The organism is Microcoleus sp. Pol10D4 (assembly GCF_036701555.1).
In the GTDB taxonomy this organism is placed as follows: domain Bacteria; phylum Cyanobacteriota; class Cyanobacteriia; order Cyanobacteriales; family Microcoleaceae; genus Microcoleus.
Genome location: NZ_JAUBRA010000014.1, coordinates 1 through 57,671 on the forward strand (window position 1 = coordinate 1; position 57,671 = coordinate 57,671).

A 57,671-nucleotide genomic window follows, 5' to 3' on the forward strand; every position below is an offset into this window, starting at 1 on the left:
TCGATCGACTGATTGTCGGTATGATCGAATCAATGACGTGGCAATCGCCTGACTCACTCTTTTAAGATACAAGGGGCGGGTTTTACCAACAATATTTGCCCAAAACCGCCAATCTCAAAAACCCGCCCCCACCCTACGGCAAATCTTCATCTTACTTCACTCTGGATGTGATTTGCTGTTAGAAAAATTGAGCGATCGCACTATCAAACCCTGACACAAAAACCAAAAATAAAGTGCAATATTAATCCCGCTCAACAGCTTCGGTATTCCCTCCAGCAAGCTTGAAATTATCTCGTTTTTTAAAGGCAGCGCTTCTGCAAAAAAGGCAACAAATAACAAACCAACGCCACTCAGCAGTAAAGCATAGGGAGTCGAGCGAAGTTGTCTCCGAAAAGCTAATCCGTATGCAACAGCCAGCACCGCGTAAAATATGACAATTGTCACTTTCGGGAAACCCGCACGTCCCAGATGAACATGGGTGCGAAAAACTTCATTGAACAGAAAGCAACCTGCAAACATTGCCGAATATAAAATAAATCGATTTTCTGGGCGCTCAGGTTGAATAATTCTCAGCAATCCAAAAGTAAAAGCGCACACCATTACCGATAAATAAAATAACATTTGAAACGCCAAGAAAAAGAAACCTGCACCCGGATACGTGGCAGAGCAAGGCGGCAAAAATAACCCTTTTACCGACGAAGAACCGAACAAACTCAGACACGCCGTCACTAGCCCAACTAACACTAAAGTTAGACTATTGAACAACAATACAGTTCTGTAATTTGCCATAATTAATAACTAAAAGCTAAGAACAGTATATTGCGCGTCAAACCATTTTTTGCTAGGGCTTGTACACGGGGGTTCAGAAACCGGGTTTTTTACGAAAATACTGCGTTGTGACCTGCAGATTCGGTAAAAAACCAGATTTCTCTGTCTGTCGGAGTGCGTAATTCCCGATCGCGTTCTTTGAGTAAAGGTGAGATATTCGGTGAAAGGACAAAGCAGACAATTGAGAATCGGCAGATATCTAAACAGACACGAAATCTTCAGGGCCAATGAAATTGGGAGCAACGCCTATCAAAGAAGCTAAAACTTCACCGCTGCTGGCTACTCTAATTAATGTGCTGTTAGTTCCAGCCGAAATTGATAGCTGTCCGAAAGTTAAGCCGTTGATTAATTGAATGGTATCTTGAGAGTTGCTGAAATCAGAGATGGTATCAACTCCCAATCCCGCACCTAAAACAAATACATCGTTGCCCGCGCCACCGCCAAGATTATCGTTTCCCAAACCGCCGTTGAGGGTGTCAAAACCTTTTGCCCCAGACAGGTTATCGCTGCCGTCGCCACCATTGATGATATCGTTGCCCCGCAAACCAGTCAGCACGTCATCGCCTGCCAAACCGTTGATGGTGTCGCTGCCGGGAGTGCCAGTGAGCACGTCGTTGTCGGGAGTGCCGTTGATGAGGTTTGGAGGGTTATTGATGCCGCCTGAAGTGCTGCCGATGTCAGAAACAAAGACATCCTGAGCATTGTTCGTGTCTCCCGGCACGAGGTTGGAGGCATCAGATGCAAACACCAGAAACCGCCCGTCGGCTGATATTGAGGGCCCAAATAACGCGTCGTCATTCTGCCCCCGATCGCCTGCTGAATCTACAGAGACGCGGGTGATAGTATTGTTTGACAAGTCCCGCACGAAGAAGTCCTGTTTATTGTTAGTGTCTCCCGGCACGAGGTTGGATGCAGCAGAAGTAAACGCCACAAACCGCCCGTCGGCTGAGATGGAGGGGTTGAAGGAGTTTTCGTCCCCCTGAATGCCTGCTGAGTTTACAGAGACGCGGGTGGTAGTATTAGTTGACAAGTCCCGCACGAAGATCTTAAGTTGGTTAAAAAAATTGTTAGTGTCTCCCGGCACGAGGTTGGATGCCTGAGATTGAAACGCCACAAACCGCCCGTCGGCTGAGATGGACGGACTGAAGGAGTCGCTGTTCCCCGGATTGCCTGCTGAGTCTACAGAGACGCGGGTGGTGGTATTGGTTGACAAGTCCCGCACGAAGATGTCGTTGCGATTGTTCGTCTCTCCCAATCGGTTGGAGGCAAAAGAAATAAACGCCACAAACCGCCCGTCGGCCGAGATGGAGGGGGTGAGGGAGTCGCTGTTCCCCTGATTGCCTGCTGAGTCTACAGAGGCGCGGGTGGTGGTATTGGTTGACAAGTCCCGCACGAAGATGTCGAACTGATTGTTCGTATCTCCCGGCACTAGGTTGGAGGCATAAGATTGAAACGCCACAAACCGCCCGTCGGCAGAGATGGCGGAATTGTTGGACAAGGAGTTCCCCTGATTGCCTGCTGAGTCTACAGAGACGCGGGTGGTGGTATTGCTTAACAAGTCCCGCACGAAGATGTCCGGTTGATTGTTGGTATCCCCCGGCACTAGGTTGGAAAAAGATGCAAACGCCACAAACCGCCCGTCGGCTGAGATTGAGGGATTGAAGGAGTCGTTGTTTCCCTGAATGCCTGCTGAATCTACAGAGACGCGGGTGGTAGTATTGGTTGACAAGTCCCGCACGAAGATGTCGTTTTTATTGTTGGTGTCTCCCGGCACGAGGTTGGATGCCTGAGATTGAAACGCCACAAACCGCCCATCGGCTGAGATGGAGTAAGCGTTGGAGTCGCTGTTCCCCGGATTGCCTGCTGAGTCTACAGAGACGCGAGTAATGGTCATAAGTCCTCACACTAAAATTGCAAATTTGCTAAATTGACGAGTGTTCGATCGCCCCTAGCTTCTGACAAAACAGATTCGCGCGGTTGTAGGGCGATCGACTAATGTTTCTGAATACACTTGTCCAAAAATTATATTATTGTGCTACAGGCATCCTGCCTGTTCAAGACTTGCATTTCTGGATCGGCATTCATAGCTGGATAGTCTGGTACACAATAGTCTGGACTATTCACTTAACACGCTCTAATTTAATCGCGACTCTCCTGGATTTGTGGTGGAAACAGTAGTTAGCCTCTCGCTAACGCAGGTAATATGCCCCCACCACGGGAAGTTTTATTTTTATTTATTATCACCTAAAACTCAGAAGAGTCTTAATCGCTGGGTAAACTCAATTTTAATACCTGTCCAACAGATACCTCGTGCTTGTGCGTCGCTACTACCACCGCACCTTCTAATCGCGGATCGTAACATCCCACCCAAGCTGCAGGATGACATTCGTGTACTAAATACCCATACAGCCAAATTGCTCCTCTACCTTCAATGACAATTCCTTGGCTTAATTGAACGTCTTGAGGAAGTTTCAAACCTTGTAAATCATGTGGTGTGATGATACCGTCTTGAGTTGTAATTCGTAAGCGCAAATGTTGGTAAGCTAAACCGTCTTGAGTTTGATGGGGGATTATTTTTAATTCAATAGGATTCATTGGATTCATTGGATGCAAAAATGTTGAATGCTGCGATAAAATCATATACCTTTTAGGGTAAATTGGGAATCCGATCGCCAACTTTGAGTCCCAATTGGGCCGCCCTTCCGCCTCTGAGTTCAATAACTCCGTCAACGGGAACATCCGGGCCGTAGTTGGGGCAGGTTTCGCTCAAACACGGCGGTACGTTAGGAATTATCGCCTGCACGACGCCTTCCCGCAGAAAAACCATATCGAGCTCAATAAACACGTTTTTCATCCAAAAACGCACGTTTCGCGCGGGTTCGATGGGGAAAAGCATTCCCCTGTCGTCTGGCAATTCTGTGCGAAACATTAAACCTGTCGCTTGTTCTTGGGGAGTTTTCGCCACTTCCAGTCCGATCGCGCGATCGGCTATAATCGTGTTAACCGAAATTGGCAAAAGCTGACCCATATCTAGTCCGCCAAACAGCGACATAAAGTTTGATTCAGTCAGATTAGAGTTTCCCAAAACAACTCCTAAATAATTACCAGAGTTTTTATCTTTCATAATAGTTTGGTTGTCGGAAACAGCAAGCTCTAAATCGCTAAACTTCATGCCATCTTTCAAGACAATTTTATCATTGCCGTTGCCAAAATCTGTAATTATATCGGCTTCAGTAATAGTAGATGCGGTGGCGGTTATTTCAATCACAAATAAATCATCGCCTGCCCCTCCTGTCAAGATATCCCCGCCTTCGCCGCCTATTAGCAAATCGTTACCCCGATCGCCAAAAATCCAATCCGACTCTTGTCCTCCATAGATTGTATCGCTTCCCTGCCCGCCAGCCAGCGTATCAGCGCCTTCATTTCCGGCCAGCAAGTCATTTTCCCGATCGCCAAAAATTCGGTCATTTCCCCCCAAACCTTGAATAGTATCATTACCTGCAAATCCTCTAATCGTATCGTTGCTGAGAGTTCCCAGGAGAAAATCGAAGCCGAAAGTACCGTCGATGTTAACCATTTTGCGTTTAATGATGCGTTTAATAGAATGAAGATTTGGCGATCGGCATCCGCCAACCGGTACCAAAAGCTCGATCGCTAATTTTCAAACCAGGGGCTGCTTGTCGCCGTTTAAACTCGGCTTGCCTGACTAATTTTACTACACGTTTAACCACGGCTTCATCGTGTCCTGCAGCGACAATTTGTTGGGCAGATTCGTGATGTTCGATCAACCGCTGCAAGATGTCATCCAAAACATCGTAATCCGGCAAAGAATCTTGGTCAATTTGTCCAGGTTTCAGTTCAGCACTAGGTGGCTTAGTAATAATATTAACCGGAATAATTTTCTTTCCCAAGTCAGCCTGATTTTTAATCTTCTCACTCCCAGAATTCAGCCACCTACAAAGCGAATAAACGCGAGTTTTCGGTACATCAGAAATCACAGCCAATCCCCCATTCATATCGCCGTATAGAGTGCAGTAACCAACCGCCATTTCCGACTTATTGCCAGTCGAAAGCAGCAAATGTCCGAACTTATTAGAAATTGCCATCAATAGATTGCCTCGAATCCGCGATTGAATATTTTCCTCAGCAATCCCGAAAGTTGTGTTGACAAACAAATCGGCAAGAGTGCGATCGTAAGTTTTCATCAAATCGCCGATCGGCAATAGTTCGATCGCGATGCCCAGATTTCGGGCTAATTCCAAAGCATCATTAACCGAATGATCCGAACTGTAAGGAGAAGGCATCAGCACTCCCAGAACATTTTCTGGCCCGATCGCGCAACTGGCGATCGCCGCCACCAAAGCCGAATCTATCCCGCCACTCAAACCGAGTACAACCTTAGAAAAACCGCACTTATGAACATAATCTCGTACTCCCAAAACCAAAGCAGCCCAAATTTCTGCATCTCCCTCGGCAGGATAAAAACTCAATGGCCTCGCCTTAATTCCTGCTGCGTTTTGCTGATGGCTGCCAACTAAATCTTGTTTAGCTGCGTCATATTCCAGCACCACAAAATCCGTTTCAAAAGAAGCTAATATTTGAATTAAATCACCCTTTCGATTCACAGCAAAACTGCTGCCGTCAAAAATAATATCGTCATTTCCCCCTACCTGATTAGCGTAAATAATCGGTATCCCGCAGCGGATGACGCTGTGCTCCAACATACCCGATCGCACTCCCCGCTTTCCCGCAGAATAAGGTGATGCCGACAAATTCACCACTAAATCTACACCCAATTTTGCCAAATCGGAAACAGGATCGCCCGCGTAACTGCGTTTACCCCAAAACTCCTCATTGTTCCACAAATCTTCACAAATTGTCACGCCGACTTTGACTTCGCCAATAGAAAAGTAATTGCTGTTTTCTCCAGGTTCAAAATATCTATCTTCATCAAATACATCATAAGTAGGCAACAAGCGTTTATGAAAAACTTGTTTGACAACGCCATTTTGCAACAAAACAGCGCTGTTAAACAATGATTTTCCGCCGAGTTTAACAGCCTTAGCATTAGGTAAGGCTGTGCCTACGATGACTGCCAACTCCGGCGGCAAAGCTTGCGCCAGTTGCTGCAACTGTGCACCTGCATCTGCAATGAAACTCGGATTAATTAACAAATCGCGCGGCGGATAACCGATCAGGGAAAGTTCCGGTGTTAGCAATAAGTTTGCGCCCTCAACCTCAGCTTTTTTCGCAGCCTCCAGAATGAGGTTGGAGTTGCCAAAGATATCACCAATAGTAGGATTGAGTTGTGCGATCGCAATTTTCATATCACCAAATCACCTCATAAATATTGCTAACAGTCCGCCCGCGCGGACTCACTTTCCTATAGTTCTAGATTTGAATGTATAGAAACCTTACTCAGATTTGAAATGTTTCAACTCTTCCTCAATATAATAATTTACCAAATCCCGGTAAATATTTTCAACCACATCAGGATTCAAACCTGATTCTAAAGCCCACTCGCGCCGCTGCTGTAACATAGCATGAAAGCGATCGGGCGCTCTAACGCCAGCTTCACTCGTTTTGAACCTTGCTGCCGCGACGACGTATTTAAATCTTTTGCTCAAAGCGTCGATCACTTCTCGATCGATGATATCAATTTCCTCCCGAACTTCGTGAATATTAGCACATTCATCAGGGTCTTTCATAGTCTGCACTCCTTAATAGCTTCTATTCTAATGTTACTAAATTGATCCCCGAATGTCATCCAAGGAACAGCTAGATAAACACCAGTGGCTTATTTTTGAAAGGAGCAAAAGCGACCGCATCAAAGCGGTACAAACTAGCAGGGCGGCCAGCCCCCCGCGAAACCTTAACACCGGTATCGCACAAAAAACCCAATTTTAACAATCGAGATCTAAAATTAGAATAATCAGAAAAATTTTCCCCCAAAATAGTTGTATAAAGCTGATACAAATCGCTCAAAGTAAAAAGTTCCGGCAAAACTTCAAAAGCTACCGGACTGTATTCAAGTTTGTTACGCAGTCGCCGGTATCCGTATTCGAGAATTTGATTGTGATCGAAGGCCAGCTTAGGAACTTGTTGCACGGGATACCAAGCAATGCCGCCGACGCGATGGCCCACACCAGCCACTACACTCCCAGCAATTAACTCAGCTTCCTCAAAGCGAACTAAAGCAAAATAACTCACCGAAAGATAACGATCGCCCCTGGTAATTTCCCGAGGATCGCGCCCCGGTTCTCCGAAAGTATACAATTGCTCCAGATACAAATTTTTTACCCGAATTTTCTCAGACAAAATCCGGTAAGCCGCATTTTCAAGAGACTCTCCGTGCCGCACCAAAGTACCGGGAAGACTCCAAGAATCGATAAACGGTTCGTCTTGCCGCATTACCAACAGTACCAACAAGCGGTTCTGCACGGCATCGACGGAGAAAATCACATTATCTACTCCTACTTTAAAGTCCGCTAATGAGCAACCTTCGCTCTTTTTTGTGCCTCGTGCCATGCGTACAAATGCTCCCTATTTATGTAATCTTCGATGGTCGGAGTCAGGGCTTGGGTGTCTCCTGTTTCCCGATAGAAGGTAGAAGAAACATTGGGACCACTCAAAGATGCGATCGCCACCTCTGCACCCATGCGCCTCAACTGCCACAAATCTATTTGCTCTGATGGATAACCGGGTCGCGGTACTATCAGCAGATCAACTTGTTTTAACAATTCTTCAAATTTGTACCAGCGAGACAGTTGCCCCACTAAATCAGAACCGATTACCAGTGTCAAATCTGCATTCGGCCACAGCAATCTTGCTTGTTCCACGGTTTCCACCGTCCTCGGACTGCTGAGTTCTGGATGCAAACAAAGATTGTGTCTCGGCGAATTAATTTCTTGAATCATTAACAGCAGCATTGCCGATCGGTGTTCTAGAGAAGTTTGGTGCGACTTAAAAGGATTGTCCGATGCCCAAACTGCTACCCAATCAAAATGTTGAGAAAGCCAACTCAGAATTGTTTTGTGTCCTGCTGTGGGTGGATCGGCACTGGTTCCAAAAAGAGCAATCTTCTGCATAGGGAATCGGTAATTGTTGACTGTTGACTGTTGACTGTTGATTGATGACTAATGACTGTTGATTGATGACTAATGACTGTTGACTGTTAACTGTTAACTGTTAACTGTTGACTGTTGACTGTTGACTAATGACTACTGACTAATGATTACTGACTAATGACTAATGACTACTGACTACTGACTACTGACTCTTTTTCGTTTTTTGGGTGAGACTCTGCAAATCTGTAGAAATTTCCACCTGCAGCGAAATCGGGTTGTCAAGTTGGCGAGTTTCGGGGCGAAGACTGGCGACAGAAGCAGCAGTTCGTTTCGCGATATCGTCCAAACTTTCAGGCTTCTGCACTCGTTTGCCGTCCTTGACAACCAATTTCATTAATGGTATATGAGAATCGCAATTATTAATATTTTCTCCCGACAATCCCAAACAATCTCCGAGAATTTGCCCATTTTCAATATGTCTAAAAATTTGCTTTTTTCCGGGATATGTTACCTTGTCGCTGGCCTCTTTCATCACCGGAATCCCGTCAATTTCCACCAACTTATAAACACCGTTGACAGGGGAACCGCTGACCAACTTCGTTCCCAAACCGTAACCGTCAATGCAAGCACCGCTACTTTTTAATTTAGCAATTTCTCGATCGTCCAAATCGCCGCTAGCAAAAATTGGAACCCCAGGCAGGATCGATCGAACTTCCCGAGACAGCACCGCCAAATCGCCCGAATCCAGCCGCACGCCTTCCAACTGCATTTCACCGCTGTTGACTCGATCGGCTAACATCCGCGCCGCCGCCACAGTATCATAAGTATCAATCAGCAGCGGCGCCCCCGGAAAATAGCGGTGAAAAGCTGCAAACGCCTGATTCTCGCTACCTTCGAGGGCAGCCACAGCCATTACCAAAGCATGGGCGATCGTACCGACAGGTTTGCGGCCCAACTTCAAAGCAGCCAAAACATTAGAAGTTCCGTCAAACCCCGCAGCCAGAGCCGCCCTAGCCGCCCAAACAGCAGCTTGAGGCCCAAAAGCCCTGCGCGTCCCGAATTCCAGCAACTTAGCCTCCGGGCCCGCCACATCCCGCAGCCGCGCTGCCCGCGTCGCAATCAAAGTTTGATAATTTATGGCATTCAATAAATAAGTTTCCACTAACTGAGCCTGCCACAGAGGAGCTTCAATTCGCAGCAGAGGCTCGTTGGCAAACACCGCAGTCCCCTCGGACACCGCCCAAACATCGCCAGTAAAACGGGCTGTGGCGAGTAAAGTCCAAAATCGCTCCGGGGCACCTGCAAAAATCCCAGTGGACTGCAAAGCCTCAATTTGCGTCGGCGAAAACCGAAATTTTTCCAAATAATCGATAACTTGCGCCAAACCCATCGCGATCGCGTAGCCAAAACCCTCTGGCAGCCTGCGCGCGAATAATTCAAAACTCGCAGCCCGCCCGTCGAGCCCTTCCCCGACGTAACAAGCGGCCATCGTTAGCTGGTAGAGATCGGTCAAAAGGCTGTAATCTGCTGAAGAAACCGTCAGTTCCCGGTCTTCTAAGATTTCTTCAAAACCTGTGAGCTGCAGGCTTTCTGTCGCAGTTTCCATAAGAAAAACCCCGGACAAACTTCTTTTTCTTAATTATAGTGACAAACACCATATCTTTTTGTAAATATTTGATGAAGATTGCAGATATTTGTCGAAAAAATTCGCTGATTATGCCCTTTGATAGCGGATTTTGGTTGATTTGTACATTAATATTATGGTAAAATTCATATAAATACTTAATTTAACAAACTCAGGAATTAAGCATAAACACTCAAGCGTTCCGGGTTTTTTGCGAAATATTTCGTTGCAGCCTTTGAATAGAGTTAGAAAACTCGGTTTCTGAGCGTCGAAGGGCGATCGCGACTGCTTGAGTTGAGCCAGGAAAAATCTATCAGCAAAAGGTCGATCGTCCAAAAATGTGTAATGTCTCAAACCTTCAGCTTGCTTCATTGTTGCAGACCAATAAGTAATTCAAATAAATATTGCTAAACTCATCCACAGCCCAAAAATCCGAGTAATATTAAAAGTATCAGAACCCAGACAAGAGAGGCAGATTCTATGAATCTTTCTAAATCTTTGGCAAACGCGATGCGTTACGTTTCGGAAGCAGCGGTGCGGATTTTTAGCCCCAGCGATGACAACTATCCAAATAGTGGAGTTCAACCTTTTGAGGGTAAGCTCTCCAAAAGTTCTAAGTCGAGAGAATGAACAGCCTTTCCGGCAGTTTCTAGTGAGTTCGGCACACGCATTCTTTAACAGTCAACAGTTAACTATTAATTGTTGACTGTTGACTGTTGACTGTTGACTGTTGACTGTTGATTTTTGACTGTTGACTGTTGACTGTTGACTGTTGATTTTTGACTGTTAATAGTAATTGTAGGTGGGTTTCCCTTCCTTCTACCCCACCTACAATTACCAATCACCAATTACACTGAACTTCCCCAACTGACAAAAGGCATATTCAGTGTACATTAAGCGTTTGAAATAAAGATTTTTGCCCCCGGTTTACTGCGTATAAATTAGAGAAATACCAAGCAAAACTAGAACCTTTTGTTGCACTAGGGTTGGTTCAGTAATCTTATCAAAAATCAAACTATATAACAATCATTGCAGAAGTCGTAAATGTTCTACCCCACCTCCTTGAACAAATTGCACGACATTTTAAGTTGTTACTTCGATACCTTAGAGTAATTTTAGTCATTGACAAAAGTGTTTTTAGCTTAACTGTGACCAATGTGTAGGCACTGGCTGCGGGCGATACCTAGCCAAAAGTTCGGGTCATTCCCCCGTCTGAAGACTGGCTGTAAGCTGGTCTTTTTGTTAGCTGAAAACTCTACTTTTAGTTAGGGTCTTACCAGGGTTAATTGCCGTAAAGTGATTTTACAGGCAAGCTGCAAACAGGAGTGAGAACATTCAAGTAATTGCACGGAAGCTTTGAACGTTTGTTGGGAAATTGTTTGGGCCTCAATTGACTGGCAAGGAATTTCCCCTTCAAATACACCCCTGCTTAAAGCCGCGATCGCACTCTCGAAAGGAATAGCTGATGCAGGTAAAACAAAACAAACTTTTCACTACTGAAGCGATCGATCGCTTATCTTCACCGGAACGCCTCGACGAAATGATGCAGGTGGTTAGTCCTCGATCGTGGCTGCCACTAACTGCAATTGGCTGTTTAGTTGCTGCTGCGGCTGTTTGGAGTGCGATCGGGCGAATTCCGCTGACTGTTTCCGGTCAAGGCGTGTTGCTTCTGCCCCGCCGCGTCGTGCAATTTCAAGCTGCTAGTTCCGGTCAATTGGTAAAGCTCAATATCAAGCCGGGAGATGTTGTTAAACGGGGTCAGGAAATCGGCAGAATTGATAAACTAGACCTCAAGCAGCAGCTAGAGCAAGAAAAAGCGAAATTAGCGGAACTGCAAGGGCAAAAACAAGATACTAATAAGCTGCAAAAACAGCAGATTGCCCTGGAATTAAAAACCCTAGAACAGCAGCAAAAAGACCTTAAAGAAAGCTTAAATAGGGAGTCAGTTGCACCCATATTGCACCAGCAAAGTATGGCGGCATTAGAGCAAAAACGCCAAAGTTTGGAAGAAAGTTTACGCCGCGAACAAATTGCGCCGGTACTGCGGCAGCAAAGTATGACAGCATTAGCAGAAAAACGCCAAAGTTTGGAAGAAAGTTTGCGGCGGGAACAAGTTGCACCGATATTGCGGCAGCAAACTCTGGCAGCGATCGGCAAAAAACGCGACAGTCTTTTGCAGCGAAAACAGCACATCACTTCTTTGGTGGAAACATTACAGCAGCGGTTTGAAACTCGCCGCGTTCTTTACGAACAAGAGAGGGCGATCAGCGAGGATGTAATGCTGCAAGCGAGACAGGAATTCGCGGACTCTCAGATGCAATTGGCGGATATTGAAACGCAGTTAAAAGAACTCGACGTTCAGAAAACCAATAGCGATCGCGAATTCCTGCAAAATCTCAATAAAATTGACGACATCAAAAACAGCCGGCAGCAACTCAAGGTTGAAGCTACCAATACCGAACGGGAGTACCTGCAAAATCTCAACCGCCTTAACGAAATTAAAAACAATCTCCAAGAACTTAAAGTTCAGAAAAGTAACACCGAACGAGAATACCTGCAAAACCTGAATAAAATTGACGAAATCAAAACTAAGATTAAAGACATGGAAACCCAAGCGGTAAAACTAACTCAACAAGACTTAGAAAAATCGATCGCCCAAACAAATCAAATTCAGGAAGTTAAACGCAAGATTGCCCACTTGCAGAATCAGTTGACAGCAGACAGCAAAATTACCAGCCACTACGACGGCCGCGTTTTAGAAGTTAGCGCCGTTGCAGGTCAAATGCTGAACATCGGTACAAGAATCGGGACAGTTGAATCTAAAAATTCTCGCGAAAAAATGGTCAGTCTTGTTTATTTTGCTGACCGAGACGGCAAGCAAATTAAACCGGGAATGACTGTACAAGTTACCCCTAGCGTCGTCAAGCGAGAACGCTACGGTGGCATTGTCGGCAAAGTAACCCAAGTTTCTCCTTTTCCCGTTACTAATCAAGATATGTCCGCAATTATCGGCAATGAAAATTTGGCTGACAGCATCTCGAAAAACATAGCTGGTGGCGGTGCTCCCGTGCAAATTTTTGTAGAATTGCAGGAAGATCAGAACACTATCAGCGGTTACAAATGGTCTTCCTCGAACGGGCCTCCTCTCAAAATTTCCCCCGGTACTACGGCGCTAGTTCGGGTTCAAATCGGGCAGTTAGCGCCGATTTCTTACGTGATTCCTATTTTTCGGTCTTTGACTGGGGTTTATTAACAGTTGACAGTTGACAGTTGACAGTTGACAGTTGACAGCGCAGTGAAATTCAAAATATGTAGGTTGGGTTGAAGTCACGAAACCCAACTCAAGCGAGTGAAAATCAGGCGTTGGGTGTCGCGAAGCGCTCTACCCAACCTACAGAATCTAATTACCTGTTAATAAGTAATGAAATTACCGTCGATTCACAAGTTTTTTACGCCGCGCAAATTAAGGCGAGTTCGTACTCCCACACTGCTACAAATGGAAGCAGTAGAATGCGGTGCTGCTGCTTTAGGAATTATTTTGAGTTACTGGGAACACCCGGTACCTTTAGCTCAATTGCGGAGCGAGTGCGGCGTTTCTCGCGATGGCAGTAAAGCTTCTAATATCCTCAAAGCAGCCAGAATTTACGGCTTAGATGCTAAAGGGTTTAAAAAAACTGTTGAAGAGTTGAAAACTGTACCGCCGCCTTTTATTATTTTTTGGAACTTCAATCACTTTTTGGTGGTTGAGGGGATGAAGAAAAAGCGCGTTTATCTCAACGACCCCGCATCGGGGCCGAGGACTGTTTCACTTGAAGAATTTAAGTCTGCTTATACTGGCGTTGTTTTGACTTTTGAGCCTGGGCCGGAGTTTAAAAAGGGCGGAAAAAAACCGAGTATTGCCAGTGCTTTAGATTCCCGATTGCAAAGTTCCCGTTGGGCGATCGCATTTTGTTTAATTGCTGGTTTATTACTGACTGTTCCCCGTTTGGCTGGCGCGGCATTTACCCAAATTTTTGTAGATGAAATTCTCGTCGAAAACCGTCACGAGTGGCTGCGACCTTTAATATTGGGAATGCTGTTTGCGGCGGCCGTCCAAGGGCTGCTAGCGCGGATGCGGCTTTTCTATTTGCGGCGGCTGGCAAACAAGCTTGCGATTTCGATGTCGGGACAGTTTCTCTGGCATACTTTGCGCTTGCCTGTGGGATTTTACGCGCAGCGGTTTGCAGGTGAAATTAGCAGCCGCTGCCAAGTTAATGATAAGGTTGCTGAAATTTTATCTGGGAAACTTGCTGCAACTGCGATCGACGCGGTGATGATGGTTTTCTATGCGATAATTATGGTTATGTACGACTGGGTATTGACCAGCGTTGCCGCTGTTTTTGCAGCATTAAACTTTTTGGCACTGCAATCTTTATCCCGCAGCCGCGTCGATGCTAACACCAGATTAGCTCAGGAAACAGGTAAGGTGGGCGGTGCTGCAATCGCAGGCATTCAATCTATTGAAACTGTCAAAGCTAGCGGTTTAGAATTCGATTTATTTTCTAAGTTTGCCGGGTACTATGCCAAAATGAGCAACGCCCAGCAAGAATTGGCTTTGCCCACTCAAATATTGTCAATATTGCCAGCATTTTTAACGGCATTAGCTGCAACTGCTATCTTGGTTGTCGGGGGCTTGCGGGTGATGAACGGCGGTTTGAGTATCGGGATGTTAATTGCCTATCAAAGTCTCACTCAGCAATTCCTCCGACCTGTTAACAACCTGGTCAATTTTGGCGGCACTTTGCAAGAATTAGAAGCCGATTTAAGCCGACTTGATGACGTTTTACAAAACCCGATCGATCCTGAAGCATATCGCGATTCTTTTAATAATGAAAACGGCCGCGGCGCGATCGCACCAGATGCTTTTCACCTGCAAGGAAGCATTGAATTGCGGAGTGTCAGTTTTGGCTACAGCCGCTTGGAAGCGCCGTTAATTGACAACTTGAACTTAACCGTAAAACCGGGTCAGCGGGTAGCGCTAGTGGGGGGCAGCGGTTCGGGCAAATCTACTATTGCCAAACTTGTTACCGGACTTTACGAACCAATGAATGGCGAAATTTTATTTGACGGGGTTCCTCGCAATTTGATTCCGCGTTCTATCCTAGCAAATTCGCTGGCAATGGTCGAACAAGAGATATTTCTATTTGCCGGCACTGTTCGGGAAAATCTCACGCTTTGGGACCCGACAGTACTGGAAGCAGATTTAGTGCAAGCGTGCATTGATGCGGCAATTCACGAACTTATTTTGAATATGCCGGGAGGATACGATGCTCAACTCAATGAAGGGGGTACAAATATGAGTGGCGGACAGCGGCAACGTTTGGAAATTGCCAGGGCGTTAGTAAGAAATCCGGCGGTATTGGTGCTGGATGAAGCAACGAGTGCTCTGGATGCTGAAACCGAGTTAATTATTGATCGCAATTTGAGGCGTCGCGGTACTTCTTGTATTGTGGTTGCTCACCGCTTGAGTACGATTCGAGATTGCGATGAAATTATTATGCTCGCAGGGGGGAAAGTAGTTCAGAGAGGCACTCATGAGGAGTTGCAAAAGCTGGGAGGAGCTTATGCTCTTTTGGTTGGGAATGAACAATAAACAGCAGAAATACAGTAACCAACCAGACATTCCGCCAGGGAATGAATTCCCTGTCTAATAGCTAAAGTCCTCTGAAGAGGACTGAAATGAGCGATGGTTTGATAGGGCTATTCAGTGTTGGCTATAGAGTCTTAGCTATTCAGTCGGTTTTAACCGACTTTAGCTATGAGACGGGGATTTTAATCCCCGGCGGATCTGTGGATTAGCCCGATCGATTCGATCACACTGTTTTCTTTGAGGCAGGGCTTTAAACCCCTGCCCGACTGGATATTACTAATTACCAATTACTAGCTATGCTCGATCTAAATCCTGTTAAGAAACTGCACCGAATTAAAGGAAATGAACCGCTGCTGCTGAATGACCCGCATCAGGTATGGATTGTTAAGTCGGGCGCGATCGCAGTCTTTGCAGCCAAGATACAAAGTGAGAAGCCTGCGGGCAACCGCCATTATCTGTTCGGCGTCGGTGCAGGCGAGGCTTTGTTCGGCGCTGCCCTGGGGGATGGGTGGGGAATTCTGGCGATCGCGATCGCCGAAACGGAACTGGAACCGATCGCGATCGCAGATTGTGCCGCTTTAGTTGCTGCTGGTGAGAGCAAAACGAGATCGCTGGTGCAAGGGTGGATAAAGCATTTGGGAGAACGGGCGATTCCCTACGGCATAGATCCGCTTCACGCCCCGGAGGAAAAAGTTGCCCCAGAAACTGCGGTTGTAGCAGCCTCGCAGCAGATATCGCTGCAAAAAGGTCAAATGCTGCGATCGCCGCCGGGAACAGTTGTCTGGGTGCGCGTCTCGTCGGGCGATGCGAGTGTCGGGGAATTGAAGTTAAATTCCGCTTCCCCAGCGTTTCCTTTGGCTGGGAATATGCTGCTGGTGGCATCCGGGGAAGTTGAGGTGCAAATTTTCTCAACAGCAGAGGTGGAAAATGCCGACTGGCTGCGCGCGAGTTTAGCTTTGCTGCACGAGTATTTTTGCTGCTGCTTGAACTTGCTGGTTTCCCAGCAAAAAGCAGAGGAATTTCGGCGCTTTCAGGAACGCGAACAGCTAAACCGCCAAGTAACTCAGACAGCTTTGGGAGATTTAACCGAGGTTTTGCATCCCCGGAAAACTGCCTTGTCTGAGGAAGGAACACCGCTGTTAATCGCTGCTGGGGCTGTAGGTAAGGCACAAAGTATAACCGTCAATCCCCCGGCGGGTTCGGAAGATTTCAGCCGAGTGAAAGATCCGATGGAGGCGATCGCGCGATCGTCGCAATTTCGCACCCGCCGCGTGCTGCTGGCTGGGGATTGGTGGCGGCAGAACTGCGGCCCGCTATTGGCTTATACAAAGTCCGACGATCGACCAGTAGCTTTGTTGCCTGGTAAGGGATCTCGCTATACTTTGTTCGATCCGAGCGATCGCAGTCGCAAACGAGTAACTAAAGCAGTAGCCCAAGAGTTGTCGCCAGAAACTCTAATGTTTTACCGGCCGCTGCCACTATTAGTTCGCAACGCTGCGGAACTGTTTCGCTTCGGGACGAAGGGCTACGAAAAAGACATGATAGCTGCTTTCGGGCTGGGGATATTGGGAACGCTGTTGGGGATGGTGACGCCGCAAGCTACCTCGATTTTGGTCAATGATGCTATTCCTGACAGCGATCGTTTGTTACTGTGGCAGTTAGGGCTGGTATTGTTAGTTGCGGCGATCGGACGGGCTGTATTTAGCATCGCCCAAACAATTCTGACGCTGCGGATCGAAAATGCTGCCAGCGGCACTCTCCAGCCGGCAGTTTGGGATCGAATGCTGAGATTAAAACCGGCATTTTTTCGCAGCTATTCTTCTGGCGACTTGCTGACTCGTTTATTAGCAGTTAATCAAATTCGCGCCCAACTCAGCGGCGCGACGCAGCGGACACTTTTGAGCGCCATATTTTCCCTGCTGAATTTGGGGCTGATGTTTATTTACAGCCTGCCGCTGACTTTAGTCGGAATTGGCTTAACTTTTCTGGCGGTTATAGTAACAGTCACATCCAGCTTGCTCTTAATCCCAAAAGAGCGGCAGATGGAAACAGGAGAAGGGGACATTAACGGGCTGACAGTAGAACTAATTAACGGAGTATCAAAGCTGCGGGTAGCAGCCGCCGAAGGGCGAGCCTTTGCAGCTTGGGCGAAAAAATACAGCCAACAAATTAAACTAAGAACGGGAATTAAACGAATTGACGACAGTGTTTCTGTATTTAACGAAGCGCTGCCGTTAGTCAGTTCTATTCTGATGTTTTGGTTTGCAATTGTGTTTATGCAAACCTCTCAAACAGAAGGAGGCGGACTGAATATGGGAACGTTTCTTGCTTTTAATTCTGCCTTCGGAACCTTTCTTTCCGGCATCACAGATTTGAGCAATACCTTAACTGATATTTTAGGAATTGTACCGCTGTGGGAGCGATCGAAACCGATCGTCCAGGGAATCCCGGAATCTGACGCGACAAAAGCCGATCCCGGCCGCTTGCAAGGTCAAATTACGATCGATAGGGCGACTTTCCGCTACCGGGAGGACGGGCCCCCAATTTTAGATGATGTCAGCATCAATATTCAACCGGGGGAATTTATCGCGATCGTCGGGCCGTCTGGTAGCGGTAAATCAACATTATTTCGGCTGTTATTGGGATTTGAAATAGCACAAAGTGGGACTGTTTATTACGACAATCAAGATTTAGCAGGCCTCGACGTTCAAGCTGTGCGGCGGCAGTTAGGAGTAGTGCTGCAAAACGGCAGAATTAATGCTGGTTCGATGTTTGACAATATTACCTGCGGGGCGATGGTAACGCAGGAGGAAGCTTGGGAAGCCGCGCAAATGGCCGGTTTAGCCGCCGATATCGAACAAATGCCGATGGGAATGCACACAGTTGTCAGCGAGGGTGGCACGAATCTTTCGGGAGGACAGCGGCAGAGATTGTTAATTGCCCGCGCGATGGTTGTCAAACCAAAGGTTATCCTGATGGATGAAGCTACGAGTGCCTTGGATAACCGCACGCAGGCGATCGTTACTGAGAGTTTGGATAAGTTGAATGTGACGCGAGTTGTCATCGCCCACCGCCTGAGTACGATTCGCAATGCCGATCGCATTTATGTAATTGAAGCCGGCCGTTTGGTAGAATTTGGTTCGTTTGAGGAATTGGTAAAACAGGGAGGATTATTTGGTAGATTAGTAGCGCGGCAGATTGAGTAGAGATTCAAGGTAAAACCCTTATCAAGAACGGGCAAGATGCCCGTTCCACAAGAAATTCACTCTTTGTGGAGCGGGCATCTTGCCCGTTCATAAAAGCCTGATTAAAAATGGTGCAACATCTCCTTTACATCCGTTACATCCCGTACATTGCTCGTTGCCGGACTGCTTATTGTTTTGTTAGCAAATCTGGCAACCACAACAAAAGTAGCAATAGCAAGCAGAGGATAACTAAGCCAACGCTAAATATTGTAGCGTTACTCATATCGGGGGCTTGCTGCATGAGGTATAGTGGCTGTATTGTATCCATAATAAATTACAGGTATTTTCTAGGAACCTAGGCTTGAATTTTCGTCCTGTCAACTTAAAATTTATGCCACAGTCAGACAGGGAATTAATTCCCTGTCTCATAGCGAAAGTCCTCTCAAAGAGGACTGAATAATATTAGATTCGGTCGCTCGACCGCAATAAGATTCGATCGCTCGTGCGGACAACAGTCCGCAAAATGCTGCGTACTGTTGTCCGGACTACAAACCTTTTTAGATCGCCCTCGAATCGACCGGATCTGATATAACTTATTAGTCCTCTTTGAGAGGACTTATGCTATGAGGCAGGGGTTTAAACCCCTGCCGGACTGCCGGACTGCGGGTGTAACGTTTTTAACTTGTGTTATGAACCCAAAAGTTCCAACATCTTCGTAGGGATTGTCAAGCGCAGTTTTGGAGGCGGTTGGTTGATTGTGAGAACAGGGATACCAGCAGCCCGAGCTTGATCGACAGCATCGGAACAGCCGCCCGCGATCGCCTCTAATTCCAATTCGTTCAATTCTTCAGCGCTTGAGTTTTCTTGTTGGGATTCGGACGGTACTTTTTGGAAAAATTTATTGTTGCTTTCCATTGATGTTTTCTCCTTGCACAATTAGTGCAATTTGTTTCCAAAAGCGATTGAACCAACTCCTAGGAAAGTTGCCTGCTATCCAACTTTTTTACCCGCAAATGCCTCATAATTGATCGGAGAGAAGCGGGGGATATTATGCCAATCTTGAAACATAAAACCCAAACCGCCTGCGAGCGCATCTAATTCCAATTCGTCCAATTCTTGATTAGTTGAATTTTCCGGTTCTGATGCTGCGATTTGGGACAACTCAGACGGTAATTCTTGCGAAAATTGATCGTTGCTTTCCATCAGATGTTTCCTCCTTAGATGTTTAAACTCAGGACAAGCGCGATCGCTTCTAGTTACAAGCAGCTCATTTCCCAAAATAGGACTGCATGTAGTTAATCAATTGCGTGGATATGCGGGGTTTCAGATAGTCCGGCACTGGGCCTTCGATTGTGAGAGTACGCATACCACCTGCGATCGCGTCTAATTCCAAGTCGTTCAATTCTTGATTTATTGAGCTTTCTTGTTCTGCTGCTGCTTTTTTTATGATGCTTTCACTCGACATGGAAGTTACTCCTTGTTGATTTTTTACAGCTAGGCTCTGGCTGGCCTATGCGTAAATTTAGTTTATTAAATTCCTAGGCTAAATTAGCTAGCTAAAAGTAGAGTTGTGAACCTATAAAAACAACTTAGTTTGAACTAACCTTTAGTTGAGAAGATTACCTGAACTTTTGGCTAGGTATCGCAGATCGCATACAACTATATACTGGTAACAGTCTCTTGCAATGACTAAAGCCTGCGCCCCATTACTGAGTTTCTCCAAGCGATAGCCCCAACGCCCCCACGCCCCAACCCCCCAACACAAACCACTCACCCCACTGCAATAAAAAAAGTTTAACCTCAAAGGAGCCTTTACTGATGACTCACTTCGGCATTCTCTGTCCGGGATTCAACAGCCACCTCAACACTATGATACCTTTGGGCTGCGAACTGCTTCGTCGCGGTCATCGAGTTACTGTATTTAACTTCCCTGATGCTAAAGCCACAACTCTAGCCAGTGGATTAGAATTCCAGTCATTAGCTGAAGATGAGTTTCCCCTAGGAACAAATGCAGAAACTTTGAGCCAACAGGGGAAGCTCAGCGGACTGGCTGCCTTTCGATCTTCTATTAAAACTTTTACCCAGATTTCGGCTGCTATTTTCAGAGAGGCTCCAAGCGCCATTAAAAAAGCAGGTGTAGAAGCTTTGCTTGTAGACCAAGTTTCGCTCGAAGGAGGAACGATCGCGGATTTTCTCAACCTTCCTTTTATAACAGTTTGCAGTGCCTTAGTCGTCAACCGAGAACCCAACATTCCTCCCTTTTGTACCCTTTGGCCGTACACTCCAACTTGGGGAGCACGTTTACGCAATCAAATTAGCTATCAGTTACTCAGTTTGGTTGTTAAACCGCTTCGAGGACCGATAGCCGAGTATCGCCGAAAGTGGAAATTACCTGTCTACTCTCACCCGAATGACTTTTACTCTAAACTCGCTCAAATCAGCCAACAACCCGCAGAATTTGATTTTCCCAGGCAAGATTTACCTGCACACTTCCATTTCACTGGCCCTTATGACAACAGATCCACGCGCAAACCAGTCCCTTTTCCTTTTGATAAATTAACTGGCAAACTATTGATTTATGCTTCGATGGGAACTGTGCAAAATCGCTTGCTGGATGTTTTTCAAATAATCGCCTCTGCTTGTGAAGGATTAGACGCCCAATTGGTAATATCTCTCGGCGGCGGTGCGACTCCCGAATCCTTGCCGCCCTTGCCGGGAAATCCGCTCGTTGTTGGTTATGCACCACAATTAGAATTGCTGCAAAAAGCCACTCTCACGATTACTCACGCTGGGATGAATACGACTTTGGAATCATTGAGCAATGGAGTACCGATGGTGGCAATTCCTGTGGCCAATGATCAGCCGGGAGTGGCGGCGCGGATTGCTTATACGGGTGTTGGCGAAGTGGTTTCTTTGAAGGAATTGAGCGTTTCTAAAGTCCGATCGGCAATTGTGAAAGTGCTAACCCAAGAGTCGTATAAACAAAGGGCGATCGAGATGCAAGGGGCGATCGGGCGATCGGGCGGAGTCAAGCGCGCCGCTGACATTATCGAACAAGCTGTATTGACTGGGAAGCCTGTCTTGGCTTCTAAAATCTAAAATCTAAGATGTGGAGTCAAATCTAAAATCTAAAATCTAACATCTAAAATCGACTGATGGCTCACGCACATCTTGTGTGAGGAGCAAATTTATGCTATGTTCGACTGCAAAGTTGACCGCAGGCTGAATATGCTCACTTTTCCTGGCGTTGAAGTCACAGAGCTCATCTACGAAAGCGCAAACTCCCTGGTTTACCGAGCATTCCGACAACCCGACAGTCTCCCCGTCGTGCTCAAAGTCCTTAAAGAAAATTATCCCACACCCCAAGAACTCGCCCGCTATCGCACAGAGTATAAAATTACACAATCTCTGAATCTGAGTGGCTGTATAAAAGCCTATGATTTGCAGCCATATCAAAACACGCTGGTGATGTTTGTCGAGGATTTTGGCGGCGAATCCTTGAAAATTTGGATGCAGCAGCAAAAATTTAGTATTGAAGAATTTCTCAGAATTGCGATCGCCACTACAGAAAGTTTACAACAAATTCACAGCGCCCACATCATTCACAAAGACATTAACCCTTCAAATATTGTCTTCAATCCAGCTAACGGAAAACTCAAAATTATCGATTTTGGCATTTCCACGCAGTTAACGCGCGAGAATTACACCATCAAAAATCCCAACATTTTAGAGGGAACTCTTGCTTATATGTCGCCGGAACAAACCGGCCGAATGAACAGAAGTTTAGATTACCGCACGGATTTTTATTCCCTGGGGGCTACCTTTTACGAACTGCTGACCAACAAATTGCCTTTTGACACCAATGATGTGCTGGAATTAGTACACAGTCATCTCGCTAAACAGCCCTTATCTCCCTGTGAGGTGAATCCCGAAATTCCGCAAATTGTTTCCGATATTGTGATGAGGTTGATGGGGAAAAATGCTGAGGAGCGCTATCAAAGTGCGATCGGAATTAAAGCGGATTTAGAACAATGTTTAAATCAACTGCACAGCAATAACAACATATCAGTTTTTCCCCTAGGTAGTCAAGATATTTCTAACCGTTTTCAAATTCCGCAAAAACTTTATGGCAGAGAGGAAGAAATTGATAGCTTACTAACAGCTTTTGAAACAGTCAGCAGTCACAGGAAAGATGCCTGTGCCACAAGTTCAATGATGCTGATTTCGGGATATTCTGGTATCGGTAAATCAGCTTTGGTGCAAGAATTATACAAACCTATTACTCAACAGCGCGGTTATTTTATCTCCGGCAAATTTGACCAATATCAGCGCAACATTCCCTACAGCGCCATTGTCAATGCTTTTCAGGATTTAGTCAAACAACTGTTAGCAGAAAGCGAAGCAAATCTCAAAGAATGGCGGGAAAAATTATTAGACGCATTGGGAATCAATGGTCAAGTCATTATTGACGTAATTCCTGAAATTGAATTAATTATCGGCAAGCAACCTGCGGCGCCAGAATTGGGTGCGGCAGAAGCGGAAAACCGCTTTAATTTTGTGTTTCAAAACTTCATTCAAGTTTTTACCAAACCCGAACATCCTCTGACAATATTTATCGATGATTTGCAGTGGGCTGACTGGGCATCTCTGAAACTGATGCAACTGCTGATGAATGCTTCGCCAGCCGGACTGTTTTTTATTGGGGCTTATCGGGATAACGAAGTTTCTGCGGCTCATCCGTTAATGCTAACAATTGAAGAGATTGTCAAAACAGGGGCAAAGGTCGATCGCATTTCCCTGTCCCCTTTGGACTTAGCCACGGTTACTCAACTGATTGGCGATGCCCTGAATTGCCCGGAAGCAAGAGTCAACTCCCTTGGCGAGTTAGTGTTTTTCAAAACGGGCGGGAATCCTTTCTTTATGAATGAATTTCTCAAATCGCTTTATACGGAAGGGCTATTACAATTTGACTTTACTCCTCTGCCTCACCAAGGGGGGACACAGGGGGGTTGGCAGTGGGATTTAGAGGAAATTCAAGCGAGGGGATTCACTGATAATGTTGTCGAATTGATGGCTGGTAAAATTAAACAACTACCACAGAATACCCAGGAAACTTTAAAGCTAGCAGCCTGCATTGGCAATCAATTCGAGCTGAAAACGCTAGCGTCACTTTGCGAAAAATCTGTGCAACAAACGGCGGATGATTTGTACGCAGCCGTTGCTGAAAATTTAGTCGTGTTGCTTGGGAATATGGGAGATGTTGAATTAGAAATTGCAGGTAAATCACCCAGTAACCAATCCGTAGAATACAAGTTTGTTCATGACAGAATTCAGCAAGCTGCTTATTCCCTGATTGATGAACAGGATAAGCCGATCGTCCACAAACAAATAGGACAACTACTACTGCAAAATATTCCCATTAACAACCGAGAAGAAAAAATATTTGATATTGTTAACCAATTAAATTTCGGCTTAGAGTTGATTGTTCATCAGCAAGAAAAAGATGAACTGGCAAAATTAAACCTGATAGCAGGTCAAAAGGCTAAAGCAGCAACTGCTTATCAGCCAGCTTTTAACTATATGCAAACAGGTATAAAATTGTTGGCAGAAAACACTTGGGTGATGCAATATAACCTAAGTTTGCAGCTTTATCAAGAAGCCACAGAGGCAGCTTATTTTTTTGGGGATTTCGAGCGGATGGAAAGTTTAGCTGCCATCGTCCTGGAAAATGCTAAAATCGCGGTCGATGGAGCCAAAATTTATGCTCTTAAAATTCAAGCAGCGCTATCTCAAAGCAACTTTCAAGAAGGCATAAAAATTGGTTTGTATTTTCTACAATTATTGGGTATAAATTTACCAGACAACCCAGACATGAGGGATGTTGAAAAAGGATTTGAAGAAACAAAATCACTTTTGGCTGGCAGGAAAATAGAGGAATTGCTTGACTTGCCCGAGATGACACAACCTGAACCTCTGGCAGCTTTATTGATTTTATCAAGACTAATGGGGACTACCTATATAGCTAATCCCAACTTAATGATATTAATGGTTTTAACTAATGTCAATTTATCGGTCAAATATGGAAATTCTATTTTGTCGGCTTTTGCTTATGCGACATACGGCGTTGTATTGTGTGGGATTGTTGTAGATATTGAGTTGGGTTATCAGTTTTCCCAATTGGCATTAAAGTTAGTAGAACGCTTTAATGCCCAGGAAGTCAAGCCTAAAGTTTTAGATGCTATTGCCCATCACATTCTTCCTTGGAAAAAGCATTTAAAAGAAACTAGAGCGATGTTATTAGAAGCTTATCAGAGGGCGGTTGAAACGGGAGATGTAGAATTTATTGGTCATGTTTTATTCGAGCGACCTTTTAATTCTTATGCAATGGGATTTGAACTTGGGAAACTAGAGCAGGAAATCGTAAATAACAGTGAAATTATTAGAAAATTTAGACTAACAAGTTGCTTAAATTATCTTTCTATGTTTTTAGAGGTGGTTCACAATTTACAAGCTAAGTCAAACAATACTATTCAGTTGATAGGAGATGCTTACAATGAAGAGGAATCGCGGGATGTATATCTATTAAATAATGACAAACACGGGTTGTTTTTGCTTTTTTTAAACAAACTGATTTTAGGTTTTTTATTTGAAGATAATTATGTATCGCTCGATAATGCAGACCTGGCACAACAGTATATAAGTGGCGAAACAGGAATAGTTGCTGTTCCGATATTTCACTTTTATGATTCTTTAATTTATTTAAAATTAGCGAGCGATCGAACACCAATTGAGGATAAAAATAATTGGATCGAGCGAGTGACTCTCAACCAAGAAAAAATGCGTAACTGGGCGCATCACGCCCCAATGAATTATTGGCATAAATTTTATTTAGTTGAAGCTGAAAAAACGCGAGTTTTAGGTCAATTTCTGGAAGCGATCGACTATTACGATCGCGCAATTTCCCTTGCCAAAGAAAACGAGTACATCCACGAAGCCGCCCTCGCTTACGAACTCGCCGCCAAGTTCTATTTATCGAGAGGGAAAGAATTAACAGCTAAAGCTTATATGCAGGAAGCTCGTTACTGCTATCAACTCTGGGGTGCCGTGGCTAAAGTTAAAGATTTAGAAACGCGATATCCGCAATTATTTACGCTCGATCTACCTACAAAGAAAAACATTTCAACCACTACATCAACTACGGGCAGCCCTTCTAGTTCTTCCTTGGATATCGCTACAGTCATGAAAGCTTCCGAGGTCATTTCTGGCGAAATCCTACAGGATAAATTACTATCCAGATTGATGAAAATTTTGATTGAAAATGTCGGCGCTCAAAAAGGATATTTAATTTTAGAAACCCAGGAAAAATTGCTGATTGAAGCTGAAGGTGTAATGAATGATGAACAGATAACAGTGTTGCAATCTGAACCAGTAGAAAATTGCCAGGAACTTTCCGAAACAATTATCAATTATGTCGCCCGAACCAAAGAAAATTTAGTATTAAATGATGCGACTCGTGAAGGAAAGTTTACGAATGACCCTTACATCAAAGCACGTCAGCCTAAGTCTATTTTGTGTGCCGCTTTGATGAATCAAGGTCAAGTGGCTGCTATTGTTTATCTCGAAAATAACCTCACCGCCCAAGCTTTTACTCCCGATCGCCTGGAAGTTTTGCAATTGTTATCGGGACAAGCGGCGATCGCACTTACCAATGCTAAACTTTATGCGGAAGTAAAAGAACGCGAAAACCGACTGACTCAATTTATCGACGCTATGCCGATTGGAGTAACAGTAATTGACAGCGCCGGACAAATTTCCTACGCAAATCCCACAGCTTCCCAACTCAGCGGCATCAATTATATACCAGAATTAAATGCCGCTCAATTTGCCGAAATCGGTCAAGCTTATTTAGCAGGAACTAACGAGTTATATCCCACCGCACAAATGCCAATCGTGCGTTCTTTGGCGGGTGAAACTGTCAAAGTAGATGATATAGAGTTCCACCGACCTGATAAGACTGTTTCCTTGGAAGTTTCCAGCACACCAATTGTGGATGAAACTGGCAAAATTAATTATGCGATCGCCACATTTCAAGACATCACCGATCGCAAACAAGCCGAAAAAGTTTTAGCTGATTACAACCGCACTTTAGAACAGCAAGTGAGCGATCGCACTCTTGAACTCCAGCGAGAAATCATCGAGCGACAACGAGCCGAAGACGCCGCACAAGAAGCCAACCGAGCAAAAAGTACATTCCTCGCAAATATGAGCCACGAATTGCGGACTCCCCTCAATGCAATTCTCGGATTTTCCCAATTAATGAATCGCGGTTATAACCTATTGCAGGAACAGCAAGAACACCTGAGTATTATCACCCGCAGCGGAGAACATTTGCTCGAACTGATTAACCAAGTATTAGATTTGTCCAAAATAGAAGCTGGACGCACGACTCTCAACGAGACCAATTTTGACCTCCACCGACTGCTGGACGACATCAAAAATATGTTCCAACTTGCTGCACAAAATAAGGGATTGCAGTTATTAGTAGATCGGATGCCAGACGTTCCCCAATATGTGCAAACTGATGAAATAAAATTGCGCCAAATCTTGATTAACCTGCTTTCTAACGCGATTAAATTTACCTCCGAAGGCGGCATTTATGTGAAAATTAAAAATCAGGATTTGGCTCAGCAAATCTGCTTTGAGATAGAAGACACGGGAGCGGGAATTGATGTTAGTGAGTTAGACAAGATATTTGAAGCTTTTGTTCAAACTAAAACAGGGGAAGAATCGCAACAAGGAACAGGATTAGGTTTAACGATCGCACGTTCTTTTGTGCAGTTAATGGGAGGTGAAATGACAGTCAGTTCTTGTGCTGGAGGCGGTACTATATTCAAATTTGACATTAAAGTTAATGCAGTTGAAAAGGCCGATCGCCAACGGGAACAGCCAACCAGACGAGTTATGGCGATCGCACCCAATCAACCCCGCTATCGAATTCTCGTTGCAGACGACGCTTTTGACAACCGTCAACTGCTAGTTAAACTGCTTTCTGCGATCGGTTTCGAGGTTTACGAAGCCAAAAATGGGATGGAAGCAATAGAAAAGTGGGAGCAATATTCGCCGCACTTAATCTTTATGGATATGCGGATGCCGGTGATGGATGGTTATGAAGCAACCAAACAAATTAAAGAGGGCAACCACAGGGGGATTGCCCCTACGGAAAACGATGATTTTGTAGGGGTAGTGCCCCCGTGCCTACCCCAGACAGCAATTATTGCCATAACAGCAAGTAGTTTTGAGGAAGAGAAAGCCGTTATCCTTTCTACCGGGTGCGATGATTTTGTTCGCAAACCATTTAGAGAAGCAAACATATTTGATGTTCTCCACAAACATATCGGAGTACAATTCGTTTTTGAAGAACTAAATGCTGCGGCCAGTTTCACAGAAAATGAAGTAAATGTATTGACAAAAACCGCTTTTTCTGAACTGCCTCCTGAGTTAGTAGCCAATCTCCAGCAAGCCATTAGCAATCTCGATTTGGAACAGATGCAAACAGTCATCAATCAAATTCGCGAAATCAATCAGCCCTTAGCGAGGGCGAGCGCAGCTTGCATTAAAAACTTTCAGTACGAACAGTTGCTAAATTTAATACACACATTGAGGGATGAGACATGAACAAAAACCTCAGTTTTACCCGCGAAGAAAGTATTTTAGTTATTGATGATTGTCCTGAGAATTTAAAACTTTTAAGCGGGATACTATCAGCCGCCGGATATAAAGTTCACCTAGCTCCCAGTGGGAAATTAGCTCTAAACTTTATCAATGCCAACTTACCAGACTTAATTTTACTCGATATTATGATGCCTCACATGGATGGCTATGAAGTCTGCGCTCAGCTCAAAGCTACTCCGAAAACTCAAGATATTCCAATAATTTTTATCAGCGCTTTGCAAGAAATTTTCGATAAGGTAAAAGCCTTCTCTGTGGGCGGAATAGACTACATTACAAAACCTTTTCAACAACAAGAAGTTTTAGTCCGCGTCGAAAACCAATTACGTCTGAAAAGGATGTCTCAACAACTCATAGACCAAAATATTCTCGAAGAGCGCAACCGCATGGCGCGGGAAATTCACGACACTTTAGCACAAACTTTTGCAGGCATCATCATACATTTGGGAGCCGCAGAACGGGTAATATTAGCGAATCCAGAACAAGCACAAGCACACATAAAAACAGTCTGCGAATTGGCTCGCTCTGGACTTGCTGAAGCGCGGCGATCCGTAGAATCTTTGCGCCCGCAACTGTTAGAAGATGGCGACTTGTATAGCGCTCTAAACCAAATTGCTAAACAACTGTCATCAGATACAGATACGCGCACTATTTTTGAAGTGGTTGGCACAGCCTATTCCCTACCATTAGAAATAGAAAATAACCTGTTGCGAATCGGGCAAGAAGCATTAACAAATGCTTTCAAATATGCCCAAGCTACGGCGATAAAAATTGAGTTGGTTTACGAAATATCCAAGTTTCTTTTGCGCGTGCAAGACAACGGACAGGGATTTGACACGGAAAGTATGGGTTTTAGGAATGGCTTTGGTTTATTGGGGATGAGAGAACGCGCCGATCGCATTAACGCGCAACTAATTGTAAACAGCAGCCCCGGAAACGGAACAGAAGTTATAGTTTCAGTTAATCGCCAGTAAAGTAAGGTGCACATTTCGCACCATACATAGTAAGTTTGTAGTTAGATTTTCAGTTTTTTTTGATAAAATTAACAGGGAAACATGATTAACCAATCAGATATTATTCGCGTTTTAATTGCCGACGATCATTATATTGTGCGGCAAGGTTTAGTGGCGCTGCTGGAGCAGGAATCAGATGTTAAAGTTGTGGCGCAAGCAAGCAACGGGCAAGAAGCTGTGGCAATGTTTCGCCAACATCAGCCCGATGTAACGCTGATGGATTGGCGGATGCCGGTGATGGATGGAGTCGCCGCTATTGCTGCGATTTGTGCGGAGTTTCCCAGCGCCCGGATTGTGGTGCTGACGACTTATGACGGCGATGAAAACATCTATCGCGGATTGCAAGCTGGTGCAAAAGGCTATCTGCTGAAGGATGCGGAACCAGAGGAGCTTTTAGCAGCAATTCGGACGGTTTTTGAGGGTAAAAAGTATATTCCGCTGGCAGTGGGTGTTAAGTTAGCCGATCGCCTGAGTGGCCCTGAATTGAGCGATCGTGAATTAGAAGTCATCCGCCTCATAGTCGCTGGTAAAAGCAACAACGAGATTAGTGAAATGCTGCACATCAGCGAAAGTACCGTCAAGTTTCACATCAACAATATTTTGGGCAAATTAGGAGTTAGCGATCGCACGCAGGCCGCGATTTCCGCATTAAAAAGAGGGATTGTCAGCCTGTAGTGTAATTATAAGCATTTTTACTAATAAATATGACTATTATGAGGGCAAATAATGATAAATAAGACCTTAAGTTTTAGGTAAAAACTTTTTAGTAAGGCTAAGCTGGAGCTCATAGGACAAATTAGCCCTGCTCAAAAAAAATGCTTTATTCATTTTTGTCCAAATCTCAAGTCAAAGTCCGCGTTTTAAAACATTTAGCAGCCGCTGTTTCGGCGTCTTTAGCTCTTAGTGCAATTAGCAGTTTGAAACCCTCGCCGGTATTAGCCACTAGCAATATCCCCCCCGCAAATCAAACCTCGGCTCAGTTAGTCGCACAACCTGATTCTAGCTTGCAGCTAGGGCAGTTACGCAGCACTGTTCCCGTGCAGACAATGCAGCTCGCTCCGGGCGGATTTATCCCGATCGCGATCGGCGGTATGATAATTATTCTGGTGCTGCCGCTATTTTTTGGCGGATTGGTAGTAATTGGCGATCGCGAAGTTGGCATTGTCAGTAAAAAGTTTAGCTTCGGCGGCAAGTCTTTACCGCCCGGAGATTTAATTGCCTTAAACGGAGAAGCAGGATATCAAGCTGATACTTTGCCCCCCGGTTGGCACTGGGGTTATTGGCCTTTGCAATACAACGTTCGCAAAGAGTCTCTGACTGTAGTTCCCCAAGGTGAAATTGGTTTAATTATCGCAGCAGGTGGCCAGTCAATTCCGCCGCAGCGCATCCTCGGCAAAATCACAGAATGTGATAATTTTCAAGATGCTCGTCAATTCCTCAAAGGCGGCGGCGAAAAAGGTAGACAACTCGGCATCTTGACAGGCGGTAGCTATCGAATTAATACAGCATTATTTACAGTAATTACAGCGGCTAATGCTGCCAAACACGGGATGACAGCAGAACAGTTAAAGCTGTACAGAATTGCCCCAGATAAAGTAGGGATTGTCACAACTTTTGACGGCGTTCCGATTCAAGATGGCGAAATTGCCGGCGCGATTATCCCGAATCACGACAACTTCCAAAACGCGCAAAAATTTATCACCGCAGGCGGGCGGCGCGGTTTGCAGGAACAGGTTTTGCTTTCCGGTTCGTGGAACTTAAATCCTTGGTTTGTCGGGGTTGACCAAGTGGCGATGACCGAAATCCCGATCGGCTATGTCGGCGCGGTTATTTCCTATGTCGGTAAAACCTCGGAAGATGTGAGCGGCGCTGCTTTCACTCACGGAAATTTAGTAAATGTCGGCAATAAAGGCGTTTGGGTAACTCCCCTTTATCCGGGCAAACATCCGCTGAATACTCGCATTTTGAAAGTAGAGTTAGTGCCGACTACTAATATAGTATTGAATTGGTCTGGCAAAACAGAAAGGCACAGTTACGATTCTAAACTTTCGTCTTTAACCGTGCGTTCTCAAGACGGTTTCGCCTTTGATTTAGAAGTAGCTCAGATTATTCACGTCGGCGCTTTGGATGCTCCAAAAGTGATTTCTCGCGTCGGTTCGATGCAGAATTTAGTAGACCACGTTTTGCAGCCGACAATCGGGAATTATTTCCGCAATTCGGCTCAAGCTTATTCTGTATTAGATTTTCTCTCCGCAAGAAGTGGCAGGCAAGCGGAAGCCGCCGAGTATATCAAAGCAGCTTTGCGTACCTACGACGTGCAGGCAATTGATACTTTAATCGGGGATATTTTGCCGCCTGCAGAGTTGATGCAAACTCAAACGGATCGCAAAATTGCTGAGGAACAGTGCAAGACTTATGAGGTGCAGCAATTAGCACAAACTCAGCGGCAACAATTGGTGCGGGAAACGGCGCTGGCTGAGATTCAACAAGAGATGGTGAAATCCGAACAAGGCGTGAAAATTTCTGAGTTGAAAGCAAATTCTCAGGTTAAACAAGCTCAAGGTGAAGCTGAGTCGATTCGGGTGAAGGGAAATGCTCAAGCTGAAGCTTATCGCGCGGGTGTTGTAGCTTTGGGAGGTTCGGGTTATACGGCTTTGCAGTTAATGCAAATTATAGGCGATCGCAACGTGCGAGTTGTGCCGGATGTTGCGGTAACAGGCAACGGTAGCGGTGGCGGTTTGGTTGATGGTTTGCTGGGAATGATGATGTGGAATCAAACGAGCAAAAATGGAGAAAATGGCGGGGAGTTGCCGGTAGTTAACCTACAGAAATCGGAACCTGCGACCCAGTTATCAGTAGCCCAGGTGAATTCTGTTAAGCCGTCGGCATCTGGCCCTAATTCCCCTGTTGCGAATGCTGAGGCTGATATTGATTCGCGGTTTGATGAATTGCCGTTTGACGATCGATCTTTTAGTTAGGCTGTGCAGTTTGTAGTGAGGAGTTCAATCCTCTCTTATGGAAAGGGGTCTTACCCGTTTGTAGTTTGGCGCCATACCTAGCCAAAAGTTCAGGTAATCTCCTCAATCCAATGTCAGGATTAGCTGACATTGGATTGAGTTAAAGACTGAACTTTTAACCAGCTCAGCTATTCTTGCGAAGACTTTTTATCAACTTAAAGGTTAATTGACATGGCTCTTTCCCAATGCTAGCCTAGGTAGAATTAAAGTTTACCTATTTAGCAATGAGAGTAATTCATGCAACTTTTAACCATGGATTTAGATACATTTTCTCAGGCGAGTCTCCTGGGATTCGCGGCCTTAACAGGCTATATTCTCACACTGCTTCCCACAAATTTGAGAATGGTTTTACCAATCACAAAAAAAACTGGCTTTCCCCAATGGTTGCTGAAATATCGCCGCCTCATTGGTCTGCTTTCTTTCTTTTTAGCTGTACTTCACGGATTCATCTTTTTCAAACAAAGAAACTTTGATGTTTTCGATATCACAACTTATTTTGTTTACTTCCAGGGAGTAGCCACATTCATTATTTTTACTCTTTTGGCTATCACGTCTAATGATTGGAGTATGAAAAGGCTCAAGAAAAATTGGAAAAGATTGCAGAGTCTCACTTACCTTGCTATGTTTTTAGTAACCTGGCATATCTGGGATAAAATGGCCGGTCACTGGACATATTTAACGCCTGTTGGAATTGCAGCTATAACCGCCATAATAGTTTTATTCCTCTGCCGCACCTGGATTCAGCGCCAATCTAGACAACAAAAACATCAGCCAAAAGAAGGCAAAGTAACAGTGCTAAATAAAAGTGTTGAATAGCATTTCTCAAAGTGAGAATCCAGACGAAACATCAGCGATAATTTGCCGGAATTGAAATCGGGGAGTTTTTTTTACATAAACTGAGTTTGGGAGGCCATATTTATGATATCAAAAGCAGTTAAATGGAAAGTTTCAGCAGCCTTGACATTAACAGCAGTTGTAACTGCGGCAGGTATCGGCTGGTCTAGGTCACTTTCGAGATCCGAAACAACTCTATCTCAGTTAAAACCGGGGTTGCTCACTCAATATTCTAGCAATTTTAAAGATAATTCAGGGTGGATTTACGCGATCGCACTCAGTCCAGACGGCAAAACTTTAGCCAGCGGCTGTTATAGTGGCATTATCAAAATCTGGAACTTGCAAACCGGCAAATTGCTTTACACCATAAAAGCACATACCGATGCAATTGAATCCCTCGCCATTAGTCCTGATGGCAATCTTCTGGCTAGCGGGAGTTGGGATAACCGGATTAAATTGTGGAATCTCAAAACTGGCATACTCATCAATACCTTGAAAGGTCATGCGGATGATGTCAAGGCAATAAGTATCAGTCCTGATGGAAGGTTACTCGCTTCTGGCAGTACCGACAAAACTGTAAAATTGTGGAATTTTCCCGATGGCAAACTACTGGGCACACTTCCCGATACAGACTGGATTCAATCTGTCGCTTTTAGCCCAGACAGTAAAATTTTGGCAACCGGCAGCGAGAATGGAACTATCAAGATTTGGTGGCTTGATGATGGCGGCAATTACACGCTGACTGGGCATTCCGGGCCTGTGGAATCAGTTGCTTTCAGCCCTGACGGGAAAACTTTAGCGAGTGGCAGTGCGGATAAAACTGTTAAGCTGTGGCAGTTTACAAATGGCAAAGTTCTGCACACATTAATAGGACATTCCGGCCCGGTGCTCTCAGTTGCTTTTAGCCCGGATGGACAGGCTTTAGCTAGTGGCAGCTACGACAAAACTATTAAGTTGTGGAACTTAAAAACAGGTGAACTGATAACAAATTTTGCGGAGCATTCTAAGCCAGTTTGGTCAGTCGCTTTTAGTTCTCAAGATACTGTCTTAGCCAGCGGTAGCGCAGATGAAACTATTAAGCTTTGGCCTGTACCTGTCCCGCTTGCGACTCAGGTTAACTCTCCTGCGCCAGAGGTAGAGGCAGCACCTTCTGAAATTATATCCCCCGGTGAAATTGCACAGTTGAACCGGAAAGTTTACGACCAAATTGACAAGAGTTGGCGCTCGACTCCCACCTTCAGCACTTCATTAGTTTATCGCGTTGCCGTGAATGAAGAAGGGGTAATTACAGATTGTCAGCCGCTGAACCAAGCAGCGGGTGATTTTATTCAACAAGTTTCTCTTTCTTCGTTTCGTAAGGCTGGTAAAAATCAGGATTTTTCTCAATTTAAGGTAGTCTTAAAACCCTCTGGTGTTCTGGAAGTCAGCCCGTGGGAAGGGTGGAGCTAATCCTACTAATTATCTAGAAAATTCGGTTTGATGAGGGATTTTTGAATTACTGAATCGCTCGATATTATTGTCTTCTGGTTCTTCCTTCTTTCTCCTTTTATTTCACTCATAACTCTTGATGCAATTCATCGCGGTTGAAAAGTTTGTACCGATCGCAGTACAATCGATCGATATTGCATCTGAGGAATCTCCCATGTCAGAACAGTTTTCCACTGAGATTAGCGATCGCATCTGCACTCACATGAACGAAGACCACGCTAGCGCTGTCGTGCTATATGCTCAAGCATTTGGCGACCAACCGCAGGCAACGGAAGCTCAAATGCTCGCTATTGATGCTAACGGCATGGATTTAACAGCTAAAGTCAACGACGAAACAGTGCCCGTTAGAGTTAAATTCGATCGCACTTTAAAAGACGCCGAAGATGCTCACCACACTCTCATTGAAATGGTGAAACAAGCTCGAAAAGTTGCTAAGTAGCCAACTGGTCACTATTCTGTTATAATTTTAACGTTCGCAGTACAGACTTTAGTCCGGCTAAATAGTTGTTAAGGAGTCAAGTCCTTACTACAAGCCTTAACTCCGGTTAAGTCCTTTTTAATGGCTAAAGTCCTGACTGCAAACCAAATATTTAATAAAGTTGAATATACATCTAAGATATGAAATAGAATGACAGAAAATTACCCCCAATCCCAAGAATTAGATGCCATCAATGGCGGTAAAAATAACCATTTCGAGGCACTGGTAAAGCGACTAGATTTGATGATTCGCGCCCGCTATTCGCTGCTGTACATTGTCGGCGCGGAGGAGGAACCGGTCGAAGCCGTAATTGCCCAAGTAGCGCTGCAAGTAACTCCCGCGCGCCGGGTGTTGCGGTGGGATCTTGTGCGCGGGTGGGAGGATAACGGTTCTGGGAAAGGTTCGGTAATGGCGGCGCTCGATCGCGTCAGCAAAACTGCTGTTGAAGAATATACAATATTTGTACTGCGGGATTTGCACCCTATTTTGAAATATCCATACACCGAAAAAAGCGCGGCGGTAGTGCGAGAATTGCGAAATTTAACGCGAGAATTAAAGCGCAGCAAAAAAACTATAGTTCTTACTTCTCACACGCTGGAATTACCGGAGGAATTGAAAGAAGAAGTAACAGTAATTGATTTTCCTTTGCCCAACGTGCAAGAAATCGACAGTTTAATTTCTCACGTTGTGGAAAAGCCACAACAGTTGCAAGTTAGCGGTTTAGCAAGGGAACAGTTGGTTAAAGCTTGTCAGGGTTTGAGTCGCGCTAGAATCGGGCGGGTTTTGGCTAAAGCTTTGGCCGCCAAACAGCAAATTAACGAGTCAGATATTGACGGAGTTTTGGAGGAAAAACAGCAAGCAATTCGCCAAACGGGCATTTTGGAGTTTTTTAACTCCAGAGAATCCCTAAAAAGTGTTGGCGGCTTGGAGAATTTGAAACAGTGGGTAAAGATGCGGCAAGATGCTTTTACTGATGAAGCGCGTCGCTACGGCATACCGAATCCCAAAGGAGTTTTGTTAGTAGGAATTCAAGGCACTGGCAAATCTTTATCTGCGAAAACAATAGCCTCAGAATGGCGTTTGCCGCTGCTACGATTGGATACGGGGAGATTGTTTGGTGGCGTGGTCGGGGAAAGCGAAAGTCGGGTTAGACAAATGATACAATTAGTAGAGGCGATCGCACCTTGCGTTTTGTGGATCGATGAAATAGATAAAGCCTTCGGCAACATTATCAGCGGTGGCGACGGCGATTCGGGAACTTCGCGCCGGGTATTCGGCAGTTTGATTACTTGGATGCAGGAAAAAACCAGTCCGGTGTTTATTGTTGCAACTGCAAATAACGTCAGGATTTTGCCGGCCGAGTTGCTGAGAAAGGGCCGATTTGATGAAATTTTCTTTTTGAATTTGCCCTCAGAATCGGAAAGGCAAGATATCTTTAAAGTGCATTTGCAGCGACTGCGGCCGACTAGATTGCGCGAGTTTGATTTGGAGATTTTGGCGAAACGCGCTGAGAATTTTAGCGGTGCAGAAATCGAGCAAGTTGTAATAGATGGATTGTATCGAGCCTTTGGCACTTTTGTCAACGGACAGCGCCGGGATTTGATGACCGAGGATATTTTGAGGTCGATCGAGGATACAGTACCTTTAGCTGCGATCGCGCGATCGCAAATTGAAGATTTGAAGCGCTGGGCGGCGGAAGCGGGCGCTAGAACAGCTTCTAACGATACTCACTTAATTGATGAATTGAAACGCTACAGCCAGCGGCGAAGGGATGCGATCGACAATTAACCCAATTTCTAGGGTGCGTCAGTTCATGTCTAATTAATTCTAGGAAAAATTACATCTGACGCACCTTCCTAATCGCATGGTGCATCAGTTCATGGGTGATTAATTCTCCCAAATATCTCCCGTTATGACGCACCCTACTACTACGAACCTAATTTAAAAACATCAGCAAGAATAGCATTTTCTTCCACCATTCTCCCCGCATCAGGCGAATCAAAAACTACTAACAGCGAATTCTCCTCCCCCAAATATGGAAACAGGCTCAATCCCTCAGCATTGTCAGTATTAACCTTAAAAGGCAAGTCAAACAATACCTCCAAATCTCCCCCATCTTGTTCAGTAATACTGTCGCCCGATCCCCCTAAAATTTCCTTCAACCGAAAAACCCTCGTCGCCCCAGATAAAGTCATGGTCGGCCCGGCTAAAACAATCAAATCTTCCCCGTTCCAGCACAATTCTCGCACGCCCAAACCGTTCAAATCAACAAAATGTTTGTTGTACAATTTCCCTCCTTCCCCAATTTCCTTAAGCCTTAAAACTCCCGGTTCTGCCTCTTCAACTTCTATTTCTAAAATTATCGCCCAACCCCGCAGCACCGGCCCCCGCAAACCGAGCAAAATGCGATCGCCCCGCACCGCCAACCCTTCAATATCAAAGCCATTTTCTTTACTCGGAATCGGCACAGATAAATACAAGCCGAGGTGGCTGTCATCTTTGAGCGCGTCTGTCAGCAAATTGCCCGTTTCTGTCCGCTGAAGACATCCCGCTTTCAGTTTGGTTTCGGGATTGTTTGAAGGGGAAATTGACTCGCACAAAATCCCGTCTTTCATAGGAATGCGCGCCAGGAAATAGCGGTTGACCTCAGTCTCGATTTGTGCTAATCTTTCAATGTCTTTGTCTGCGTCTTTGCCTTTAGCTTTCTTGCGTTTTGTGCTGTGAGAGCCGACCAACCAAAGATAATCGCTGCTGAAATCCATTCCTTCGATATCGATTTCTGATTTTCCAGGTAGATCGATAAAATCTGCGATCGCAAATCTTTGATGTTCTCCAAAAATATGAGGCGCGACAGGCGACAAACGCTCGATCGAAGTCGTTTCATCGGAACCCAGCCACAAATAGCCATCGGGAGTTGAAGCAACAGCGGATAAGTCTGTAATAATATCAGCGACTTCGCTGTTTAATTGCAGCATCAGTCGGCCGAGCAAAAAGGATTCTGGCATAATTATTAGCACCAAAACTATTCTTAGGGTAAGTCATTATAGCTAAAGTCGGTTGAAACTGAGCTCTTGCTACAGGTGTAATAGTCCGCCGGCAATAAATTCTCCGTCTCAAAGCTTGCATTCAGTTAAAACCGGCTGAAAATTAAAACAGAAAACTAAAACAGATATCCTCCTCAAGCCTCATAGCAAGAACTTCCGTTTTGAGATAAGGATTTTTAACCCCTAGCGGGCCAAACCGCAGCCGGCGGTAATTATTCAGCAAACCGAACCTCCACAGACGGATAACACCCTAATTGAAACATTAACATCGCCGTTACGTTTCGTTACGATAAGGAGACAGAGAGAAAAACCTCTCATTCGTAAAATCAGAGGTAGCCATTATGAACGGTACATTTCGCGTCGGCAGCCTGTTTGGGATTCCCTTCTTTGTCAACGCATCTTGGTTTTTAGTTCTGGGTTTAGTAACCTGGCAGTACGGCGGCGCATTAGCTGCCCTGTTTCCCACATTGGGCCCCGTAGCGCCTTGGATGCTGGGATTATTCACAGCGTTACTGTTATTTGCTTCCGTCTTAGCCCACGAATTAGGACACAGTTGGGTAGCCATTAAACAGGGAATTGGCGTGAAATCGATTTCGCTATTTCTGTTTGGCGGACTAGCTAATTTAGAAAGAGAATCTAAAACCCCCGCAGAAGCATTTTGGGTAGCCATTGCAGGCCCGTTGGTCAGCTTATTGTTATCCGGTTTGTTAACAGCGATCGGCATCGGTGCTGGTCTCACAGGCCCCGCAGCGGCCATCGTCGGACTTTTAGCTTCCATCAACTTAGTTTTAGCCTTATTTAACTTAATTCCCGGTTTGCCCCTCGACGGCGGCAACATCCTCAAAGCAATTGTCTGGAAAATTACTGGCAACCCTTACAAAGGTGTAATTTTTGCTAGTCGCGTTGGTCAAATAATTGGTTGGATTGCCATTGCTACAGGCATCTTTGGCAATATTTGGAATCTAGTAATCGGTTGGTTCTTACTGCAAAATGCCGGTCAATCTGCCCAATATGCCACAGTCCAAAATCAACTGGCAGGCCTGACAGCCGCAGATGCTGTGACTCCCGAAAGTCCGATCGTCTCCCAAGACTTGTCCCTCAGAGAATTTGCCAACAACTACGTGATCGGTAGCACTCAAACTTGGCGCAGGTTTCTGGCAACAGATGATGCCGGACAATTGGTAGGTGCGATCGACCTTGACGACCTCAAAACCATTCCTACCGGAACTTGGCCCCAAGTTTTAGTGAAAGAACTCCTGAAGCCGATCGAATTTTCCACCACCGTCAAACCAGAATTATCCCTCCTCGAAGTCGTCACCCTTCTGGAACAGCTAAAAGTACAAGAACTCCCCGTCATTCGCGAAAACGGTGTCCTCGTCGGACTTGTAGAAAAAGCTGAAATTGCCCGCCTGCTGCAAAGACGAGCCGAAGCGAACCCTGCTTGATATCCTCAGATACTTGACAAATAAGAGTTAACCCCCTCGATTTCCCCTTACCAAAAGGGCGATCGGGGGGGTTAACTCTAGCTTCACAAAAGTCAAGTCAAACACTAAATTATTAGCAGCAAATCAAGCATAATAATTATCAAAGTGTATTGACCTGTGAGCGAGGATGTTTTGCCACCTCATGACTATTGGGGCGGTCTCTAAAATAACTGTTCTGGGAGTATCTATGCAGAGATGCTTTCTACAGCAACTTTATAGGTAATATCAATTCCGGCAGCATCGGAATAGTAACATCCAGTCAACAGTCAACCACGGACTTTACAACCGAAATCCATCTAATTCATCTGCGTTAATCTGTGTTAATCTGCCTGTATCTGCGGTCAAAAAAGAGAATTTATCGTACCGCAGATGACAAGAGATTGACGGAGATTCACGCAGATGTCGATAAGAGAGATAGGAATAATTCCGATGCTAACAGATTTGATATAAGGTGAGCGTACCCACACCCGATAACTCAGCAAATTTATAGGAGAAGATGCACATTGCGCCCCCTACCGCTCAATTTCATCAATCAAATCTAGTATTTTTTGATAATCAAAATTATATAGATGATTCATCAGAACTTCCGCAAAAACATCATTATCGCTGCCGATTTCCTCAATTGTTGTGGCAATCAAGTCGAAGTCAGCCTCACGGACTGCCTGTTTTAGATTGCTCGTCCATTCTGGGGGAACTTTCGGCTTGGAGTCCAGCGTAAATATTGCAGCACTATCAGATATTTTTTCTTGTACCATTCTTGAACTTTGCGATAAATCATTGACTTCAACATATTTATTGATGACTTCACCAGCACCCGCTGCGGTAACAACTTGAATGTGAAACTTGAAGACTGTCCCGTGTCCCACTTCGCTCTCGACAGTAATGTCGCCCCCCATTAATCTTATGAACTCGCGGCTGATGTTTAATCCTAAACCCGTACCTGTTTGAACTTTCTTTTCTGATGAAGTTTGCACCAATAATTCAAATATGCTTTCTAATTTTTCCGGGAAAATACCAACTCCTGTATCGGCTATTTCAAAACCTATAAAAAGAGTTCGTTGAGGTTCTCCACTATTTAAAAATTCGTTTTCGGTAGGCTTAATTCTTCCTTCTTGCTTGGAGCCTACCGTGATTAAAACTGAACCATAATGGGTAAATTTAACCGCATTATCTAATAGATTTATCAAGACTTGTCGCAACTTAACCTCATCAGTTTGCACGTATTGGGGAACATCGGAAGAGCAGTAAATAATTACTTGCAATCCTTTATTTTTAGCCGGAATTTGAAACATATTTTGCACGTCCCCCAGCAAGCGGTACAAGTCAAAGATTTTGGCGTTGAGTGCCATCCGCCCACCTTCTATTTTAGATAAGTCTAAGACTTGATTGATCAGTTGAAGCAGGTGTTCTCCGCTGCGACGAATAATTTTGATATTTTCTTTCTCCGACAAAGTTAAATTAGCGCTGGGTTCCATTAATTGAGCGAAGCCGAGAATGGCGTTGAGGGGGGTTCGCAATTCGTGGCTCATGTTGGCGAGAAAAAGGCTTTTAGTTTTGTTGGCAGCTTCTGCGGCTTCTTTGGCTTGTTGGAGTTCTTGTTCTGCTTGTTTGCGATCGCTCGTATCAATGATTATGCCGTGCCAGACAATATCTCCATTTTCGCGCAATTCTGGTCGAGAATAACCTTGCAGCCATTTGAGTTTTCCCGAGGCTGTCACAATCCGCCACTCGTGGGAAAATGGTTCGAGATCAGTGGCACTTTTGACAATTGCCTGGAAGTGACTGGATCGATCGTCCGGGTGTATTTGTTCGTAGAATAAAGCAGAGTTGTTCTGGATTTCCTCCGGCTCTAATTCTTGAATTTCTCGGCACAGAGGACTGATATATTCCATCTTGACTGAGCCGTCGGGATGCTGCACGAATATGTAAAGTTCTCCGGGAACAGTGTTCGCTAATTTGTGAAACAGAGCTTCGCTTTTTTGCAAGGCTAATTGTGCTTGTTTGCGATCGCCAATATCAATCCCAAATCCAAACAAAAAATCCAGACTGCCACCTTCGTCGAGCACCGGTGTGCCGTGCCACTCGACTAACAAAGTCCGATCGTCCGAAGTGAGAATGCGATGTTCGTTAACCGTTTGCTCCCGCGCTGTTACGCCCGTAAAAATCGAATGTAATCCGGCTCGATCGCTTGGGGGTACAAATGTCGCTAAGTAATCTTTGCCTGCAACTTCTGTGGCAGTATAGCCCACAGCTTCCAGATACTGTTATTCGCCAGCAGGATTTTACCCTCAGAGTCGATCGCCACAAAAAAAATCGGAGAATTTTCGATAATCTTTAAGTTAAAGTCGCGCTCTTGACGGATAATTTTTTCAGCTTGCCTGCGCTCCTCAATTTCGAGCTGCAAGCGGGCATTGATCGAGGCTAGCTCGATCGTGCGATCGACTACTTCAATTTCCAGAGTACGGTTGTAGTCAGTCAATATTTGCTCTGCGTGTTTGCGAGCCGTAATATCTTTAAAAACAGTAAGAACATAAAGGATATTCCCCGCACCGTCAAACACCGGCAGCGCTCGCACTTCCAAACGAATATTTTTCCCGTCTCGGCGAATATCCATATCTTCAGCAATCACCTCCAAGCCACTCAACGCCCGCACAAACGGCATTTGCTCGGCCGGGTAGAGTTGATTAGTGCCTGCTATATAAATTTGATAAGCTTGTGGTAGCTCTTGTGCGGTAGCATCGGGCATTTCTCCCCTACCCAATATTTGCTCTCCCGCCGAATTGATGAAAATAAATGCACCACCCGGAGTCATCGCCGAGACTCCAACAGGCAAATTTTCTACCAGCTTGGCAAATTTTTCTTCACTTTCTGCCAAAGCTTGAAAAGACTGTTTCAGTTGAGCTGCCATCTCGTTGAAAGAGTGCGCTAATTCGCCGACTTCCTCAAGCCTACTGACAGCAACAGGGCGATCGAACTCTCTGATGGCAATATCTTTAGCTGCTTCGTTGAGCCGCAGCAGCGGCAGCGTTACCCACCTAGCTGTCAGCACTCCAGCAATTGTCGATAGCAGCAGCGCCGCCCAACAAAGTAAAATTGTAGTGCGCGTATTTTTGTTAATTTGCCCCATGAAATCTGATTCGGGAACTGCGATCGCAATCAGCCAGTTCAAACCGTAAACATCAGAAAAGGGCAGCACTTCCACAAAATATTCCTCCCCGTCTCGGCTAAATTGCAGTTGCTGCCGCAGCAGAATGTCGTCAAAGCCCCCGAAGTTTTCGTACAAATATTTAGCTGCAGTGCGAATGACAGGAGTTTGGCTGTCTAAAACATTCACCCGCTGCAGTTGCGGCTTTCCAGACATCTTTCTAAAGGGTGATTCTTGACTCGAACTGGCAACCAGCAAGCCCGATCGTTCGAGCGCGAAAATTTGTCCCGTTTTGCTAAGCTTGATGCGATGGAGATATTGCTGAAGCTCCGAGAGCGAAAAGTCTACTGCACTAACTCCCAGCAATTTACCATTTCGAGCGCGAATCGGTTGGCTGGCAGCAATAAAAACCGTCCCAGGAGTAAAACCCGGATAAATGCTCGTCCAAATCGGTTTATTAGCTGCGACAGCTTCCTTGTACCAGGGGCGGAGACGGGCATCGTAGGTTCTGGGTTCTGCCTTTAATTTAGCGGTGCGAGTGCCGTTGCCGTCTGTAGCGTAGTAAATGCTGTGAAAGTTGCTAGACTTGTTCGCCGCGACAATTTGCAAGCTGTTATGCGTGGGGTTGCGCCAAATGCCGAGATATTCTCCTGATTTTTCAGCGCCGAAGGATATCCATTGAATGCTTTTAAAAGATCGCATTTGCTGCCAGAGGAACTTCTCTCCCCGAGGCTGTGGCTTTTCTAACTGTAAGTTTAATTCACCGCGCTCGATCGCTTCAGCGTTAAGTTGATTTACCCACTGGGTATGTTCGAGAAAAGAAATCAGCTTTTCTTCAACTCTCTTTCCCGTCTCCGCGATCAATTTCTCGGCGAGATCTTCGACTGCTTTGTCTCCGTTGCGAAAGGACAGATACCCGACAATCCCCACTCCTGCGACGATTTGCAGCACAAAAGAGGCCACTAGAAGGCGACGCAGGGAGATTTTTGGTTGGTGTTGAGAAGTTTTACTCGCGAATCGGGGCAACGGCATAGGCTGATGACTAATTGCTCCCTAACACTTTAACTGTTCCAGCCTGTAATTTCACTTAGGGGCGATCGAGGTGTTTCCTTGCCCTCAAAACACCTCCCACACAGACACATAAAATTTTAGATTTTAGATTTTAGGTTAAATAATTGGGAATGAATGATCAAGCTCGTGCTTTCGAGCTGCGCTACAGTTGCATTCTTTCTTTTTTTCAACTGGTATGACGCACTGTTTGCTGAGAATACCTCTGCAATTTTCTTGCTTTGGTGGGTTTCCTAGCTCAACCAAACCTAATTCTTCCTTCAAACCTCTTCGGTTCATCAATTACATCCGTTAAATCCCGTACACAATTGGTTGCAGAACATCCATCCATTACATCCATTACATCCGTTAAATCCCGTACACAATCGGCTGCCGAACTTCTGTTTAACAGCTACGCGGAAAATCCCCCGCTTGTCCACACGGATATAGCGAGGGGCGAGAATAGGTATTCTCGGAAAATATAAAGTAGTGGCAGTGGCTTTTGTCCAGCCATTGCCATCTATAGAAGCCATACTGTTTGAGGCTCACAGAAAGATTTCAGAGCCAATTTTCTGCTTGCAGTCAACGCTTGAAGTCAAACCAACCTGTTCAAGCAAGAAGTCAAAGCAAGTCGTAAAGGCCTAGGCTACTTCTTCTTCTCGATCAATTTGGCGCAGGTGAATGTGCTTGCGTCCCAGAGAGATTTCAAATTCATCTCCTGGCTGGAGTTCCATCTGTTTGGTGTAGGCAGCTCCAATCAGTAAGTTGCCGTTAGATTGAACGCTAATCCGATAGCTGGCAGAGCGTCCGCCGCGTCCATTGCCGTTTTGCTTCCCGTCTAGCTGAATGCCTTCTGCATCAATCAGCGCATTCAGGAATTTCATCATGTTGACCCGTTCTACGCCGTTCTTGGTAACGGTGTAGTAGCCACAGGCTCTAGCTTTTTCTTCCTTGGTAAGGTTCTCTAGGTCTTTGACCTTTTTGATCAGATCTTCGCCTTCAAGGGGTTCGATATTTTTCTTTTTAGCCATTTACTGAGTCCTGAAATATTCAACTGGTGTACGGATTTTTTCTCGGTTGGTTTTTGGTTTGACCAAGAAACTTTAGCTTTATAGCTGGTCGTAAAACCATATTACACCGATCGGCTCAATTGTTAACCACTATTATCTAAATATTTTTAATAACCTGCAGTCTTTCTTGAGGAGTAGCTGCAGCCGGTGCGAGCAATCTCTAAACTCGGTAGCATAAGCTATCAGCTATCAGCTAGCTAAATATTTGCCCCGCTCTTAAAATCCCATGAAGTTAACCACACGCGGACACTACAGTGTCAAAGCATTACTGGATCTAAGTTTGCAACCTCGCTATGGCCCGACATCGGTGAAATCGATAGCGAAGCGACAGGAGTTACCTGCTCCGTATCTAGAAAAATTGCTGATTGAAATGCGACGAGCCGGTTTAGTCCAATCTGTTCGGGGTTCCCAAGGAGGATATCAATTAGCCCGCATGCCCGCTCAAATCTCTTTAGGACAAATCTTAGAGGCTGTAGGTGAAACTATTGAACCTTTACCTCGACATTTCCCCGACGCGACGCAAGCAGAGGACTGGGTAACATTCAGTTTGTGGAACCGATTGCACAAAAAACTTGCCGAAGCGCTGTACAGTATTTCCCTCGAAGACTTATACTATGATGTCCGCAGTTGGCAAGCGGCTCTTGGGGAAGAAACTAGCTTTATCATTTAAATGGTAAGTTCATTCATTCGATCGCCAGCAATCACACATGGACGCAACACTTGTTACTTACTTTGGCGGCTGTCACTGCGGAGCTGTCCGCTTCCGTGTCGCCGTTGACAAACACGAAGCATCAGATTGCAACTGCTCTATCTGCAAAAAGAAGGGATTTTTGCACCTCATTGTGCCGCCGGAACGTTTTACCTTGCTCAGTGGCCAAGATGTTTTGACCACCTATACATTTAATACAGGAACTGCTCAACATACTTTCTGCGGAATTTGCGGCATTCACTCGTTCTATCGCCCCCGATCGCATCCCGATCAATTCGATGTCAACGTCCGCTGTCTTGACGACGATGCCATCAAACACTTTGAGATTCTACCCTTTGACGGTGTTAATTGGGAGGAGAACGTACACTTGCTGCGCGACGAAAGTAATCTCAGCAGTTAAAATTTCTGCTAAAAAATTAAAGTCCCCAAAGGTAGCAGCAGTTAAAACCTGCGCTACCCGGACGATCGCTCCTGGTCGGACGGACTATCAAGTTTGACAAAATATATAATGATGCCGGATGAATTTCCTGTTTTGATTTTAGCTGCGGTGTTGGATTATTCGATCGGCGATCCTTGGGGTTGGCCACATCCCGTGCAGGCGATGGGTTGGGCGATCGACCGCTATACTCGACTTGTCTTTAATATATGGAATAATCCCGTAGGCAAAATGCCTGAAGCAGAGGACCGTCCCGCTGGCGACCGGCACAAACTGCTGCTACGATGTGCTGGTACAATACTAGCGATCGGGCTGATTGTAGGCAGTTATACTGTCAGTTGGTCGATCGTCCAAGCTGCTAGTTGGGTGCATCCTCTTTTAGGTATTGCCATACAGACCATTTTGCTGGCAAGCTGTTTTGCAGGCCGCAGTTTGAGGGCGGCTGCGGAGGATGTGCTAGCACCTTTAAATGTTGGAGATTTAGTCAAGGCGCGAGAAAGGTTGAGCCTTTACGTGGGCCGGGATACCGAAAACTTATCCGAGCCAGAAATTCTGCGAGCATTGTTAGAAACTGTAACAGAGAATGCAGTCGATGGCGTGACAGCACCGCTATTTTATGCCTTACTTGGGTTCGCTCTGCCGCATCTATTATTAAGTGTTACCGCTGCCCCGATCGATCCTAACTCGATGTGGGCGAGTGCTATAGTCCCCTTGGCGATCGCTTACAAAGCAGCCAGCACATTAGATTCTACGATCGGCTACAAAGAAGCGCCATACACAGATTTAGGATGGTTTAGCGCCAAACTAGAAGACGTGCTGACGTGGATTCCTTGCCGGCTAACAGTGATTACTTTAGCCGTTATATCTGGCAAACCGATTTACATTTGGCAAATTTGTCAGAGAGATGCTGTTAAAGATGCCAGTCCCAATTCCGGTTGGAGCGAGTGCGTTTACGCCGCCATCTTGGGAGTGCAACTAGGAGGTACTAATTCCTATCGCGGAGTTCTCAAACACAAACCGCTGTTAGGCGAGCCGGTTCACCCGATCTCAGCGCCGCTAATTTGCCAAGCATTGCAATTAACTCGGTATTGCTTTCTGATTTGGTTGGGACTATCATTGCTTTTTTATACCTTATTAGGTTTGAGCCGCTAACTGATGACCTCACCCGAACACTCCAGGAGACATAAATAACGTATTTCTGTCATTGTTCGCCTTCGGCTAAGCAATCGCAGCATCTGCTTTTCATCCGTTCGGGGTAAGTCCTGCAGAAGACACAGATTAGCCACCGACAGCAGCAAAAAAAGTTTTGACCTTTGTTCAAACCCCCAGATTCATCTGTCAAGTCAATCTCAAATCTCAAATCTCAAATCTCAAATTGTTCGATATGCCAACAGCCAACAATTAGCTCGCAGCAACCAATGACTAAAATTATCCAAATTTTATCCCCTGATGAAGTGAGGCGCACTCTCACCCGCGTCGCTTCCCAGATTGTCGAAAAATCAGGGAACCCCTCGGAGTTAGTGCTGTTGGGTATTCATAGTAGAGGAGTGCCTTTAGCTCAAATTTTGGCCGATCAAATTGAAGTTCTCGAACAAGTCAAAGTACCCGTGGGCGCTTTGGATATTACCTTTTACCGAGATGACTTGGATCGAGTGGCGATGCGGACACCGGCTAAAACAGAAATTCCTTTCGATTTGACGGGCAAAACCGTGGTGTTGGTAGATGACGTTATATATAAAGGCAGAACGAGTCGAGCGGCTTTGAATGCGGTCAACGATTACGGGCGCCCGGAGAAAATTTGGTTGGCGGTATTAGTTGATCGTGGCCACCGAGAAGTACCGATTCAGCCGGATTTTACGGGTAAAAAGTTGCCGACTGCAAAGGAAGAACAAGTTAAGGTTTACGTTCAAGAGCTCGACGGGCGCGACGGAGTGGAGTTAATTAAGGGTTGATATCCTTGACCTTGGCATCGGAATAATAATTTTTGGAGTGCAGTACGATCGTCCCCGCGCAGCGCCCGCCATCTCAGAAGCGAGCAGATATAATGTGGAATTGATTAAGGCTTAATATCGTTGACCTTGGCATCAGAATAATAATTTTTCGAGTGGAATGCGAGCTCAGGATCTCGCGCTCAACCAAGTTTCTAGTTTGCGATCGCACTTGCGACCTCACAAACCAGGTTTATTCGGATATTTTTCGTTTCTGGTCGCAAATTTTTCGTATAAACCGGGTTTCTGGCCCCCATCCGTCCAGGACTGGTATCTGGGAAGAAACCTGGTTTTTAGCCAGAGCGCGGAGCGTCATGATTAATTTTAAATCGGCAGTGCAGGAGTTGAACCTGCCTGGGGCGAATTATGAGTTCGCTGCCTAAACCGCTCGGCCAACTGCCGTTAAATCTATTTCTTTGATCTAACTCAAAATGAATTATAACATAATTTCTCAGTCCGTGCTAGAACTAGAGAACAAAAATCAAAATTCTTAGATCTGCTGAGTCCCGATCGCCTGTTAGCCAATGTGCTGGAGCCGATCGACCGGACAAAGCAGTTTCTAGGACTCGGCATAAACTTATAGGCAATGGCAGTGAATTCGACGGTAGTGCTGACTCTAATTCTGCTCGCTCTCATGTTTGGAGCAGGCGTGACGAGTTCTGTTTGGGGATTTACTATAGGTCGCGAAGCCTTGCAAGGAACGACTCAACCCGATGTTCGTCCCAGCAACAATGCTGGCAGCGGCAAGCCTGGAAAGACGGCTAGCAAAGACCAAGTGAGCATTTTGAAAGAAAAAGACATTCTCACAACCGTCAAAGCACGGGTAGAAGGTCGCGATCCAGAAAAAACGGCCGGGGCAAATACTAAAACAGAGAAGGCAAGCTCTAAACCAGCCGCAGCCAAAAAACCCGCTGCACAAAATGCTAGCGCCAAGTTTCCTCTGAACAGTCGCGACGGGGGAATAACTCTGGAAGTGAGCGCGGCCAGTCAGCGCAACAATTCCATGCTGCTAGACGTGAGCATGAAAAATGAAGGATCGCAAGCTGTGAGGTTTCTCTACAGTTTCTTGAACGTCACTGACGATCGTGGCCGGGCCCTGAGCGCGACTGCCGAGGATTTGCCCTCGGAACTGCCCCCCAACGGGCAGGTGTATTACGGTACGGTGAGTATTCCCACAGCTTTGCTGGAAAATGCTAAAGAAGTTTCACTGACGCTGACAGATTATCCAGGTCAAAAACTTCAGTTGCAAATATCTGGCATTCCAGTGGCGAAGTAAAATAAAAGAAGACCAAACCTGCAGACGGATTCTCAGGTTTGATCGAGAAAGTTTTTTTAGGGAGCATTGTGTCACTTTTAGGGGCGAGAGTGCAGGAGATATCTGATTTACCCGCGATGAGTTCGACAGAGGTGCTGTCGCGGTTGCTGTCAGTGCTGTTGCTGATTGCGATTAATGCTTTTTTTGTGGCGGCTGAGTTTTCGATGGTGACGGTACGCCGATCGCGCATCAATCAGTTAGTGGAAGCTGGCGACGTTGCAGCTTTAACTGTGCAATCTTTGCAGCAAAGTATCGAGCGATTGCTCTCGACAATGCAGTTGGGAATCACTCTTTCTAGTTTAGCTCTCGGCTGGATTGGGGAAAGTACGATCGCCGTGCTAGTCCGAATGTCGATCGGCTATTTGCCGCTGCCAATTTACATCAAGTCGGCGATCGCCCATTCTTTTAGCATACCAATAGTAACTTTTTTGTTGCTAGCTTACCTGCAAATCGTACTGGGCGAACTTTTTCCCAAATCTGTAGCGTTACTGTATTCCGAACAGCTAGCCAGAAGTTTAGGGCCTCCGAGTTTATTGATTGCCCGTGTGTTCAAGCCTTTTGTGTCGTTTCTCAATCAATCTACTCGATCGCTCTTGCGGTTTGCGGGCATCGAATACGATCTAAGGCATCGCCCGGTTACTCCCGAAGAACTGCAATTAATTATAGCTACTTCCAGCGAATCCAGCGGCTTGGAAGCAGAAAAGCGAGAATTGCTCAACAACGTGTTTGAATTTGGCGAAGTTTGGGTAGAAGAAGTAATGGTGCCGAGGCCTAGCATTGTCGCACTTCCCAAGACAGCAACCTTTCAAACTTTGCTCGACGAAATGGCGATTTCTCACCATTCCCGCTATCCCGTGACGGGAGATTCTTTAGACGACATTATCGGCATTATTGGCTTCAAACAACTTGCGAAACCCCTAGCTGAAGGTTTGCTATCTCCCGACACGCCAATTTTACCTTGGATGGATTCGGTGAGGTTTGTGCCGGAGATGATGCTGCTGGGGGAACTGCTGCCTTTGATGCAGAGTTCGTCGGAAGAAATTGCGATCGTAGTCGATGAATTTGGTGGCATTTCCGGGTTAGTGACATTGCGGGATTTGATAGCCGAAATTATCGGCCGCAGCTACGAGTCACCAGACAGCAAAGAAATTGCTTTGCAAGTATTGGACGATCGCACTTATTTAGTGCAAGCGCAGTTAAATTTAGATGATGTGAATCAAATATTGAATTTGGATTTGCCAGTAACTGACGAATATCAGACAATCGGAGGTTTTCTGAGCTATCAGTTGCAAAGAATGCCGGCTGTGGGGGAAGTTTGGCGCGGTGAAAATGTGGAACTTACGGTTGTTTCTGTGTCCGGGCCGCGGTTGGATCAACTTCAAATTCACTTGTTGGAAGACGCTGCGGGCGATCGAGCTTTAGATGAAATTGCAGCAGCCGATGGGGAAATTGTGGGGAAAGGGCGAAAGAATAGCGGGTTGAGTAGTGTGGCAAAATTGTCTCATTAAGATTTTGATGAAAAGGGCGATCGAAATAGCGCAACTTTTTATACCAAATCAGAGTTAGCAACCCCGTTTATTCTTTAGTCTCTTAGAGAGGGACGAGAGTTTATGGAGGAACGCTTTCAACCGCCGAGTCGGAATACTGTTTAAGCATAAGGCACCGGATCTTTTAATTCCAATTCCTCAAAAGCCGCCAGCCGCAACCGACAAGAATCGCAAACACCGCAGGCATTTTCCCCGCCTGCGTAGCAAGACCAAGTTTGCTCCCAAGGTACTCCTAATTTGTTGCCTAATTGAATAATTTCTGTCTTTTTAAGTTCGATCAAAGGTGTGATAATATTAATAGCATTTCCTTCTCGACCCTGCTTTGTTCCTAACCGAAATACTTCCTGCATGGCTTGGATGTAATCGAGGCGGCAGTCGGGATATCCAGAATAATCTAAAGCGTTGACACCGATGTAAATACGATCGGCTTCTAGAGTTTCTGCGTAGGCGAGGGCAAAGCTGAGAAAGATTGTATTTCTAGCTGGAACGTAGGTAATTGGGATGTTTTGGGACATTTCTGCAAGATTGCGATCGATCGGCAATTCCATCTCATTATCCGTCAAAGCCGAACCGCCCCAAAGCGTTAGGTCAAAGTTTACCACCTGATGCGCCTTAACACCGGCCGAAAGTGCGATCGCCCTTGCTGATTCCAACTCTCGCCGATGTCTTTGCTTGTAGTCAAAGGAAATAGCGTAACACTCGCAGCCGTGGGCTTTGGCTTGATACAAAACTGTTGAGGAATCTAGCCCTCCTGATAATAAAATAACTGCTTTCACTTAAAACATCCTCACTATAATTAGCTTTTATATTTATATCAAATTAGTGGCAAATTGACAATAATAAGAGTTGTGCTGAACATCTCAATGTAGCGTATGCACTGCACAGATTACCCTAAAAATTAACTGGTTCCGAGGCTCTGCCTGGGAACCATATCTAGAGGCTCTGCCTCGCATTACGATCAAGAAAATTGGAGGCAGAGCCTCCGGATCTACGTTACCAGGCAGAGCGTAGTAACGAGTAGAAAGAAAATTTATCTTTTGTGGAACAGGCATCTTGCCTGTTCTTGAAAGTGATGCAGGATGTCAGATTTAAATTGCTAATAAATCATCGATTTCGCGGTAATCGGGCAAAGTTGTATCAATTTTAATGCCCTGCCGCAAAACTGTGCGATCGCCCTGGGTTCTAGATAACAATTCGCTGAAATTCCGCGCCTTAAACAAAATCAAATCTGCTGGTAAACCAACTGCAATTCGTCCTAAATTCGGCAATCCCATTAAATCGGCTGGAGTCGTTGTCACTGCACAGGGCCAGTCTCCATAAGGCCTATCTAAATGAGCGATGCGGACTGCCATATTAAAAACTTCCAAAACATCATGATCGCCAAATCCGTAAAACGGATCGCGACAATTGTCGCTAGCAACAGCAACGGGAATTCCGGCTGCTTTGAGTTCGTGCAGGAGAGTCACTCCCCGCCAGCGCGGTGTATGCTGAGATTCTCTGTCTTGCAAGTAAAGGTTGCACATCGGCAAGCTGACAATGCCAATATTTGCTTCCTTGACTAATTCCAGAGTTTCTGTTACTAAATCTGAGGGTTGTACGGCTAAACTACAGCAGTGTCCGCAGATAATTTGATCGGAAAATTCATGGCGGATGGCGGTTTTTGCGACTTCCCGCAGAGTTACTGAATCTGGATCGTCGTTTTCGTCGGTGTGGAAGTCGAGGTTTAAATTTCGTTCTTTGGCTAAGGTAAAAACTCGATCGAGTTGTTTGTCTAAGTCGGGGTTGATATAGGCGACTCCGCCGAGAATGCCGCCGATTTGGGCTATGCGATCGGCTAATTTTTCCCCTGCGGGTGTCAGGTAATAGTCGAGGGAAACCAGGGAAACTGCTTGCAAGATCAGCCGATCGCCCCATTCGGCTTGCAGCGCTTCAAATACTCCCAAACTAACGGTTCCCTGTTCGCCCGCGCTGTCGATGTGAGTGCGGATGGCTTTGGTTCCGTGGGCATAGCTGCATTTGAGGCCGAACTCCATTCGCCGGTAAACATCCTCTGCATTCCAGTTTTTTTGGGCATCAGCGCCTACCGCTTCGATCGCGCTGGCAAAAGTTCCATCGGGATTGGGCGATCGTTCCCAAATGTGACCTTTGTCTAAATGGGTGTGCATATCCACAAAACAAGGCCAAACTAAGCCGCCCTGCAAATCTACAACTGGGATATCTCCAGAGGAGGATACAGGTTTTGTACCTGCTGGAGTAATTTGGGCGATCGTACCCGCTGCAATTTCCACATCCACCAAACAAAAATTGTTCTCAGTCCCCGTTGTCGCTACAGTAGAATCTGACGGTGCGATCGATTTTATCTCTAGAAGAGACGCGGGTACGCGACCATTTTTGAGCAAATAATTAGATGTACTTGGCAACATTAATTTTGTGAGTTAGTATTTTGTTGATAATTCCCGGCTACCAGTTGTAACTATAACAATCATTGCAGGAATTGTGAACATCTCTTTTCCCTCTTTCACTCTTTTCTAGATTTTATACGCCCTCTGCGCCCTCTGCGGTTAGTTAAACAAACATCATGCAAAAAAAAATATAACTACTAGAGAAACTTGGATTAAATAAGTAGTTTTGCTGTTGGTACTTCAGCCTTAATCACTAAAGCACATAGGCAAAACTTTTGTATTTTTAGGACAGCGCGAAAATCACCATCACGAGTTTGGCTATGCCGGATACTTCCCGATCCCGAATCCTTTTGCTATCATAAATCACTGCTTCAAATTGCAATTTAACTTTCAACTAACACCAGCATCCATAGCAAGAGTCATAAACAACTGTGTCAAAACCCAAGCATATAGTTTTAACATCCCATCCCGACAGATCTGGCACAAAACCTCATCCCATCCACTGGGGAGAAATCGATCCGCTGAAACGCGGGCCTGTGATTGGTAGCCTCACCAAATCGTCTCACCGGAATGCGATCGGCACTCATTCGGGTTCCTACTCTGTTTATCGCGCGCTAGCAGTTGCTTCCGGCGCACTCCAAGCAGATCATCGCCCCGATTTTACCAACACCTCTCCGGCCGCACACATCGGGCCGCACCAGAGTTGGGGCGATCGCAATTTGATTGTTTCTCTCGATCCGTTTGGAGGCTTGGTCAGCGAAGTTTATACTTCATTTCTCCAGCAGGGATATGATATTCGCCCGACAATTGCTGTCACTAAAGCTCACATTAATATGCCAGAATTACAAGATGCTATTGCTAAGGGGCGGGTGCAAATTGATGGCAAAATAGTCAAAGCAGGTGGCAATTTAGCAGTAACTAAAATTGCGATCGACCCGGTTTGGTATTTGCCGGGAATTGCTCGGCGGATTGGGGCCCAAGAAAGCGTTATCCGCCGTGTCCTGTTCGAGCAAACAGGGGGAATGTTCTCGGATTTAGTGACGCGGCCAGACTTACAGGTTTTCTTGCCACCAATTGGCGGAACTACGGTTTATATTATTGGCGATGTCGCGAATATTTCTGACCCGGATAAGCAGTTGGCGGTACGGGTACACGATGAATGCAACGGTTCTGATGTCTTCAGTTCCGATATCTGCACTTGTCGCCCTTATTTGGTGCATGGGATGGAAATTTGCATCCAAACGGCACAATCAGGTGGTTCTGGGGTAATAGTTTACTTCCGCAAGGAAGGGAGAGCTTTGGGGGAAGTGACTAAGTTTTTGGTGTACAATGCTAGAAAACGGCAGGAAGGCGGCGATCGCGCTGATGCCTATTTTACGCGCACTGAATGTGTTGCGGGAGTTCAAGATATGCGGTTTCAAGAACTAATGCCAGACGTGCTGCACTGGTTGGGGATCTCTCGAATAGACAGTTTAGTTTCTATGAGCGATATGAAATACAATGCGATTATCAATTCTGGTATTCAGGTGGTCGATCGCATCCCCATTCCTGAAGATTGGATTCCTGCAGACGCACAAGTCGAAATCGTCGCCAAAAAAGCCGCCGGCTACTACACGCCAGACCCGGTGCCAGATGCTACAATTCTTGCAGAAGCGATCGGACGCGATTTAGGAGATTAAGAGGGCAAAGACGCGACCGATGGGACGCGAACAATCGCGTCTTTGCTACATAAAATTTATTGCTGGTTTTTGATCAGTCAGGGTAGGTTATGGCTAATTTGCGTTCTAGTGTGATCGTAAAAACAGATATTTGTGGATATACCGCCAGAGTCAAAAAATTATCTCAGTCGGACTTAAGTAGTTTGTTAAACGAGCATAAAAATTTTGTTTCAGATATTAGCGCCAGAAATGAAGGCAGCGTGATTAAAGGGGAAGGTGATTCATTTTGGATAATTTTTCCCAGCGTCACAGCAGCGGCGGTAGCAGCCATAGAAATGCAGCAAGAATTGAGAGCGCAACAATCTAGCAAGGCGAACGACGAACGGTTGGCTATTCGCGTGTCGATTACATTAGGAGATGTCTTGCATCAAGATAAAGATATCTTTGGCGATACGGTGAATTTAACAGCGCGCATAGAATCAGTAACTCCGCCGGATGAAATATATTTGTCCCAAGCAGCATGGCTGGCGCTCAACAAGGCAGAAGTGCAAACGTCTTTTGTCAACGAGTTTTCTTTGAAAGGGATGAGCGAACCTGAAAAAGTATACAAAGTTGACCAAAGTTACAAAACGCGAATCATCAAGAATCAAGCAATAATTAAAGCAGATTTGAGAGGTTTTATAGCTTATCAAGAATCTAATTCGATCAAAGATGTGGAATATTTGCTCACCAACTTTGATACTTTTGAAAAAACAATTTGCGAAGAATACGGCGGTACAATTCGGAGTATTGTTGGGGATTCGCATTTGTTGACTTTCCCAGAAGCTCATTCAGCCTTAGCGGCAATGGAAAGTTTGTGCGAGAATTGGAAATTTTTTATTCACGCCAATAAAATACCTTGTGGCTTGTCGGTGGGAGTTGCTAAGGGAAATTTATATATATTTAGGTCTTGCACTTACGGAAAAGATATTAACATAGCCGATCGCTTGGAAGATTTAAGTAAAATAGTATCTCCGGGGACTGAAAGAAATTCGGTGATAGTTTCGGATCAAGTAAAACGCGAAGTCAGCGGATCGAAGTGGGAATATAAGCTGATCAAACTAGATAAAAATGCGATTTTAGATAATCTTTTAGATTACAGTCAGTTTGACTTTTTTCAAGAAAACGATGTTTACCGTTGTTTGGTGGTATGACGTTGAAAAATATTGAACTTGAGACTGTAGAATATCTGAGAACACTGGTTGCTATTCGCCAAAAGTGCGATCGGCTTTTTGATTTAGCCCGCCTTGACAAACTCCGCTACTTCCGTGTCGATTTATCCCAACTCGACAAAGCAGCAAATTATGTAATTGACACAACGCGCCAACAGTATCCCGATTTTAACATTCCCTTTCACAGTCGCTGGCGACATTTTGAAGCCGGCAACCTGCCGCGCCTCGCCCAATTGGATGCAGCTTTAGCAGAATTTGCACTCATAGAGCAAGCTAAGATCAAATTTGATTTAGCAATTATCAGCGTTTTGCTTGATGCCGGTGCTGGTGCAGATTGGCAGTATTGTGAACCAGAAACCGGGCAGGTTTACCGCCGTTCTGAAGGGTTAGCAATAGCCAGCTTGCGGATGTTTTGTCAAGGTGTTTTTTCCAGCAATCTCGATTTTCCTTGGCAAGCTGATTCTCGCGGACTTTCTCAATTAAAACTAGAAACCTTAGCTACTGGATTTCAGGTAAGTCGAGACAATCCGCTAGTTGGTTTAACAGGCAGATTAGAATTATTGCAGCGTTTGGGAAATGCCGTTTGCCAGCATCCATTATTATTTGGTAGCGAAAACCCGCGTCCCGGCAATTTAGCCAAATACTTGCTCGACAGTCGGGTTTCAGTATCCAAAACAGTGAAGGCTGCTGATGTGTTGAGCGCTGTTTTGAGAGGTTTTGGGGAAATTTGGCCGGGAAGATATGCAATTGGTGGGGTTAATTTAGGCGATGTTTGGCGGCATCCGGCTTTAACAGGAGAAAATCTGGGAGATGAATTCGTGCCGTTTCACAAACTCTCGCAATGGTTGACTTATTCGCTGTTGGAACCGCTGCAAGAACTTGGTTTAGAAGTCGCGGGATTGGATGAGTTAACGGGATTGCCGGAGTACCGCAACGGCGGTTTGTGTTTGGATATCGGGCTGCTGCAGGCAAAAGATTTGGCTATTTTTGAGCAGAGTTACTTGCCGGATTCGGAAGTTATAGTAGAATGGCGATCGCTCACTGTCAATCTTTTAGATAAAATTGCCGCATCTATGCGAGAAAAGCTGCATTTGAGTGCGACAGAATTGCCGCTGGTGAAGATTTTGCAAGGAGGAACTTGGGCGGCGGGGCGGAAAATTGCGGGCGAATTGAGGGCTGGTGGAGTGCCACCAATTCAGATTGAAAGTGACGGCACTGTGTTTTAGAAGCAAGAAGGAAGAGGGGAAATTATCCCCTCTTCCAACTTAAAATTCAAAATTCAAACCTGAAAACTATACCTCACACTACACTCCCAACAAGCTGCTTAGAGACAAGTGCGATATTTGACGTGATAAACTAAACCGCGATGAGCCAAATCGAAGGAGTCAACGGTGGCCATGCCAGCACCACGGGCTGTCATCGCAGCATTTACTCGCATATTTACACTGTCGCCGCAGCGAGACAAAACATTAGCTACAGTGGCTAAGCTATCTCGAACATTGTAGGTAGTTTCGCCACTGAGATTCCGATTAAAAACTGGCTTAGTCTCCCGGTGGGCGGATCGGATGAAAGGCAATTGTCGGAGCGAATTTTATGCGCGCGGTATTTGTATTTTCAATAGGGTTTAATATAAGTAGTCCTGGACGGAGGGGCTGCTGAGATCGGTTTTTTTGTCAAGAATGCCTCGATGGCTGATAAGTTAGAATAAAGCAAATTAATTATT

44 protein-coding genes and 1 tRNA gene are annotated in these 57,671 nt (G+C 45.4%); 23 read left to right on the top strand and 22 right to left on the bottom strand.

Annotation, left to right across the window (positions count from 1 at the left end; all coding sequences use genetic code 11):
• Positions 1-156 precede the first annotated feature (156 nt).
• The 10 genes from QUA36_RS10035 to QUA36_RS10080 form a co-directional block, all read right to left on the bottom strand.
• The gene (locus tag QUA36_RS10035; protein ID WP_333457158.1) at positions 157-789 is read right to left on the bottom strand and encodes a hypothetical protein; all 633 of its coding nucleotides are present in this window, start codon (positions 787-789) and stop codon (positions 157-159) included.
• 238 nt (positions 790-1,027) lie between these two features.
• Positions 1,028-2,722 carry a calcium-binding protein gene (locus QUA36_RS10040; protein ID WP_333158434.1) on the bottom strand — a complete coding sequence of 565 codons (1,695 nt, stop codon included), beginning with the start codon at positions 2,720-2,722 and terminating at the stop codon, positions 1,028-1,030.
• A 368-nt stretch (positions 2,723-3,090) separates the two neighbouring features.
• The gene (gene crn3 / locus QUA36_RS10045; RefSeq protein ID WP_333369001.1) at positions 3,091-3,423 is read right to left on the bottom strand and encodes a CRISPR-associated ring nuclease Crn3/Csx3; all 333 of its coding nucleotides are present in this window, start codon (positions 3,421-3,423) and stop codon (positions 3,091-3,093) included.
• A gap of 52 nt (positions 3,424-3,475) precedes the next feature.
• Positions 3,476-4,405, bottom strand: coding sequence for a DUF192 domain-containing protein (locus QUA36_RS10050; RefSeq protein WP_333457160.1), 930 nt, complete (start codon positions 4,403-4,405; stop codon positions 3,476-3,478).
• A gap of 19 nt (positions 4,406-4,424) precedes the next feature.
• Positions 4,425-6,155 carry an NAD+ synthase gene (locus QUA36_RS10055; protein WP_333457162.1) on the bottom strand — a complete coding sequence of 577 codons (1,731 nt, stop codon included), beginning with the start codon at positions 6,153-6,155 and terminating at the stop codon, positions 4,425-4,427.
• A gap of 87 nt (positions 6,156-6,242) precedes the next feature.
• Positions 6,243-6,536, bottom strand: coding sequence for an isochorismate lyase (locus QUA36_RS10060; RefSeq protein ID WP_333159752.1), 294 nt, complete (start codon positions 6,534-6,536; stop codon positions 6,243-6,245).
• Between the two features lie 70 nt (positions 6,537-6,606).
• Positions 6,607-7,356, bottom strand: a complete 750-nt coding sequence (locus QUA36_RS10065; protein ID WP_333158425.1) for an NrtR DNA-binding winged helix domain-containing protein — start codon at positions 7,354-7,356, stop codon at positions 6,607-6,609.
• Positions 7,317-7,916, bottom strand: a complete 600-nt coding sequence (locus tag QUA36_RS10070; protein WP_333091299.1) for a nicotinate-nucleotide adenylyltransferase — start codon at positions 7,914-7,916, stop codon at positions 7,317-7,319. Before QUA36_RS10070 ends, QUA36_RS10065 begins: the two co-directional genes overlap by 40 nt.
• Positions 7,917-8,097: 181 nt before the next feature.
• Complete coding sequence (locus tag QUA36_RS10075) at positions 8,098-9,501, bottom strand: nicotinate phosphoribosyltransferase (RefSeq protein ID WP_333369012.1); 1,404 nt, start codon at positions 9,499-9,501, stop codon at positions 8,098-8,100.
• Between the two features lie 108 nt (positions 9,502-9,609).
• A complete protein-coding gene (locus QUA36_RS10080; protein WP_333457164.1) occupies positions 9,610-9,891 on the bottom strand; it encodes a hypothetical protein in 282 nt (93 codons plus the stop codon).
• Positions 9,892-9,999: 108 nt separating this feature from the next.
• Here QUA36_RS10080 and QUA36_RS10085 point away from each other — a divergent pair, with 108 nt between their 5' ends.
• From QUA36_RS10085 to QUA36_RS10100, 4 genes are all read left to right on the top strand, one after another.
• Positions 10,000-10,149, top strand: coding sequence for an isochorismate synthase (locus QUA36_RS10085; protein WP_333049849.1), 150 nt, complete (start codon positions 10,000-10,002; stop codon positions 10,147-10,149).
• 835 nt (positions 10,150-10,984) lie between these two features.
• On the top strand, positions 10,985-12,772 hold the full coding sequence (locus QUA36_RS10090) for an NHLP bacteriocin system secretion protein (protein WP_333457166.1): 1,788 nt from the start codon (positions 10,985-10,987) through the stop codon (positions 12,770-12,772).
• Positions 12,773-12,940: 168 nt separating this feature from the next.
• Positions 12,941-15,151, top strand: coding sequence for an NHLP family bacteriocin export ABC transporter peptidase/permease/ATPase subunit (locus QUA36_RS10095; protein WP_333457168.1), 2,211 nt, complete (start codon positions 12,941-12,943; stop codon positions 15,149-15,151).
• Between the two features lie 293 nt (positions 15,152-15,444).
• Positions 15,445-18,354 carry an NHLP bacteriocin export ABC transporter permease/ATPase subunit gene (locus QUA36_RS10100; RefSeq protein ID WP_333457170.1) on the top strand — a complete coding sequence of 970 codons (2,910 nt, stop codon included), beginning with the start codon at positions 15,445-15,447 and terminating at the stop codon, positions 18,352-18,354.
• Positions 18,355-19,020: 666 nt separating this feature from the next.
• Here the strand turns inward: QUA36_RS10100 and QUA36_RS10105 are convergent.
• The 3 genes from QUA36_RS10105 to QUA36_RS10115 form a co-directional block, all read right to left on the bottom strand.
• A complete protein-coding gene (locus tag QUA36_RS10105) occupies positions 19,021-19,248 on the bottom strand; it encodes a hypothetical protein (protein ID WP_333160279.1) in 228 nt (75 codons plus the stop codon).
• A 75-nt stretch (positions 19,249-19,323) separates the two neighbouring features.
• Positions 19,324-19,536, bottom strand: a complete 213-nt coding sequence (locus QUA36_RS10110; RefSeq protein WP_333457172.1) for a hypothetical protein — start codon at positions 19,534-19,536, stop codon at positions 19,324-19,326.
• Positions 19,537-19,600: 64 nt separating this feature from the next.
• Positions 19,601-19,798: a hypothetical protein gene (locus tag QUA36_RS10115; RefSeq protein ID WP_333457174.1), complete on the bottom strand. Its 198-nt coding sequence runs from the start codon at positions 19,796-19,798 to the stop codon at positions 19,601-19,603.
• 353 nt (positions 19,799-20,151) lie between these two features.
• Here QUA36_RS10115 and QUA36_RS10120 point away from each other — a divergent pair, with 353 nt between their 5' ends.
• The 9 genes from QUA36_RS10120 to QUA36_RS10160 all read left to right on the top strand — a co-directional run bounded on the left by QUA36_RS10120 (position 20,152) and on the right by QUA36_RS10160 (position 36,680).
• Positions 20,152-21,432 carry a glycosyltransferase gene (locus tag QUA36_RS10120; RefSeq protein ID WP_333457177.1) on the top strand — a complete coding sequence of 427 codons (1,281 nt, stop codon included), beginning with the start codon at positions 20,152-20,154 and terminating at the stop codon, positions 21,430-21,432.
• Positions 21,433-21,528: 96 nt separating this feature from the next.
• Positions 21,529-28,008, top strand: a complete 6,480-nt coding sequence (locus tag QUA36_RS10125; RefSeq protein ID WP_333457178.1) for an AAA family ATPase — start codon at positions 21,529-21,531, stop codon at positions 28,006-28,008.
• A complete protein-coding gene (locus QUA36_RS10130; protein WP_333158399.1) occupies positions 28,005-29,036 on the top strand; it encodes a response regulator in 1,032 nt (343 codons plus the stop codon). The genes QUA36_RS10125 and QUA36_RS10130 overlap by 4 nt, the downstream gene beginning before the upstream one ends.
• A gap of 84 nt (positions 29,037-29,120) precedes the next feature.
• Positions 29,121-29,750, top strand: coding sequence for a response regulator transcription factor (locus tag QUA36_RS10135; RefSeq protein ID WP_333457256.1), 630 nt, complete (start codon positions 29,121-29,123; stop codon positions 29,748-29,750).
• 140 nt (positions 29,751-29,890) lie between these two features.
• Positions 29,891-32,053: a flotillin family protein gene (locus QUA36_RS10140; protein WP_333457180.1), complete on the top strand. Its 2,163-nt coding sequence runs from the start codon at positions 29,891-29,893 to the stop codon at positions 32,051-32,053.
• 276 nt (positions 32,054-32,329) lie between these two features.
• Positions 32,330-32,908 carry a ferric reductase-like transmembrane domain-containing protein gene (locus QUA36_RS10145; RefSeq protein WP_333457181.1) on the top strand — a complete coding sequence of 193 codons (579 nt, stop codon included), beginning with the start codon at positions 32,330-32,332 and terminating at the stop codon, positions 32,906-32,908.
• A gap of 102 nt (positions 32,909-33,010) precedes the next feature.
• A complete protein-coding gene (locus tag QUA36_RS10150) occupies positions 33,011-34,375 on the top strand; it encodes a WD40 repeat domain-containing protein (RefSeq protein ID WP_333457183.1) in 1,365 nt (454 codons plus the stop codon).
• A gap of 118 nt (positions 34,376-34,493) precedes the next feature.
• A complete protein-coding gene (locus QUA36_RS10155) occupies positions 34,494-34,853 on the top strand; it encodes a DUF2470 domain-containing protein (protein WP_333457257.1) in 360 nt (119 codons plus the stop codon).
• A gap of 189 nt (positions 34,854-35,042) precedes the next feature.
• A complete protein-coding gene (locus QUA36_RS10160; protein ID WP_333457185.1) occupies positions 35,043-36,680 on the top strand; it encodes an AAA family ATPase in 1,638 nt (545 codons plus the stop codon).
• Positions 36,681-36,820: 140 nt separating this feature from the next.
• Here the strand turns inward: QUA36_RS10160 and QUA36_RS10165 are convergent, their stop codons facing one another.
• Positions 36,821-37,897 (bottom strand): DUF3616 domain-containing protein, encoded by a 1,077-nt coding sequence (locus QUA36_RS10165; protein WP_333457187.1) that lies wholly within the window; start codon positions 37,895-37,897, stop codon positions 36,821-36,823.
• A gap of 380 nt (positions 37,898-38,277) precedes the next feature.
• On the opposite strand from QUA36_RS10165, the gene QUA36_RS10170 reads away from it, so the two are divergent.
• Positions 38,278-39,381, top strand: a complete 1,104-nt coding sequence (locus tag QUA36_RS10170; protein ID WP_333457188.1) for a site-2 protease family protein — start codon at positions 38,278-38,280, stop codon at positions 39,379-39,381.
• Between the two features lie 551 nt (positions 39,382-39,932).
• On the opposite strand, the gene QUA36_RS10175 is transcribed toward QUA36_RS10170, so the two are convergent.
• The 4 genes from QUA36_RS10175 to QUA36_RS10190 form a co-directional block, all read right to left on the bottom strand.
• Positions 39,933-41,669, bottom strand: a complete 1,737-nt coding sequence (locus tag QUA36_RS10175) for an ATP-binding protein (protein WP_333457190.1) — start codon at positions 41,667-41,669, stop codon at positions 39,933-39,935.
• Positions 41,627-43,597: a cache domain-containing protein gene (locus tag QUA36_RS10180; RefSeq protein WP_333457192.1), complete on the bottom strand. Its 1,971-nt coding sequence runs from the start codon at positions 43,595-43,597 to the stop codon at positions 41,627-41,629. Before QUA36_RS10180 ends, QUA36_RS10175 begins: the two co-directional genes overlap by 43 nt.
• A 314-nt stretch (positions 43,598-43,911) precedes the next feature.
• A complete protein-coding gene (locus QUA36_RS10185; protein WP_333060229.1) occupies positions 43,912-44,145 on the bottom strand; it encodes a hypothetical protein in 234 nt (77 codons plus the stop codon).
• Positions 44,146-44,253: 108 nt separating this feature from the next.
• Positions 44,254-44,643 carry an AbrB family transcriptional regulator gene (locus QUA36_RS10190; RefSeq protein WP_333060228.1) on the bottom strand — a complete coding sequence of 130 codons (390 nt, stop codon included), beginning with the start codon at positions 44,641-44,643 and terminating at the stop codon, positions 44,254-44,256.
• 265 nt (positions 44,644-44,908) lie between these two features.
• Between QUA36_RS10190 and QUA36_RS10195 the strand changes: the two genes are divergently transcribed.
• The 4 genes from QUA36_RS10195 to pyrR all read left to right on the top strand — a co-directional run bounded on the left by QUA36_RS10195 (position 44,909) and on the right by pyrR (position 47,779).
• Positions 44,909-45,352: an Rrf2 family transcriptional regulator gene (locus tag QUA36_RS10195; protein WP_333041193.1), complete on the top strand. Its 444-nt coding sequence runs from the start codon at positions 44,909-44,911 to the stop codon at positions 45,350-45,352.
• Between the two features lie 37 nt (positions 45,353-45,389).
• A complete protein-coding gene (locus tag QUA36_RS10200; protein WP_333041192.1) occupies positions 45,390-45,791 on the top strand; it encodes a GFA family protein in 402 nt (133 codons plus the stop codon).
• 108 nt (positions 45,792-45,899) lie between these two features.
• On the top strand, positions 45,900-46,979 hold the full coding sequence (cbiB, locus tag QUA36_RS10205; RefSeq protein WP_333457259.1) for an adenosylcobinamide-phosphate synthase CbiB: 1,080 nt from the start codon (positions 45,900-45,902) through the stop codon (positions 46,977-46,979).
• 266 nt (positions 46,980-47,245) lie between these two features.
• Positions 47,246-47,779 carry a bifunctional pyr operon transcriptional regulator/uracil phosphoribosyltransferase PyrR gene (pyrR, locus tag QUA36_RS10210; protein WP_333068480.1) on the top strand — a complete coding sequence of 178 codons (534 nt, stop codon included), beginning with the start codon at positions 47,246-47,248 and terminating at the stop codon, positions 47,777-47,779.
• Between the two features lie 365 nt (positions 47,780-48,144).
• On the opposite strand, the gene QUA36_RS10215 is transcribed toward pyrR, so the two are convergent.
• Positions 48,145-48,217: transfer RNA gene (locus tag QUA36_RS10215), tRNA-Ile, on the bottom strand.
• Between the two features lie 184 nt (positions 48,218-48,401).
• On the opposite strand from QUA36_RS10215, the gene QUA36_RS10220 reads away from it, so the two are divergent.
• Positions 48,402-49,091, top strand: a complete 690-nt coding sequence (locus QUA36_RS10220; protein WP_333041190.1) for a hypothetical protein — start codon at positions 48,402-48,404, stop codon at positions 49,089-49,091.
• A 68-nt stretch (positions 49,092-49,159) separates the two neighbouring features.
• On the top strand, positions 49,160-50,638 hold the full coding sequence (locus QUA36_RS10225) for a hemolysin family protein (RefSeq protein WP_333457193.1): 1,479 nt from the start codon (positions 49,160-49,162) through the stop codon (positions 50,636-50,638).
• Between the two features lie 140 nt (positions 50,639-50,778).
• On the opposite strand, the gene queC is transcribed toward QUA36_RS10225, so the two are convergent.
• Positions 50,779-51,453: a 7-cyano-7-deazaguanine synthase QueC gene (gene queC, locus QUA36_RS10230; RefSeq protein ID WP_333457195.1), complete on the bottom strand. Its 675-nt coding sequence runs from the start codon at positions 51,451-51,453 to the stop codon at positions 50,779-50,781.
• A 312-nt stretch (positions 51,454-51,765) separates the two neighbouring features.
• Positions 51,766-53,100: a cytosine deaminase gene (locus QUA36_RS10235; RefSeq protein WP_333457197.1), complete on the bottom strand. Its 1,335-nt coding sequence runs from the start codon at positions 53,098-53,100 to the stop codon at positions 51,766-51,768.
• Positions 53,101-53,510: 410 nt separating this feature from the next.
• On the opposite strand from QUA36_RS10235, the gene QUA36_RS10240 reads away from it, so the two are divergent.
• The 3 genes from QUA36_RS10240 to QUA36_RS10250 all read left to right on the top strand — a co-directional run bounded on the left by QUA36_RS10240 (position 53,511) and on the right by QUA36_RS10250 (position 57,174).
• Entirely contained in the window at positions 53,511-54,758 is a 1,248-nt protein-coding gene (locus tag QUA36_RS10240; RefSeq protein WP_333158347.1) for a GTP cyclohydrolase II, read from the top strand.
• Between the two features lie 89 nt (positions 54,759-54,847).
• Positions 54,848-55,930, top strand: coding sequence for an adenylate/guanylate cyclase domain-containing protein (locus QUA36_RS10245; protein ID WP_333158345.1), 1,083 nt, complete (start codon positions 54,848-54,850; stop codon positions 55,928-55,930).
• The gene (locus tag QUA36_RS10250) at positions 55,927-57,174 is read left to right on the top strand and encodes a URC4/urg3 family protein (RefSeq protein WP_333457199.1); all 1,248 of its coding nucleotides are present in this window, start codon (positions 55,927-55,929) and stop codon (positions 57,172-57,174) included. The genes QUA36_RS10245 and QUA36_RS10250 overlap by 4 nt, the downstream gene beginning before the upstream one ends.
• Positions 57,175-57,272: 98 nt before the next feature.
• On the opposite strand, the gene QUA36_RS10255 is transcribed toward QUA36_RS10250, so the two are convergent.
• Positions 57,273-57,524: a DUF4360 domain-containing protein gene (locus QUA36_RS10255; protein WP_333457201.1), complete on the bottom strand. Its 252-nt coding sequence runs from the start codon at positions 57,522-57,524 to the stop codon at positions 57,273-57,275.
• Positions 57,525-57,671: the final 147 nt, after the last annotated feature.

Excerpts from the sequence above, each read along its gene's own strand:
- QUA36_RS10035 (WP_333457158.1), bottom strand. The coding sequence starts at position 789 with ATGGCAAATTACAGAACTGTATTGTTGTTCAATAGTCTAACTTTAGTG.
- QUA36_RS10040 (WP_333158434.1), bottom strand. The coding sequence starts at position 2,722 with ATGACCATTACTCGCGTCTCTGTAGACTCAGCAGGCAATCCGGGGAAC.
- crn3 (WP_333369001.1), bottom strand. The coding sequence starts at position 3,423 with ATGAATCCTATTGAATTAAAAATAATCCCCCATCAAACTCAAGACGGT.
- QUA36_RS10050 (WP_333457160.1), bottom strand. The coding sequence starts at position 4,405 with ATGGTTAACATCGACGGTACTTTCGGCTTCGATTTTCTCCTGGGAACT.
- QUA36_RS10055 (WP_333457162.1), bottom strand. The coding sequence starts at position 6,155 with ATGAAAATTGCGATCGCACAACTCAATCCTACTATTGGTGATATCTTT.
- QUA36_RS10060 (WP_333159752.1), bottom strand. The coding sequence starts at position 6,536 with ATGAAAGACCCTGATGAATGTGCTAATATTCACGAAGTTCGGGAGGAA.
- QUA36_RS10065 (WP_333158425.1), bottom strand. The coding sequence starts at position 7,356 with ATGGCACGAGGCACAAAAAAGAGCGAAGGTTGCTCATTAGCGGACTTT.
- QUA36_RS10070 (WP_333091299.1), bottom strand. The coding sequence starts at position 7,916 with ATGCAGAAGATTGCTCTTTTTGGAACCAGTGCCGATCCACCCACAGCA.
- QUA36_RS10075 (WP_333369012.1), bottom strand. The coding sequence starts at position 9,501 with ATGGAAACTGCGACAGAAAGCCTGCAGCTCACAGGTTTTGAAGAAATC.
- QUA36_RS10080 (WP_333457164.1), bottom strand. The coding sequence starts at position 9,891 with ATGAAGCAAGCTGAAGGTTTGAGACATTACACATTTTTGGACGATCGA.
- QUA36_RS10085 (WP_333049849.1), top strand. The coding sequence starts at position 10,000 with ATGAATCTTTCTAAATCTTTGGCAAACGCGATGCGTTACGTTTCGGAA.
- QUA36_RS10090 (WP_333457166.1), top strand. The coding sequence starts at position 10,985 with ATGCAGGTAAAACAAAACAAACTTTTCACTACTGAAGCGATCGATCGC.
- QUA36_RS10095 (WP_333457168.1), top strand. The coding sequence starts at position 12,941 with ATGAAATTACCGTCGATTCACAAGTTTTTTACGCCGCGCAAATTAAGG.
- QUA36_RS10100 (WP_333457170.1), top strand. The coding sequence starts at position 15,445 with ATGCTCGATCTAAATCCTGTTAAGAAACTGCACCGAATTAAAGGAAAT.
- QUA36_RS10105 (WP_333160279.1), bottom strand. The coding sequence starts at position 19,248 with ATGGAAAGCAACAATAAATTTTTCCAAAAAGTACCGTCCGAATCCCAA.
- QUA36_RS10110 (WP_333457172.1), bottom strand. The coding sequence starts at position 19,536 with ATGGAAAGCAACGATCAATTTTCGCAAGAATTACCGTCTGAGTTGTCC.
- QUA36_RS10115 (WP_333457174.1), bottom strand. The coding sequence starts at position 19,798 with ATGTCGAGTGAAAGCATCATAAAAAAAGCAGCAGCAGAACAAGAAAGC.
- QUA36_RS10120 (WP_333457177.1), top strand. The coding sequence starts at position 20,152 with ATGACTCACTTCGGCATTCTCTGTCCGGGATTCAACAGCCACCTCAAC.
- QUA36_RS10125 (WP_333457178.1), top strand. The coding sequence starts at position 21,529 with ATGTTCGACTGCAAAGTTGACCGCAGGCTGAATATGCTCACTTTTCCT.
- QUA36_RS10130 (WP_333158399.1), top strand. The coding sequence starts at position 28,005 with ATGAACAAAAACCTCAGTTTTACCCGCGAAGAAAGTATTTTAGTTATT.
- QUA36_RS10140 (WP_333457180.1), top strand. The coding sequence starts at position 29,891 with ATGCTTTATTCATTTTTGTCCAAATCTCAAGTCAAAGTCCGCGTTTTA.
- QUA36_RS10145 (WP_333457181.1), top strand. The coding sequence starts at position 32,330 with ATGCAACTTTTAACCATGGATTTAGATACATTTTCTCAGGCGAGTCTC.
- QUA36_RS10150 (WP_333457183.1), top strand. The coding sequence starts at position 33,011 with ATGATATCAAAAGCAGTTAAATGGAAAGTTTCAGCAGCCTTGACATTA.
- QUA36_RS10155 (WP_333457257.1), top strand. The coding sequence starts at position 34,494 with ATGCAATTCATCGCGGTTGAAAAGTTTGTACCGATCGCAGTACAATCG.
- QUA36_RS10160 (WP_333457185.1), top strand. The coding sequence starts at position 35,043 with ATGACAGAAAATTACCCCCAATCCCAAGAATTAGATGCCATCAATGGC.
- QUA36_RS10165 (WP_333457187.1), bottom strand. The coding sequence starts at position 37,897 with ATGCCAGAATCCTTTTTGCTCGGCCGACTGATGCTGCAATTAAACAGC.
- QUA36_RS10170 (WP_333457188.1), top strand. The coding sequence starts at position 38,278 with ATGAACGGTACATTTCGCGTCGGCAGCCTGTTTGGGATTCCCTTCTTT.
- QUA36_RS10180 (WP_333457192.1), bottom strand. The coding sequence starts at position 43,597 with ATGCCGTTGCCCCGATTCGCGAGTAAAACTTCTCAACACCAACCAAAA.
- QUA36_RS10185 (WP_333060229.1), bottom strand. The coding sequence starts at position 44,145 with ATGGCTTCTATAGATGGCAATGGCTGGACAAAAGCCACTGCCACTACT.
- QUA36_RS10190 (WP_333060228.1), bottom strand. The coding sequence starts at position 44,643 with ATGGCTAAAAAGAAAAATATCGAACCCCTTGAAGGCGAAGATCTGATC.
- QUA36_RS10195 (WP_333041193.1), top strand. The coding sequence starts at position 44,909 with ATGAAGTTAACCACACGCGGACACTACAGTGTCAAAGCATTACTGGAT.
- QUA36_RS10200 (WP_333041192.1), top strand. The coding sequence starts at position 45,390 with ATGGACGCAACACTTGTTACTTACTTTGGCGGCTGTCACTGCGGAGCT.
- cbiB (WP_333457259.1), top strand. The coding sequence starts at position 45,900 with ATGATGCCGGATGAATTTCCTGTTTTGATTTTAGCTGCGGTGTTGGAT.
- pyrR (WP_333068480.1), top strand. The coding sequence starts at position 47,246 with ATGACTAAAATTATCCAAATTTTATCCCCTGATGAAGTGAGGCGCACT.
- QUA36_RS10220 (WP_333041190.1), top strand. The coding sequence starts at position 48,402 with ATGGCAGTGAATTCGACGGTAGTGCTGACTCTAATTCTGCTCGCTCTC.
- QUA36_RS10235 (WP_333457197.1), bottom strand. The coding sequence starts at position 53,100 with ATGTTGCCAAGTACATCTAATTATTTGCTCAAAAATGGTCGCGTACCC.
- QUA36_RS10245 (WP_333158345.1), top strand. The coding sequence starts at position 54,848 with ATGGCTAATTTGCGTTCTAGTGTGATCGTAAAAACAGATATTTGTGGA.
- QUA36_RS10250 (WP_333457199.1), top strand. The coding sequence starts at position 55,927 with ATGACGTTGAAAAATATTGAACTTGAGACTGTAGAATATCTGAGAACA.